Origin of the sequence: Oceanobacillus indicireducens (genome assembly GCF_014647195.1) — a bacterium.
In the GTDB taxonomy this organism is placed as follows: domain Bacteria; phylum Bacillota; class Bacilli; order Bacillales; family Amphibacillaceae; genus Oceanobacillus; species Oceanobacillus indicireducens.
This window is the reverse complement of the sequence record NZ_BMOS01000002.1, coordinates 57,672-104,385: the sequence shown is the minus strand read 5'-3', so window position 1 is coordinate 104,385 and position 46,714 is coordinate 57,672. Positions and strand designations below refer to the sequence as shown.

General features: G+C 43.1%; 39 protein-coding genes and 1 riboswitch (1 of these 40 running past the window's edge). Of the genes, 27 read left to right on the top strand and 12 right to left on the bottom strand.

Annotated elements, in window-relative coordinates:
• Positions 1-144: 144 nt before the first annotated feature.
• Complete coding sequence (gene cls, locus IEX94_RS02020; protein WP_156854151.1) at positions 145-1,581, top strand: cardiolipin synthase; 1,437 nt, start codon at positions 145-147, stop codon at positions 1,579-1,581.
• Between the two features lie 21 nt (positions 1,582-1,602).
• Entirely contained in the window at positions 1,603-2,124 is a 522-nt protein-coding gene (locus IEX94_RS02015) for an acyl-CoA thioesterase (protein WP_188855820.1), read from the top strand.
• A 402-nt stretch (positions 2,125-2,526) separates the two neighbouring features.
• On the opposite strand, the gene IEX94_RS02010 is transcribed toward IEX94_RS02015, so the two are convergent.
• The gene (locus IEX94_RS02010) at positions 2,527-2,871 is read right to left on the bottom strand and encodes a winged helix-turn-helix transcriptional regulator (protein WP_308425566.1); all 345 of its coding nucleotides are present in this window, start codon (positions 2,869-2,871) and stop codon (positions 2,527-2,529) included.
• Between the two features lie 212 nt (positions 2,872-3,083).
• Here IEX94_RS02010 and IEX94_RS02005 point away from each other — a divergent pair, with 212 nt between their 5' ends.
• Positions 3,084-4,328 (top strand): aminopeptidase, encoded by a 1,245-nt coding sequence (locus IEX94_RS02005; RefSeq protein WP_188855819.1) that lies wholly within the window; start codon positions 3,084-3,086, stop codon positions 4,326-4,328.
• 36 nt (positions 4,329-4,364) lie between these two features.
• Here the strand turns inward: IEX94_RS02005 and recQ are convergent, their stop codons facing one another.
• From recQ to IEX94_RS01990, 3 genes are all read right to left on the bottom strand, one after another.
• Entirely contained in the window at positions 4,365-6,509 is a 2,145-nt protein-coding gene (gene recQ, locus IEX94_RS02000; protein WP_188855818.1) for a DNA helicase RecQ, read from the bottom strand.
• Between the two features lie 70 nt (positions 6,510-6,579).
• The gene (locus IEX94_RS01995) at positions 6,580-6,768 is read right to left on the bottom strand and encodes an SE1832 family protein (protein WP_188855817.1); all 189 of its coding nucleotides are present in this window, start codon (positions 6,766-6,768) and stop codon (positions 6,580-6,582) included.
• Positions 6,769-7,086: 318 nt separating this feature from the next.
• Positions 7,087-8,190: an AI-2E family transporter gene (locus tag IEX94_RS01990; protein WP_373290784.1), complete on the bottom strand. Its 1,104-nt coding sequence runs from the start codon at positions 8,188-8,190 to the stop codon at positions 7,087-7,089.
• A 171-nt stretch (positions 8,191-8,361) separates the two neighbouring features.
• On the opposite strand from IEX94_RS01990, the gene IEX94_RS01985 reads away from it, so the two are divergent.
• The 5 genes from IEX94_RS01985 to IEX94_RS01965 all read left to right on the top strand — a co-directional run bounded on the left by IEX94_RS01985 (position 8,362) and on the right by IEX94_RS01965 (position 14,765).
• Entirely contained in the window at positions 8,362-10,101 is a 1,740-nt protein-coding gene (locus IEX94_RS01985) for a phospho-sugar mutase (RefSeq protein ID WP_156854163.1), read from the top strand.
• Positions 10,102-10,439: 338 nt separating this feature from the next.
• Positions 10,440-11,231: a TerC family protein gene (locus IEX94_RS01980; protein ID WP_156854165.1), complete on the top strand. Its 792-nt coding sequence runs from the start codon at positions 10,440-10,442 to the stop codon at positions 11,229-11,231.
• Between the two features lie 335 nt (positions 11,232-11,566).
• On the top strand, positions 11,567-12,007 hold the full coding sequence (locus IEX94_RS01975) for an OsmC family protein (RefSeq protein WP_156854167.1): 441 nt from the start codon (positions 11,567-11,569) through the stop codon (positions 12,005-12,007).
• Between the two features lie 184 nt (positions 12,008-12,191).
• A complete protein-coding gene (locus IEX94_RS01970) occupies positions 12,192-13,586 on the top strand; it encodes an L-cystine transporter (protein ID WP_156854521.1) in 1,395 nt (464 codons plus the stop codon).
• A gap of 192 nt (positions 13,587-13,778) precedes the next feature.
• Entirely contained in the window at positions 13,779-14,765 is a 987-nt protein-coding gene (locus IEX94_RS01965; protein ID WP_156854169.1) for an acyltransferase family protein, read from the top strand.
• 268 nt (positions 14,766-15,033) lie between these two features.
• On the opposite strand, the gene IEX94_RS01960 is transcribed toward IEX94_RS01965, so the two are convergent.
• Positions 15,034-16,380 carry a YjiH family protein gene (locus IEX94_RS01960; RefSeq protein WP_188855816.1) on the bottom strand — a complete coding sequence of 449 codons (1,347 nt, stop codon included), beginning with the start codon at positions 16,378-16,380 and terminating at the stop codon, positions 15,034-15,036.
• Between the two features lie 314 nt (positions 16,381-16,694).
• Between IEX94_RS01960 and IEX94_RS01955 the strand changes: the two genes are divergently transcribed.
• The 4 genes from IEX94_RS01955 to IEX94_RS01940 all read left to right on the top strand — a co-directional run bounded on the left by IEX94_RS01955 (position 16,695) and on the right by IEX94_RS01940 (position 19,810).
• Positions 16,695-18,350: an ABC1 kinase family protein gene (locus IEX94_RS01955; RefSeq protein WP_188855815.1), complete on the top strand. Its 1,656-nt coding sequence runs from the start codon at positions 16,695-16,697 to the stop codon at positions 18,348-18,350.
• Between the two features lie 3 nt (positions 18,351-18,353).
• Positions 18,354-18,656, top strand: a complete 303-nt coding sequence (locus IEX94_RS01950; RefSeq protein ID WP_188855814.1) for a phasin family protein — start codon at positions 18,354-18,356, stop codon at positions 18,654-18,656.
• A 461-nt stretch (positions 18,657-19,117) separates the two neighbouring features.
• Positions 19,118-19,426, top strand: coding sequence for a YwdI family protein (locus IEX94_RS01945; RefSeq protein WP_194461783.1), 309 nt, complete (start codon positions 19,118-19,120; stop codon positions 19,424-19,426).
• Positions 19,427-19,441: 15 nt separating this feature from the next.
• A complete protein-coding gene (locus tag IEX94_RS01940) occupies positions 19,442-19,810 on the top strand; it encodes a DUF423 domain-containing protein (RefSeq protein ID WP_188855812.1) in 369 nt (122 codons plus the stop codon).
• On the opposite strand, the gene IEX94_RS01935 is transcribed toward IEX94_RS01940, so the two are convergent.
• The 3 genes from IEX94_RS01935 to hemQ all read right to left on the bottom strand — a co-directional run bounded on the left by IEX94_RS01935 (position 19,805) and on the right by hemQ (position 21,570).
• On the bottom strand, positions 19,805-20,056 hold the full coding sequence (locus IEX94_RS01935) for a hypothetical protein (RefSeq protein WP_188855811.1): 252 nt from the start codon (positions 20,054-20,056) through the stop codon (positions 19,805-19,807). The genes IEX94_RS01940 and IEX94_RS01935 overlap by 6 nt on opposite strands.
• A gap of 160 nt (positions 20,057-20,216) precedes the next feature.
• Positions 20,217-20,666 (bottom strand): spore coat protein GerQ, encoded by a 450-nt coding sequence (gerQ, locus tag IEX94_RS01930; protein ID WP_188855810.1) that lies wholly within the window; start codon positions 20,664-20,666, stop codon positions 20,217-20,219.
• Positions 20,667-20,820: 154 nt separating this feature from the next.
• A complete protein-coding gene (gene hemQ / locus IEX94_RS01925) occupies positions 20,821-21,570 on the bottom strand; it encodes a hydrogen peroxide-dependent heme synthase (protein WP_156854185.1) in 750 nt (249 codons plus the stop codon).
• A gap of 405 nt (positions 21,571-21,975) precedes the next feature.
• Here hemQ and pta point away from each other — a divergent pair, with 405 nt between their 5' ends.
• Positions 21,976-22,944 carry a phosphate acetyltransferase gene (pta, locus tag IEX94_RS01920; RefSeq protein ID WP_188855809.1) on the top strand — a complete coding sequence of 323 codons (969 nt, stop codon included), beginning with the start codon at positions 21,976-21,978 and terminating at the stop codon, positions 22,942-22,944.
• 417 nt (positions 22,945-23,361) lie between these two features.
• Here the strand turns inward: pta and IEX94_RS01915 are convergent, their stop codons facing one another.
• Positions 23,362-24,204: a lipoate--protein ligase family protein gene (locus tag IEX94_RS01915; protein WP_188855808.1), complete on the bottom strand. Its 843-nt coding sequence runs from the start codon at positions 24,202-24,204 to the stop codon at positions 23,362-23,364.
• Positions 24,205-24,286: 82 nt separating this feature from the next.
• Between IEX94_RS01915 and IEX94_RS01910 the strand changes: the two genes are divergently transcribed.
• The 3 genes from IEX94_RS01910 to IEX94_RS01900 all read left to right on the top strand — a co-directional run bounded on the left by IEX94_RS01910 (position 24,287) and on the right by IEX94_RS01900 (position 26,698).
• On the top strand, positions 24,287-25,606 hold the full coding sequence (locus tag IEX94_RS01910) for an HD domain-containing protein (RefSeq protein WP_188855918.1): 1,320 nt from the start codon (positions 24,287-24,289) through the stop codon (positions 25,604-25,606).
• On the top strand, positions 25,596-26,093 hold the full coding sequence (locus IEX94_RS01905; protein ID WP_156854193.1) for a YwgA family protein: 498 nt from the start codon (positions 25,596-25,598) through the stop codon (positions 26,091-26,093). Before IEX94_RS01910 ends, IEX94_RS01905 begins: the two co-directional genes overlap by 11 nt.
• 92 nt (positions 26,094-26,185) lie before the next feature.
• Complete coding sequence (locus tag IEX94_RS01900; protein ID WP_188855807.1) at positions 26,186-26,698, top strand: YwhD family protein; 513 nt, start codon at positions 26,186-26,188, stop codon at positions 26,696-26,698.
• Between the two features lie 197 nt (positions 26,699-26,895).
• Here the strand turns inward: IEX94_RS01900 and mgtE are convergent, their stop codons facing one another.
• From mgtE to IEX94_RS01885, 3 genes are all read right to left on the bottom strand, one after another.
• Positions 26,896-28,257 (bottom strand): magnesium transporter, encoded by a 1,362-nt coding sequence (gene mgtE / locus IEX94_RS01895; protein WP_156854197.1) that lies wholly within the window; start codon positions 28,255-28,257, stop codon positions 26,896-26,898.
• Between the two features lie 252 nt (positions 28,258-28,509).
• Positions 28,510-28,676, bottom strand: a riboswitch (M-box (ykoK) riboswitch).
• Between the two features lie 114 nt (positions 28,677-28,790).
• Complete coding sequence (locus IEX94_RS01890) at positions 28,791-30,695, bottom strand: transglycosylase domain-containing protein (protein ID WP_229782527.1); 1,905 nt, start codon at positions 30,693-30,695, stop codon at positions 28,791-28,793.
• Complete coding sequence (locus IEX94_RS01885; RefSeq protein ID WP_188855928.1) at positions 30,655-30,993, bottom strand: hypothetical protein; 339 nt, start codon at positions 30,991-30,993, stop codon at positions 30,655-30,657. Before IEX94_RS01885 ends, IEX94_RS01890 begins: the two co-directional genes overlap by 41 nt.
• A gap of 254 nt (positions 30,994-31,247) precedes the next feature.
• Between IEX94_RS01885 and IEX94_RS01880 the strand changes: the two genes are divergently transcribed.
• From IEX94_RS01880 to rpoE, 11 genes are all read left to right on the top strand, one after another.
• Positions 31,248-31,685 (top strand): YwiB family protein, encoded by a 438-nt coding sequence (locus IEX94_RS01880; RefSeq protein WP_188855806.1) that lies wholly within the window; start codon positions 31,248-31,250, stop codon positions 31,683-31,685.
• Positions 31,682-33,352 (top strand): arginine--tRNA ligase, encoded by a 1,671-nt coding sequence (gene argS / locus IEX94_RS01875; protein ID WP_188855805.1) that lies wholly within the window; start codon positions 31,682-31,684, stop codon positions 33,350-33,352. Before IEX94_RS01880 ends, argS begins: the two co-directional genes overlap by 4 nt.
• Positions 33,353-33,884: 532 nt before the next feature.
• Positions 33,885-35,987 carry a heterodisulfide reductase-related iron-sulfur binding cluster gene (locus IEX94_RS01870; protein WP_156854203.1) on the top strand — a complete coding sequence of 701 codons (2,103 nt, stop codon included), beginning with the start codon at positions 33,885-33,887 and terminating at the stop codon, positions 35,985-35,987.
• Between the two features lie 273 nt (positions 35,988-36,260).
• Positions 36,261-37,442, top strand: a complete 1,182-nt coding sequence (locus IEX94_RS01865) for an acetyl-CoA C-acetyltransferase (protein ID WP_188855804.1) — start codon at positions 36,261-36,263, stop codon at positions 37,440-37,442.
• Positions 37,443-37,456: 14 nt separating this feature from the next.
• Positions 37,457-38,308: a 3-hydroxybutyryl-CoA dehydrogenase gene (locus IEX94_RS01860; RefSeq protein ID WP_188855803.1), complete on the top strand. Its 852-nt coding sequence runs from the start codon at positions 37,457-37,459 to the stop codon at positions 38,306-38,308.
• A 33-nt stretch (positions 38,309-38,341) separates the two neighbouring features.
• On the top strand, positions 38,342-39,475 hold the full coding sequence (locus IEX94_RS01855; protein ID WP_188855802.1) for an acyl-CoA dehydrogenase: 1,134 nt from the start codon (positions 38,342-38,344) through the stop codon (positions 39,473-39,475).
• Between the two features lie 12 nt (positions 39,476-39,487).
• On the top strand, positions 39,488-40,627 hold the full coding sequence (locus IEX94_RS01850; RefSeq protein WP_188855801.1) for an acyl-CoA dehydrogenase: 1,140 nt from the start codon (positions 39,488-39,490) through the stop codon (positions 40,625-40,627).
• Positions 40,628-40,900: 273 nt separating this feature from the next.
• Positions 40,901-41,848, top strand: coding sequence for a methylmalonyl Co-A mutase-associated GTPase MeaB (gene meaB / locus IEX94_RS01845; RefSeq protein ID WP_188855800.1), 948 nt, complete (start codon positions 40,901-40,903; stop codon positions 41,846-41,848).
• A complete protein-coding gene (locus IEX94_RS01840) occupies positions 41,841-42,458 on the top strand; it encodes a TetR/AcrR family transcriptional regulator (protein WP_156854525.1) in 618 nt (205 codons plus the stop codon). The genes meaB and IEX94_RS01840 overlap by 8 nt, the downstream gene beginning before the upstream one ends.
• 25 nt (positions 42,459-42,483) lie before the next feature.
• Positions 42,484-45,726 (top strand): fused isobutyryl-CoA mutase/GTPase IcmF, encoded by a 3,243-nt coding sequence (gene icmF, locus IEX94_RS01835; RefSeq protein ID WP_188855799.1) that lies wholly within the window; start codon positions 42,484-42,486, stop codon positions 45,724-45,726.
• Positions 45,727-46,460: 734 nt separating this feature from the next.
• Positions 46,461-46,714, top strand: the 5' portion of a protein-coding gene (gene rpoE, locus IEX94_RS01830; protein ID WP_229782526.1) for a DNA-directed RNA polymerase subunit delta. It continues 244 nt past the right edge of the window; only the first 254 of its 498 coding nucleotides appear in the window; its start codon is at positions 46,461-46,463; its stop codon lies off the right edge, out of view.

Here is a 46,714-nt window from a genome sequence, read left to right as displayed (position 1 = left end):
AAGCTCTGACCCCGATGTCCCACCACACCGGGACAAATACTCTGACCCCAATGTCCCGACCCCAATGTCCCGCTCGAAGTGGTGGGGGAGTTGTGCTATATTATAGTATATTAGTTGATTTGATTGATGAAGAGGGCTGGTTGGATGAGTTTAGTTGCGATTTTATTGAACATTACAATATTAGTTAATATCATTCTCGGGTTGTCGATTATCTTTTTGGAGCGGAAAAACGCTTCATCCACCTGGGCTTGGCTCATGGTCCTTTTATTTATCCCAGTTGCTGGATTTATTCTTTATTTAATCTTTGGAAAGCCAATCAGTAATGGACGGATTTTTGTCTGGGACACGAAGAGTAAACTCGGATTAAAGGCGGCAGTTCAGTCCCAGCTTCGTGATATTGAAAATGATGAACTAGAATATAGCGACGCAGATATGAAAAAATATGCGAGCCTGGTTTATTTAAATTTACGAACAGATTCTTCCCTTTTATCCCAGAACAACGCGGTTGATATACTTCTCGACGGAGAGGAGAAGTTTGAACGCTTGATGCAAGACATGCGGCGGGCGAAAGAACATATCCATTTAATTTATTATATTGTTCGCAATGACGAGCTCGGCATGAAACTAGCCGATGTCATGATCAAGAAAGCCAATGAAGGTGTCACCGTCCGTTTCCTTTATGATGCAATGGGCTCACGCCGTTTGAGTAAAAAATATGTAAAGCGACTTCGGGATGCCGGTGTTCAAGTCGAAGCGTTTTTCCCAGCAAAACTCGTCAATTTTAAAATAAATTACCGTAACCACCGTAAACTCGCAATCATTGACGGGAAAATCGGCTATATCGGTGGATTCAATATCGGTGATGAGTATCTTGGTAAAGATAAAAAATTTGGTTACTGGCGCGATACCCATCTGCGTGTAAAGGGTTCTGCCGTTGAAGGAATGCAGACGCGGTTTATCCTTGACTGGAACCAAGCAGCTAAAAGTAATATTCATTATGAAGACCACTATTATCAATCGGAAAAAGCAGGAGACGCCGGCATGCAAATCGTCTCGAGCGGTCCGGATCAGGATTTGGAACAGATAAAGAATGCATATATAAAGATGATACTCGAGGCAAAGGAATATATTTATATTCAGACGCCTTACTTCATTCCGGATGAGAGCTTGCGGGATGCGCTAAGACTTGCAGCATTATCTGGTGTGGATGTAAAGGTCATGATCCCGAATAAACCGGATCATCCATTTGTCTACTGGGCAACCTTATCCTACAGTGGGGACTTGCTCGAAGCGGGCGGAGAAATTTATATTTACCAGAACGGTTTCATGCATGCGAAGACACTAATCGTCGATGGAAAAATATCAACGGTTGGAACAGCGAATATTGATGTACGCAGTTTCCGCCTGAATTTTGAAGTGAGTGCCTTGATCTATGATAAGGAAATTACCGAAGAACTCGTCGAAGCATTCCATGACGACATTCGCCGCTCCACACAAATGACGAAGAAACTGTATGAGAAACGCTCGCTTGGAATCAAATTGAAAGAATCGATATCACGCTTATTATCACCAGTTCTATAAGAGAACATCAAGGAGGACATCATGAAAGCAAAACCTTGTTCCAACTCATTAGCAATTAAAACAACCCATGTTCACCCACCGGACACAAACGTCCATAATACATTATTCGGTGGAAGGCTTTTAGCGCATATTGACGACTTAGCGGCAATTTCGGCGGTAAAGCATTGCCGGAACCCTGTCGTTACAGCGTCAATTGACTCGGTTGACTTCTTAACCCCTGTACGGGCAGGGGACGCGATTTTAATCGAATCATTCGTTACGTGGACACGGAATACATCGATGGAAGTTTTTGTCCGGGTCATTACAGAGAATCTCGTAACGGAGGAAAAGGAAGTATGTAACACTGCTTTTCTTACCTTTGTAGCGATTGATGAATACGGCAGACCAACCCCAGTTCCGCCGGTTTACCCGGAGACCGATTATGAGAAGACGCTGCACGAATCCGCACCCGAACGTGCCGAACAACGCGGAGAACGCCGGAATAAATCGAAAACTTTCGCTCAAAAAATTGGCTCCGAATATATTTGGGACAGAAACAAGTAGGAGAGAGTACTTGGCAGCTCTTAACCATTTTCTGTTTGGAGCGGCTGCAATTAATATAACAACAACCTCATAGCAGAAATGAGGTGTTCCTATGTTAAAAAAAAACTCATACGCTACAACTTAAAAGGAGGCATGGTTTTACAGCCATCGCCTCCTTTTAAACGTTGAAAACACGGACCAGAAAAATGAATTATTGACACCTTGCGAATTAGAAAAAAGCCCGCAAAAAGCAAGAGATATCGGGATTACAGACCTCCAGATGAAAGCTGTACTTACGCCAAATGAAAATCCACTCTTTCAGACTGCGAAAGATGGTAAATGTAAAATAGGGCTTAGGGAAGTAAATCCGCTAAGCCCTCAGAATGTGCCCAAGGTTATGAAATCAGGCGCACATCTGTCTATTTATTTTACTTTGTCCTCTTTTTCCGCTTCTACCTCTTCTTTTGTAACATGCTCCTCCGCCCAAACCTGAATTTCGCGGATGACCGGCTCAAGTGCGCGGCCTTTTTCAGAGAGCGAATATTCAATCCGGACAGGGAACTCAGAATATATTTTCCGCTCGACAATACCTTCTTTTTCGAGCATCTTCAAGCGATCGGAGAGCAATCTGCCACTAATGGGTAAATTAGCTTCCATCTCTGAGAAACGTTTTGTCCCTTTCAGCAACTCAAATAAGATTAAGCCTACCCAGCGGGTACTTAATAACCCCATCGCTTTTTCAAAACGTGGACATAAGATTTCCTCCATATTGATCACCTCACTAATCCAATGTCAAGCCTTAAGAAAAGGAATCACAGTAATTACAAAAAGTAACTTAATATTAAGTTTACCATAAAATAGCTTCGTTCGCAATAAGGGATAGGGCAGGTCCAATGATTTTGTCTACAAAAAAGTTGGTGAATTCTTCAATTTGTGAAATAATAGAACGTATACAATTTGAACCAATTGGAGGTCATAAAATGGCAAGTATCGAATTGCAAGAAAAATATGCTGAACTCGCTTTAAAAACTGGCGTCAATTTACAGAAGGGGCAGGCACTCATGATCAATGCTCCACTCGAGGGAGCAGATTTTACAAAGATTGTGGCAAGGAGGGCGTACGAAATCGGGGCGAAGGATGTCCATATCAACTGGGTGGATGATGAGTTAACGCTCTTGAAATACCAGTATGCCCCGGACGAGGTTATTGCTTCATTCCCGGAATGGCGCGTTAAATTGCATGATGAATTTGCAGAAGATGGGGCAGCCATACTTCATATCCGTTCGACAAACCCGGATTTATTAAAAGATATTGATCCATCCCGTGTAGCTGCAGCAAATAAAGCAGCAGCTGAAGCAATGGTTAATTTCCGCAAATATACGATGAATGACAAGATTCCTTGGTCAATCATTTCCATTCCATCTAAAGACTGGGCCCAAAAGATTTTCCCTGATAAATCCCCAGAAGATGCAGTAGAAAGTTTATGGGAAGCCATCTTGAAAATCGTCCGTGTTGACCAAGCTGATCCGCTTGCTGCATGGGATAAGCATAATGCAACTTTGAAAAAGGCTCGTGAAGTTCTAAATAACAAAAATTATAAAAAGTTAATCTTAAAAGCACCAGGTACAGAGCTCGATCTCGAATTACCAGAAGGGCATATTTGGAAAGGCGGTTCGGCGGTTGCGGAAACCGGTGTTACGTTCAATCCGAACATCCCGACAGAAGAAGTCTTCTCCTTGCCACATAAATATGGTGTAAACGGTACGGTTTCAAGCACGAAACCATTGAACTACGGCGGAAGCTTAATCGACAACTTCCAGCTGACTTTCAAAGATGGAAAAGTAGTTGACTTTAAAGCGGAAGAGGGGGAAGAGGTACTCAAGCACTTACTCGATTCCGATGAAGGAGCTCGTCGTCTTGGTGAAATTGCGCTCGTCCCAGATGAATCCCCGGTATCCCAATCCGGACTCATTTTCTATAACACGCTTTTTGATGAAAACGCCTCTTGCCACATTGCGTTGGGTAAAGCGTATCCGACCAACCTAAAAGGCGGCTCTGAAATGAGTAATGAGGAATTAGACAAACACGGTGTTAATGATAGCCTCATCCACGTCGACTTCATGATTGGTTCTGACAAGCTTGATATCGACGGCGTCAAACAAGACGGCACAACCGAACCTGTCTTCCGTAAAGGTACATGGGCACTGAATGTAAAAGGTGAATAAAAAAAGTGGGACATTGGGGTCAGAGCCCTTGTCCCACTACATCATGCCATTTTTCACTAACACAGCTTTAATTTTCAAATACGTATAGCTTTCAGGCAAGGCTTCCTTCAGCGGTTTTAACCGTTCTTCCTCCATTCCTTCTTTTGCCTTCAGCACTTCCGCTTCTTCTTCCTCATTGAAAAAGATATTCCAAGCAAGGGTGAATCCATCTTTATATGCTTTAAACAAATGATTCTCGATCGTTTGATCCTTAAAACCACGAATTGCAGCTATTTCTTTAATCGTTTTGCCGGATTGGAAAAGATTGTAGCTAACGAGATGACTTGGCCCTTCGTCATCCGTATCCTTTTTCCGGACAACCGGTGTGTCGGCAGAAATAAGCACTTTTACTTCCACATCTGGATTACGTGCACGCCAGTCTTGTAGGAGGGTAAGGAAGCCTTCCCCGTATTGTTTAAACTTAACCTCACCAATTCCTTTGATTTGCAGCATCTCTTCTTTCGTTTGCGGGAAATATCGGCTTAGTTCTTTTAATGTAGCGTCAGAAAAGAGAATATATGGCGGCAGATTCTTCTCATCCGCTATTTCCTTCCGAAGTGCCCGCAGTTCGGTGAACAATCCAACATGGAAATCGGAATCTCCTGTCGTTGGAATTGGCGCAGTATACATTTCTACCGGTCGTTCACCCTTCAAGACATCGACAGAATTCTGATTCAAGCGAATCGTTGGATAACGTCCTTCTTCAATCGCCAGCAGATTTTCCGCAATTAAAAAGTGAATCATTTCAGTAATTTCCTTTTCGGTATACCGAGAAAGCAGCCCGTATGTTGTGAGGCGTGTTAGATCAAATTGAACAATCTTTTTATCCCTTGACCCTTTCAGTACCTTTGCTGTCATACTAACACCGAACCGCTCATTCATCCGCTTCACACAAGAGAGAATCATCTGCGCTTCTTCTGTAATATCCGTTTTTTCCTGCAGTTCTGTGCAATTGCTGCAACGTTCGCAGCTTGCGTATGGCGTGACTCCATCAAAATATTCCAGAATGAAATTTGCAAGACACCCGTGGGTATGGCAGTAATTAATCATCGCTTGAAGCTTGCGGTATTCGTTTTGTTTCGCATCTTCTTCCATCATCGATTGTTCAATTAAAAACTTCTGAACTTGCACATCCTGTGGCGAAAATAAAAGAATACAGTCACTCGCTTCTCCATCACGGCCAGCTCTTCCGGCTTCCTGGTAATAGGATTCAATATTCATCGGCATCGCATAGTGAATTACAAAACGAACGTTTGATTTATCGATTCCCATGCCAAATGCGTTCGTCGCAATTATAACCGTCACTTCATCATGGAGGAAAGCGGATTGAGCCTCTTGCCGCTCGAGTTCCGTAAGCCCGGCATGATATTTCGCAACAGAAAAACCACGCTGACTTAGCTGCGTATGCAGATTGTCCGCCTGTTTCCGGGTTGCCGTGTAAATAATTCCCGGCTCATTTTTATGTTCGGTAAGGAAGCTGCGAATATACGTCTGCTTATCTTTCCCCTTAACGACATGAAAGGAGAGGTTTTCCCTAGCAAAGCCGGTGTTTACGGTCTGTTCGTTCTGAATGCTTAGTAGGGACTGAATATCTTCAACAACCTCCTCTGTCGCCGTTGCAGTAAGCGCGACAAAGACTGGAATATTGCCAAACTCCTTTAGGCGCGGGACAATCGAGCGGTAACTCGGTCTGAAATCATGCCCCCATTGGGAAATACAATGCGCTTCATCAAAGGCGACGAGCGAAATATGAATCTCTTGCATCAGTTCGGTGAAACGATAGGACTCAAAACGTTCTGGAGCGACATAGACAAACTTATATCTGCCTGCCGCAATTTCCCGCATCCGCATATCCTGTTCAGCGGCAGACAGGGAGCTGTTGATATAGGTTGCAGCAATTCCAAGGGATACAAGTCCATCCACCTGATCTTTCATCAGTGAGATTAAAGGGGAGATAATGATTGCAGTACCTTCCATGGATAATCCGGGGATTTGATAGATTAGGGATTTACCTCCACCTGTAGGCATGACAGCAAGTGTATTTTTTCGTTCGAGTATATGGGAGATTGCTTCTTCTTGCCCAGGGCGGAATGCTTCATAACCGAAGTAGGTTTGCAGTATGTTTTTTTCTTTGACGAGCATGTCCAACACTCCTTTCTATGAAAATAATCGTATCATATTTTTACATAAAAAAAAGAGTAAAATTGCAAGTTTACTCTTCTTCCTCGATTTTCTCTAGTTGTTTGCGTACTTCGGCAATTTCTCCTTCGAGGCGTACGAGTTGGCCTTCTGCTGAGGATACTCTGCCTTTTACATATTCCAATTTATCCATATCACCTTGAATCCGGACGTAATCCGACTTCAGTTCATCCAATTTACCCAAAAGCTGCTCTTTATTCATCTTCTAAAAAGTCCCCTTTCCCAAAGCCTCTGTATCTATTGTAATATGATTTCGGATAGATTCCTAGGGAAAAAGCTAAACCATAATTAGAGGGCTAGCCCCGCTCCGGGAATATACTGCGCGATTGATGAGCCTCCCCGCAGGCAAGCCTGCTGTAGGGTCTCATCAATGCCTCTCACCCTGTTGGAGTCTCCGTATATTCCCAGAGCTAATTAAGTGGGAAGTGGATTGTTCGATTTTCATTCTAATTTAGTCTGGAATGCAGACTTCCAGGAGAAAGTACAAGTGCGGAGTATTTCCTGGAATTAGACACACTGATCAAAACAACGCGTCTTCTCTATTTTTCTTAGAATCCACATATGTTTCGTAAAAATGAATAATGATCGTTCGGATGACGGCATAGAAGGGGACGGCGAATAGGATGCCGAGAAAGCCGGCGATACTTCCTGCTGCAAGGATGACTGTAATAATTGTAAGTGGATGGAGATGCAACACTTGCCCCATTACATTTGGTGAAATCAGTGTACTTTCAATCTGTTGGGCAACAATCATAATGATCGATACCCAAACAATGTTCCATGGATCTTGAAATGCCCCAACAATAATCGCCGGCGTTACAGCTAGAAAGGGTCCAAGATAAGGAATCACATTTGTTAACATTCCAAATAAAGCAAGTGCTAGTGCATAGTCCAAACCGATAATCGAATACCCGATCAAGAGAAGCACTCCGACAAAAAAGCTTACAATCAACTGTCCCTGGATGAATGCCGTTAAGACTTGATTGATTTTTAGCAATAAACTTCGGAGATTATAAGCCTTCTTCGGCTTGAAAAATTTCATAATAAACGGCAATAATTTTTCCCCATCCTTTAACATAAAGAAAAGGAAAAATGGGATCAGCACGATCCCTGCTACAATACTGATAACTTGACCGATCAATCCACCGACGAAGGAAAATAAATGATTGATAATATCGTCAATGCGAGAAGGAATCTTGTCGGCGAAATCATCAACTGCCTGCAGTACCTGATCTGGTATGATCGTATAATTCGTTTCCCAGTAACTGATGAAGTCTTCAGCAACTTTAACCATCGCCGGGATTCCTTTTATCAGATTCGCTGTCTGATCACGGACAATTGGCCAAATATAAATGACAAAGAGAAAGGCGACGAGCAAAATAATGACGAATACCATAAGAATCGCGACAATACGATGGATTCTAAAACGTTCAAAAAAGTGCATCAACGGCTTCGTCAGATAATAAAGAATCCCTGCTCCGATAATCGGAAATGCTACCGCGCCAACCAATTTAAACAATGGCATAAATATAAAGTCATTGATTGAAACTAGCCAAATCAATAAGAAAATCAAAATCAGACCAACCAGCACTTCAAAAAAACGTTTATTCCTCACCAAAACCATACCCCCGAACCCACTAATCTATTATTCTCATTTTCCCTGCTTTTGTGCTTTTAAATTTATACTATATAATAGTATTATTAACAAAAACTCATGATTTTATTCATGATTCATAGAATAAAAGAATCTGCTGTGTTAATATTTTGATATATATACATATTTAGGGGGAGCGAAATGGCGAAAAACTGGGAACAAACCTTTGAAAAATGGCTTGCTTTCGAGAACTTGGATAGTAACCTCCAAGCCGAATTAAAGGATTTGAAAAACGATCCTAAAGAAACGGAAGATGCTTTTTACCAAGAGTTGACGTTCGGAACAGGAGGTATCCGCGGCGTGCTCGGACCCGGCACGAACCGGATGAATATATATACCGTAAGAAAAGCAGTCAATGGACTTGCAAATTACTTATTGGAGCATGTTGTGAATGCAAAACAACGCGGTGTTGCAATCGCTTACGATTCACGTTACATGTCCCAGGAATTTGCTGTTGAAGCGGCAAAAGTATTAGGGGCATATGGGATTCGCGCGTCTGTCTTTACATCAATCCGACCTACCCCTGTCCTTTCCTATGCGGTTCGTTACTTGAACGCAGCAGCTGGGATTATGATTACGGCAAGTCATAACCCGCCACAATACAATGGGCTTAAAGTCTACAACGAACAAGGCGGCCAAATTCTACTGGAAGAAGCGGAGCAAATTACAGCAGCAATTCAAGCGACAGGGGATGAACTGCAAGTACCGGTCCGTGACAAGAAGGAATTAGAAGATGAATTGCTGCTTTACTGGCTAGGTGAAGAAGTAGACCGCTCCTACCTGGAAAATCTTATTGGAATGACGAAGATGGGCCAGGAAGAACTTGAACGAGAAAAGGATCTGAAAATCATTTACACGCCGCTTCACGGAACAGGGACAGACTTGGTTGCGCGCGGATTTAAACAACTGAATTTCCCAAATGTCACTATTGTGGAGGAACAAGCAGTCGCAGATCCAGAATTCTCGACCGTTGAATCACCGAACCCGGAAGAACATCAGGCATTTAAGCTGGCGATACAGTATGGGGAAAAAGAGAATGCCGATGTCCTACTTGCGACAGACCCGGATGCCGACCGGCTTGGAGCAGCTGTTAAAAATAAGGCAGGCGAATATGTCGTCCTTACTGGAAACCAGCTCGGTTCTTTATTGCTCGATTATATTTTATCCCATAGCAATCTGAACGTTTACCGAAATGCCCGGATGATTAAAACAGTTGTCACGACAGAACTCGGCCGAGCGATTGCTGATTCTTATGGAGTAGAGACGATTGAAACACTCACTGGCTTTAAATATATCGCAGAGAAAATTGCAGGTTTTGATTCAACTGGTGAAACATTCATGTTTGGTTACGAGGAAAGTTACGGTTACCTTGCAAGTGGATTTACCCGTGATAAAGATGCTGTTCAAGCGGCGATGCTAACTGCGGAAATGGCCCATTACTGGAAGAGCCAAGGGAAGTCTGTTTTAGAAGCCCTTCATTCACTATATGAGAAACACGGCTATTACCTCGAAGGGCTCAATTCCTTAACACTCGAAGGAAAAGAAGGTTCAGAACAAATAGCTAAAATTATGGAAGAGATCCGTCACCGGCCAATGGAAGAAGTTGCTGGAATCCGTGTGGAAAAAGTCGAGAATTACGTAACGAGTGAACGTACGGACACAGCAACCGGCACGACTGAAACGATTAACTTGCCGCAAGAAAACATGATGAAATTCATTCTTGAAGAAGACGGCTGGGTTTGTTTCCGCCCATCAGGAACTGAACCGAAATTGAAATACTACTACGGTGTCCGGGACAAGAGCGAAGAAGCAAGCACGAAAAAGTTAGAAATGATACAAATTGCACTAGATGAAATTCTTGCAGAAATCATCAAAAAATAGCAAAAAACTTTCCTATTCATGTATAAATATTTTGATTTGGGGAACAGTAGAATAGAAAAAGTTTTTACAAATCGCATATGTTTTCCCTGTATGGGGTAAAGATTGACATTTTAACTAGAATAGTGTTTAATATTCCTAAAGATTCCTAAAGGGGAGTAGCTGTACAATTTAAGTCGTCATTACGAGATACCTATCTCCGGCTTGATTGGCAACAATTGTTGTTAGCGAGACCTTTACCCATCGCAGGTAAAGGTCTTTTTCTGTGGCCTTTATCTATAAAGGCCATTTTTTTGTGCCTAAAACCACGCTGAGGGAAGCAGGAGAAGGAGTGTGTACCAATGGGTGCAGATTTGATTTTAGAATATTTATGGGTATTGATCGTTTTAATCGGTCTGGAAGGACTGCTTGCTGCAGATAATGCGCTCGTATTAGCGATTATGGTAAGGCATTTACCGGAAAAACAACGAAAAAGAGCTCTGTTTTATGGACTGGCAGGTGCCTTTGTCCTTCGTTTCGGTTCTTTATTAGTCATTTCTTACCTCGTAGAATTTTGGTGGATACAAGCGCTAGGCGCGATATACTTACTTGGAATTGCAGCTAAAAACTTATACGACCGTTTCAAATCGAAAAGTCCAGAGGAAGCGAGCATTCCAAGGGATAGAGAACCCCTCAAGGAGGCAACACCGAAAGAATTTTGGTTTACGGTATTTAAAGTTGAATTCGCCGATCTTGCTTTTGCTATCGACTCCATATTGGCAGCTGTTGCACTCGCAGTAGCCCTGCCGCCTACTGGACTCGGTCATATTGGAAGTCTTGATGCTGGACAGTTTGCAGTTATTTTTGCCGGCGGGATGATCGGACTAATCATTATGCGATTTGCAGCGAATGTTTTCGTTGGTTTACTTGCTAAACGACCAGGTCTCGAGGTAGCGGCATTTCTCATTGTCGGATGGGTCGGGGTGAAGCTTGCTGTTCTTGTCCTAGCCCATAAAGATATTGCGCTTATTCCACAAGGATTCCCGCATACAACGGGCTGGAAGCTAACGTTTTACATCGTGCTCGTTCTAATCGCAGTTATCGGTTGGTTCTCATCGAAGAAGACGACAACGGATACAGAAGACATTCAATAAATGCTAGATAGATGACTATGAAGAGAAACGACCGAGGTGGATTTTTCCTTGGTTTTTTCTTTTAAGCAACTATAAAAGGGTAAGTTCGATTAAGTACGCTCACGTATGGGACAACATCGAACTATCTACCGTCCTGTAAGGCACAGTTTGTACGTTGCTGCGACTACTGTACGTGCTAGTACAAACGCTCTTCGGTGGGACGAGTAATCGCAGTCCCAGGCGCCCGCGTAACGAATCGCGTACCTAGCCTGTAAGGGCACTTGCGCCTTTGTTTTTTTGCTTCCTGTTAAGTAAATAGCAAAAATTATGCTACAATCGGGCTAAGAGGTGATTACATGGCGGAACATAATTTTTATTTGAAGGCGGAATGGCCGGGTGGAAGAAATAGTAGCGGTCGGATTGATGCTGGGAATTTAAAAACAGAGATTTCAATCCCTAAAGAAATGGATGGTCCGGGTATTGGTACGAATCCGGATGAAATGCTGCTTGGAGCAGCTGCGACCTGTTATGTCATCACACTAGCGGCGATGATCGAACGGGCGAATTTGCCACTGGAGGAAATGTCCCACGATGCTGAAGCAATTGTCGACGTGACAAATGGTGTGTTTACGTATAAAAAAATAATCCATAAGCCGACCGTAGTCTTAAAAGCTTCCGCAACGGATGAAGAACATGCGAAATTGAAAAAGTTAGTCAAAAAAGCAGAAACGAGCTGTATGATTTCCCGTGCAATTAAAGGAAATGTTGAAATCGAACTTAAGGCTAATCTAAGATGAAGAAATGATTCCACCTCGGATTGTGGAATCATTTCTTTTATTTACAGAAAGCTTTAATCTCTTAAAGAAAAGCTAATAAACATGTAAATTTTCCTGATAAACTCATTTCTTGCACATCGGATTAATTCATAGTATAGTCTATATCAGATTAATTCTATGGGAATAATAATTTAGGAGGGAAATGATGGATATCGTCTTTATAGTTATAAATATTATTGTCTTATTAGCAATTATTGGCTTGCTGTATACAATGCAGAAAAAACATGTATCCTTTGCGAAGCGTGTCTTTACTGCAATGGGTCTGGGGATTGTTCTTGGTGCCGTCCTGCAGATTATTTACGGAGCGGAGTCGGATGTGTTAACCGGGACGCTTGACTGGTACGATATTGTAGGAAGCGGATATGTCCGTCTCCTGATGCTTATTGTCGTACCACTCGTAATGGTTTCCATTATTCGGGCAATCATCAACTTGGAGAAAACGAAACAACTTGGGAAAATGGCTGGCTGGGTTATCGGTATCTTAATTGGTACGACGATGATTGCAGCTGTTGTCGGAATTAGCTCTGCACTTATTTTTGATCTTTCTGCCGACCAGATTGAATCGGGTCAAGCGGAGAGCGACCGAGCGTTAGCACTTGAAGAGCGCTATTCGGATATGGAAGAGCAGACAACGCCTCAACGAATTTTAAACTTTATTCCAAACAATATTTTCCTTGATATGACTGGAGAGCGTCCGACATCTGTTATTGGTGTCGTTGTCTTTTCATTTATTACAGGTGTCGCCGTTTTAGGTGTCAGAAGGAAACAGCCGGAACAGGCAGAGCTCTTTGTTAAAGGTGTAAATGCGATTTATGCGGTTGTCATGCGGATCGTTACATTGATTCTTCGTCTAACACCATACGGAGTACTCGCGCTAATGACAAATATGGTTGCGACAACGAACTATGCGGGAGTGCTTGAACTCGGTAAATTCGTTCTTGCTTCTTATGTAGCGTTAATTGTCATGTTTATCATCCATTTGGTCCTAGTGTCAATCAGTGGTTTGAACCCATTCATTTACGTGAAAAAAGCTTTCCCTGCCCTTGCATTTGCATTTACATCCCGTTCAAGTGCCGGAGCGATTCCAATCAATATTCAAGCACAGAAGAACGGACTTGGAGTAGATGACGGAACAGCGAATATATCTGCCTCATTCGGTGCGACAATGGGACAAAACGGTTGTGCTGGTATTTATCCGGTTATGCTTGCCGTTATGATCGCTCCAACCGCAGGAATCAATCCATTGGCATTTGACTTTCTAATCCCGCTTGTTATCATCACAGCAATTAGTTCATTTGGTGTAGCGGGTGTAGGTGGTGGAGCTACATTTGCAGCAATTATCGTCCTTTCTTCCATGGGTCTTCCAGTCGGTCTGGCAGGTTTATTGATATCTGTTGAAGCATTAATCGACATGGGGCGTACTGCTTTGAACGTGAATGGAAGTATGGTTGCCGGCACACTTACATCCCGTATTCTCGGCACACATGATTCAGACAAATTTAATGATAAAGATTCCGTTGCTGATGAAGCAATCGTATAAGTTTACGCGAAAAAACCGTCTCTCCATAGGGATGGTTTTTTTGATTTCAAAAATATTACATTTTGTCATCTAGTTTACATGAGGCTAACAAAACAATGAAAACGCCGCATCATTCCAGCTATTTGGGGCTGTAGCGGGTACAATGGTTTTAGTGACGAATAAAATAATCATGAACAAAAAGGATGAAGAACAATGGAAAGAAATGCGTATTTTGATAATGCTAGAACGATATTGATCTTCCTCGTTGTATTTGGTCATTTGATTCAACCGTTCGCAACGGATTCACTTGGTATGAACACATTATATACATGGGTCTATATTTTCCATATGCCTGCCTTTATTTTAATCTCCGGTTTCTTTGCAAGGGGGGCAGGGGATAGCAAATATATTTGGAAACTCGTAAATAAATTACTTCTGCCATACCTTATTTTCCAGATGTTGTACACTGGCTATTATTACCTTATTGGTAAAGCGGACTGGCAGGCGAGCTTATTTTACCCGCAATGGTCGCTCTGGTTCCTAATAAGCCTATTTTGCTGGCACATATTACTCGAACAATTTAAGAAGCTAAAACCAATGCTAGGCATTAGCATCGCTTTACTGATTGGGATTGTGGTCGGTTACTTTGGCGAGATTGGCCATACATTAAGTTTGTCGCGGACATTTGTCTTTTTCCCATTTTTCCTAATTGGCTACTGGCTCACGGAAGAGCAATTCATGCTTGTGAAAAAGAGATCTGTCAAAATAGCGGGAATTGTCATTATGGCGGTGTTCGCCTTCTTAATCTATTATTTACCGGAAATTAATACCGGTTGGTTGCTCGCTTCGAAATCGTATGGTGATTTAGGGGTGGAGAACTATGGAGGAATTGTTCGTCTGCTCGTCTATGCGGGGTCGGCATTGATGGTTATAAGCGTCCTTGCCTGGATTCCGCAACAACGGATAAAAGGGGTTACCCATCTTGGAGCCCGGACAATCTACGTCTATTTATTACACGGATTCTTTATCCAATACTTCCGTGAAGCGGGATTATTTTCTGTCGACAGTCCACTCGACCTCATTGGCCTTGCCGCCATCTCAGCAGGAATCGTCTATCTCTTAGCATGGAAACCAGTACTCGGCATCTTCCAACCACTAATTGAAGGCCGCACCACCCTCCTAAGAGAAAAACTAAATTAAGATCTGGGACAGTGGGTCAGAGACACTGTCCCAATTCGAGATCTGGGACAGCGGGGTCAGAGGCACTGTCCCGATACGGGATTCCTATAATCTTTACAAAAAATGAAGAAAGCAGTGAACCGGGTGATGGTCCACTGCTTTCTTCATTTTTTAATCCCGGGGTGAAGGGATGAGAGTCTCCCGTTCACTTAGCTCACTGGGACAACTGCTCTGACCCCATGTCCCGCTCAAAAGGAGGGACAACTGCTCTGACCCTCTGTCCCGATTTCTAAAACAAGAGGTGTGCGATTAGTGTGATGATTGGGAGTGTGATGATCGTCCGTAGTAAGAAGATGACGACTAGGTCGATGAAGGAAACTGGAATTTTGGAACCTAGTAATAATCCTCCGACTTCGGATAGGTAGATCAACTGGGTCACGGATAAAGCGGCAATGATGAATCGTGTCATCTCTGACTCAATACCGGAACCGATAATTGCGGGTAAGAACATATCCGCAAAACCGATTAGAATCGTTTCGGATGCTTCTACAGCATTTGGTACTTGCATAAGTTCTAAGAGTGGGATAAACGGTGTTCCAATCCAACTGAAGAATGGTGTATATTCGGCGATGATAAGTGCAATCAGACCGAATGCCATCACAACAGGAGCAACCCCCATCCACATATCTAAAATGTTTTGGAAGCCCTCTTTAAAGAATTTAGACACATTCGTTTCTTTCTTTGCACGTTCTAGCGCATTTTTTAGACCGTAACTCAACACGTTATATCCTTCAGGAATTGTTTCATCAAGAACATCGTTACTTCCGTCGATATAGCTATCCTTTTTTCGTGAAAGCGGTGGAATTCGCGGCATGATCAGTGCAGCGACAACGCCGGCAATCACAATTGTAATGTAATAAGGAACAAACATATGCTCCAGCCCGACTTCGGATAATACAACTAAAGAAAATGTAATCGACACGATGGAAAACGTCGTCCCAATTACCGTCGCTTCCCGCTTCGTATAAAAGCCGTCTTCATATTGCTTGCTTGTTAGTAGTACTCCGATTGTCCCGTCTCCAACCCATGAAGCGAGTGCATCAATCGAAGACCGTCCCGGCAGTTTAAACACAGGACGCATAATTTTCGTCATCAATGTACCGAAGAACTCAAGTAAGCCAAAGTTCGTCAACAGTGGCAAAAATAATCCGGCAAACAAGAAAACCGCGAATAACGTATGCAATAAGCCATCAAGTAATGTTCCGCCGGTGTCCGGGCTATAAAATGCCTCATGACCCAGTTTGAAATAGACCATGATCGCAAACACGGCAGCAATCGTACGGGTAACCGTCCAGAATAATGAAGTAGTAAATAATTGCTTGAAGAAAGGTGTTTGTGCATAAGCTTTACCTTTCGATACAAAGCCGATTATCGTACAGAATGCAGTAATCAAGATGATCAGCAACATAATTAGCGATAGATAAGGTGCAAGTGCTTCCTCGACAAATCCCGCAAGTAATGCAATTGGAATCGTCGTCCCGTCACTAGTTGAAATCGGGGTAATAAATAAAAGAATCCCGATCAGAGAAGGGATAATAAATAATAAATAGTTCTTCCATGTGTATCCTTTTAACATTATTTCATCCTCCAAATTAACGTACTGCATAATTATACATCCGGCTGATAAAACATGCAATAGCTGAATAAAATTTCAGTGAATTCCCTCTTTTGTCGGTGTAACCGTCTGTAAAACGCCCACTTCAAAACTTCAGGTCATATCGAAAAAGTTTAGGACGGAGATAACGGACGCTAACACCCCGATTCGTTCAACTAACAATCAGTGGGAAATGAAGCAAAACCCCTATTGATTAAAGTTTCAGTTTAGGTTTGTGTAAATCGGATGATTAAGATAAGGTGAAAGTAGGGAAGATAGGAACAGAGGTGGTTCATTTGCGAAAGCTGCTCAAATATAATTTCCTTTATCGCTATTTAGTAATTATCACCCTTACAATTTCATTTATAACGAGAATATATCTATTCCTGCTCCTTCATTCCGTATGGGATGAGCAGACGAATAAGAAATGGAACAAACTGCTTGAAGATCTCGGGAAGAAGTACCGGGAGAAAGCAGAAAACCTCGGCGGCGTACTCATTAAAGTGGGACAATTCTTAAGTACAAGAACCGACTTTCTTCCCGATGTTTTCATCCAAGAGTTAACCGGCCTTGTCGACCATGTGCCGTCAATGCCTTTTGAATATGCGGAAAAGATTCTCCGGGAAGACTGGGGAGAGAACATATATGAACATGTGAAATATATTAAGAAACAATCAGTCGCCTCGGCATCGATTGGTGAAGTCTATTACGGTATTTTAAAAAATGACCAAGAAGTTGCAATCAAAGTAAGGCGCCACCGGATTGAAGAAGTATTCCATAAAGATTTTGTCGCACTGCGGATGGTGTTCTGGATTCTTAAAGTGTTTACAAACTTTGGGAAGAAAGCTGATTTAACAGCACTGTATCATGAACTGGTCACCGTCATGGAACGTGAACTTGACTACGGGAAGGAGCTTGAATTCGGAAAGTATTTTAAAAGACGCTATGGTGATATGGAGAATATTCATATTCCACACTTTTATGAAGAACAATGTACGAAACGTATCCTTGTGATGGAATGGATTCATGGGGAAAAAATTACGGATACTGCATTCTTCGCGGAACACCACCTGAACCGGGAACAGATATCCAAGAATCTTTTTGACTTTTACATCGATCAATTCCTGAATCCTGGTAAATTTCATGCGGATCCCCATGCGGGAAACATCCTGCTGCGTGAGGACGGTACCGTTGCGATCATTGATTTCGGAATGATTGGAGAGATTAAGAAACAGGATACTGAAAATTTTAAACTGCTCATCCAAGGATTTATTATCGATAATTATGAAATCGTCATTGATGCATTGGATAAAATGAATTTCCTCCTCCCGAACGCGAATAAGAAGAAAATTAAAGAAGTGTTGATTGATGCCGTTGAAATGTATTCCGATGTTTCATTAAAAAATTTAGATAGCCAGGCGATAAATCAAGTATTCGACGAGATAAGCGAGATTGTAAAAGAACAGCCAATCCAGCTTCCTGCCGATTATGCTTATCTGCTCCGAGCGATATCGATCGTCGTTGGGATATTATATACCATTAATCCGGAGATTGATATCGTGAAATGGGGGAAAGATGAGATTAAGGACTGGTTCGGCACGAAGAGTATCGTCGAATCTGTTACCAAGCAGTATGTGAGACGTGCGACTGATCCGTTGTTGTCTTACCCGCGGGCCCTACTTAATTTCTTAGAAAGCGGAGAACGGGACCGGGTCTGGGATAAAGAAAAGAATCAGATAAAAATGAAGCATCAATACTATTTACTGTTAGAGGTTTTTTCCTTTATTATGGTAGTAGTAGGAACATTAATCAGCGTGTATAGCTATGCGATCGATGAAGCTGCTATTCGCTATACAGGTTGGACCATTGCCGTAATTTTTTTTGTTTTATTGAATATCCTATTACTATTCCATCGCAGAATGATACGCAAGCAAAATAAAAAGGGGGTGTAATTGATGACAGATTACTTAAAGAAAGGCTTCTTACTAGGACTTGGTGCTGCAATTGCAAGTAAAGAAAAGCTGGAAAGTAAGCTAGACGAACTCGTTTCTAAAAATGAGATCTCCCAAGAGCAAGCGAAACAAATGATGAATGATTTCATTGAAAAAGGAGAACAAAAAACGGAAGAATGGGCACAGAAACAAGATGACCAGAAACTGAGAGCTGCTGAGGACTTAGGTCTTGCTACAAAAGAGGACATTGCCGCCTTGCACGCACGAATCACAGAACTGGAGTCAAAACTGGAGAGTCAAGAATAAACTTAACGAGAACTGGTTGAATCATCAGCCGGTTCTTTTTTTCTGTAAAGTTCTTGAAAAAGGCTATAATGTACTTTATAATTGACCCAAACAATCGACCTTTCAAAGGGGGAAGTAAAGCTTTGGAAGAATACAATCAGTTTTGCTTAAACACGGAAATAGTCCTAGGGAGGGCGCTAGAGCAAAGAGAACTGGAATTTTTGTCATGGCTTTACAATCGGTATCTAGAGGAGCAGCAATTAGGGGCAGCAAGCAGACCTCATAAATCCGAGCAGGAGTCTTAGCGGTAAGCTGAGGCTTTTTTGTGTGTCGGAAATTAAAAATTAAAGATGCTCGGGATGACTGGAATTGCTAGCGATAGCCACGTCCGCTCAGCACCTTTGTTGTATCTCTCAAGTTCATCTAGCGCACAACTCGTGCTATAATGGAAGGAACTGCAGAACACTTAAAGGAGTGACAGGATGAGCATGCAGAATCAAACAGTCTTAACTAAAATGATGAAGGAACTTAACACTGCGATAGCTAAGGAACAGGATGGTCAAGATTTCCTTCAGCATATAAATAATATTAAATTGCTCTCTGAACTATTTCTTGAAGAAGCAGGCGAGCCGGTTCGGGAGGTCCAAGCATCCCAATCACAAAATACGTTTTCCGAACAAGAAATTAAGGCAATGCTTGGGGAGAAGAAGAGTTCTGTAATAGAGAATCAGAACGCACCTGCTATGATTGACCATGAAGGAGCAAATGGTGATTCAATTTTTAACTTTTAAAGGAGATAAGAAAAAATGAAAGCATTGTTACTAGTTGGTGTCATTAACGGATTTCTAGCCGTTGCTTTAGGAGCCTTTGGTGCGCACGGCCTTGAAGGTAGACTTACGGAAAAGCAATTGGAGACATGGGAAAAAGCCGTTAATTATCAAATGTTCCATACGTCAGCGATTCTTGCAACGGGAATCTTAATGTTGAAAGTCCAGGCAACAAGTATTACGTGGGCAGGCTGGATGTTTGTTCTTGGAATCGTACTGTTTTCTGGAAGCTTGTACTTATATTCCACGACAGGCGTTCGGACACTTGCGATGATTACTCCATTTGGCGGGGTTTCCTTCCTTGTTGGTTGGGTCCTGCTTGGAACAGCGATTCTGAAACATTTATAAAAAGAAGAGTGCGCTTGCGAGCAGGAGGATGACAACCGCGCGAATGAGTTGTTTCTTCCCTTGAAGCATGCGGGACGAAGTGTACTGATGGCTGTATGCGTCACAGATTAAGCTAATGCTAAGCAGATAAAAGGAAAAAATGACAAGGAAGATAGAACTTTGGAAAAGGGCGATGAAACCAAGCACAACGGACAGGCCTAACGTTAGGAGCTCAATCTGTATAACTTTTTCATATGTCTGTTTCACGGGTTTCACCCCTTTATTGAAAGATGAGGATGGCAAATTAACTTGCCATCCTATTTTATTGCATAGCGTACGATGAAATAAAAATGCTGTGGCTAACCTAGGAGGTATCCAGGGCTAGACACGTCCGAATCCTGCGCCTTTATTCCCTTAATAAGAGTTTTTATCGTGGTGGGAAGTTGGCTAATTGTTGGCCCGTTGCGGCGAAGGGGTAGTCGTAGTTGATTTCTTCGTTAAAGGTGACATAATCCAAGTAGACCATGAGTAAAAGCACGCGACGGCCGGTTCCTTCTTCGCTTAAGATAATATGATCTCTCCCCGCAGCTTCGATGATACCCGTAAAGGTGCGGCTATTATTCCCTTCAAATGTCATATGAACAGTTGCCATTTTCCCGCGATTCAAACGTAAAATATTTTCAATATACGATTGCTGGAGCGGAAGCATGCCTTGGTTTCCTGTTTGCTGCTGCGGTGGTGTCATTTGCCGAACAGCAGGATACATCGGGTAGAATCCGTAAGTTTGCTGTTGTTGCTGTGGATAATACACCTGGTTAGGGTAATTATAGAAGCTTTGTTCCTCTTGATTCTGATTTATTTCTTTTTCCTCACTCATTTTAAAAAACCTCCTCATATAAAACAAAATTAACGATAAACAGTCGGACTCTCAGGATGAATATTCACTAATTATATGTATGTAAGTTGGGCAAAATGATGACAAAAAAAGCCCGGAACTTATATTTCAAGTTCCGGACCCTTGATACAAACTCCTATAAACTAAAGTATTCTGCGAAATCATCATTCGGCAAGTATGCACCGATGATGAAGTCACCAAATTCGCCGTATTTTGTCGTCACTTCATCAAAACGCATTTCATAAACAATCTTTTTGAACTGTAATGGGTCGTGCGCAAACAATGTCACACACCATTCCCACTCATCAAGCCCAATAGATCCGCTAATAATTTCCTTTACTTTTCCAGCATACTTACGACCTGTCATTCCATGCTCATAAAGCAGGCGAGTACGTTCTGCTTTTGAAATTTCAAACCAGTTTGCATTTTGCTCGCGACGACGATTCATCGGATAGAAACAAGCATACTCCCATTTCGGTAAAATTGGTTTCAATCTTGCTTCAACTTGAGGAGATAGCTCCCGGTCTTTCCCTTCCTCCATTGGATTATGCATCGTCATTTCGACGATGGACACATACGAATGACTCGGGATAAGGAAATCACCTAATTTTGATCTATTAATATCACGCTTAATCTCTTCTAACTCATCCATTGTCGGACGCAGGAAAATAAATAGTAAATCTGCTTTGTTTCCAATAACTTTATAAACGGATTGACTGCCTGCTTTATCTGCTTCAACAGCATCCCATTTCTTCATTAATTCTTGAAATTCTTGAATTGCCGCATTGCGTTCTTCTTCTGATGTTAATTTCCATGTCGACCAATCAAAAGTACGTGTATCATGTAACTTACACCAACCATCCATGGTTACTACTGCTTCAGCCATTATGATCTCTCCCTTATAGAGGTTGTTCAAAAAGTCCGGTAAAAATGACACTTCGAACTTCTTCGTTGGCTTGCTTTTTCGCTCCTCATGTACCTACTGACGTACATTCCGGTGCTCAAAGCTTCGCCGCCTCGAATTTCGACGCATAGGACGTGCTAGTGTCGGCGTTGCAACAGGACGTTGCGCTCTTAGCCGACCTCGGTCCTTTTTATCCTCCTATTTGAACATTACCTTAAATTAATGAATTCTGGTTTTACTATAACATATTTACGAATGTTGATTCACCTCGGAACGTGTCTGTCATTACTTTGTCGAATATCTGCACTCCCTCAATGGTTATTTCTTTAAATCTCAAGTCGAATCGCGTAAAATAAAATTAAAGTCAATTTTAGTGGAGGCAATAATATGAGCGATATATTCGAACAACTAAAACCGAAAGTATCAGCTGCAAATAAAAAAATTGTATTCCCAGAAAGCTTAGATGAGCGTATTCTTGAAGCAGCATCGAAGCTAGCGGGGGAGGGCATTCTTACCCCTGTACTAATTGGAGAAGAAGCTGCAATTAAAGACAAGGCAGCATCCTTATCCTTTGATATTAGCGGATGTAAGATTGTTGACCCAACGAATTATTCGGAATTCGCCGCGATGGTGGATGCCTTTGTCGAGCGCCGTAAAGGAAAAGCCACCCCGGAAAGCGCAAGAGAAATCTTACAGACCGAGAATTATTTCGGGACGATGCTTGTGTATCAGGGAGAAGCAGATGGTCTTGTAAGTGGAGCGGTTCATTCCACATCAGACACCGTGCGTCCTGCATTACAAATCATCAAAACAAAACCTGGAGTGAAGAAAACTTCCGGTGTATTCATTATGGTCCGAAATGAGGAAAAATATGTATTTGCCGACTGTGCTATCAATATTGCACCTGACGCAAACGATCTTGCAGAAATTGCCGCAGAAAGTGCAACCACAGCAGATCTCTTCGGAATTGATCCACGTGTAGCAATGCTAAGCTTCTCTACAAAAGGATCGGCAAAATCAGAAGAAACAGAGCGTGTAGCAGAGGCGCTTCAAATAGCGAAAGAAAATAATCCAGAGCTCGTCATTGATGGTGAATTCCAATTCGACGCAGCCTTCGTACCAAGCGTTGCCGCGAAAAAAGCTCCAGATTCAGAAATCAAAGGGGACGCGAATGTTTTTGTATTCCCAAGCCTTGAAGCTGGAAACATCGGCTACAAAATCGCAGAACGTCTCGGTAACTTTGAAGCGGTAGGACCGATTCTACAAGGATTGAACAAACCAGTAAACGACCTATCCCGAGGCTGTAGCACAGAAGACGTCTACAAACTAGCAATCATCACCGCCGCCCAAGCATAATTGGGACATGGGGTCAGAGGTGTTGTTCCACTTGAAGTGGGGAACACCTCTGACCCAGCTTGCTTATCAGCTCGAGCAGACGGAACAAGGGATTGGTAGAATATTGATTTCGTATTTTATAAAAATAATGCAAGCAGTGGACCATATGTTGGTTCACTGCTTTTTAATTCTGCGCACATGAAGGAGATACGAATTTGGAAGCTTAGGCGTCCTTTAGTCGCTCGAAAGGCTGTGACAATCTTCTTGTTCATTTGATTACAATCTCTCTAATCGGTCGAACAAGTGTGATCCTCTCTTGTTCATTTGATTACAAGCTCTTTAATCGCTCGAACAGCTGTGACCCTCTCTCGTTCGTTTGATTACAAGCTCTCTAATCGCTCGAACAGCTGCACCTTCCTTTTCTCGCTCCCTATCCTTTTATTTAATTCTTTCATTTCGTTTTACCATTTGTTCGTACCTTTTTATGAAGGTTTCCTTTTCCAGTTCTGAAAACTCGGTAGTAATGATTTCACCGCTCAATTCCTTTAAAGCATCAAGGGTTCGCTGCTTCACATCCTCGACCGTCAGCGGATAATTCAATAGTTCAGAAAGGGACCCCATCACTTCTGGCTTCACCTCAGGATAAACGAATGTTGTTTCTTCATCTTTCTTGCTCAACTTGTAAAACTTCTGAATATGACGTGCGCGCTTCTTACTATCACCACTCACATCCAAATAGATTTGAATTGCCGCAGCATCCTTAATCCGACGCTGAGAGATGCCGGCGAATTTTTCCCCGTTAATACTTAAATCATAATCCCCGGGACAATAAGAGCCGACGATTTCGTACGCTGCAATATTTGCCGTCAAATCGCGGAACATATGCTGGACGAACTGGAACATCGCGTCATATGCATCGTGAATGGAGACATGCTTTACATCGGGTATGACAAGGGATAAATTCAGCACATGTTCATCAAGTGCCACCGCAAGCCCACCGGAATTCCGTATCATCACATGATATCCTAAGCTTTGCAAATAAGAAACACCTTCATCAATAAAAGGAAGCCTGCCATCCGGGATTCCGAGTACAATCGTTTTCGGATGCGCCCAAAGCCGAATTGCAGGAGGGGACTTTTTCTCACTTACCGCTGTCGCAATCGAGTCATCGATCGCAAAGGAAGTGATTGCCGAATTCGGTTTCCCCTCGAATTCCTTAAGTTTGGTATGATCTATATAGCGAAATGTTTCATAATTTATTATTTCATCCCAATTTTTCATCGTTATCTCCTTATCCTTTTTTCCTGTACGAATCTATTATATAATATAATGAACAATGACCGAAAAGAAACGGGTGGAAAATTTGGCATATAAAGATGAACAATTATCAGAGGAGAAGGTTTTTAAAGATCCGGTTCACCGGTATGTGCATGTTCGGGACCGTGTCATCTGGGATTTGATCGCTACCCCAGAGTTCCAGCGGTTGCGACGGATCAAACAGCTTGGCACAACGAATCTGACCTTCCATGGTGCAGAACATAGCCGTTTCAACCATTCCCTCGGGGTCTATGAAATCGTCCGGCGGATCCTTAATAATTTTAAAGGCCGCGAGCATTGGAATAACGAAGAACGCTTGCTATGCCTCTCTGCAGCACTGCTTCACGATTTAGGCCACGGTCCGTTCTCCCATTCCTTCGAGAAGGTTTTCAAACTGGATCACGAGTACTTCACACAAGCGATTATCGTCGGGGATACGAAAGTAAATGAGGTCTTACAGAAGGTGGGCCCTGACTTTCCGAACCGTGTTGCCGATGTCATTGGGAAAACATATGAAGACCAACTTGTTGTTAGCTTGATCTCCAGTCAAATTGATGCGGACCGGATGGATTATCTCCAGCGGGATGCCTATTATACGGGAGTGAGCTACGGTCATTTTGATATGGAACGGATTTTGCGTGTCATGCGTCCGATTGAAGATCAGGTCGTTATTAAATCGACCGGGATGCATGCGGTGGAAGACTATATTATGAGCCGTTATCAGATGTACTGGCAAGTATATTTCCATCCGGTTACCCGCAGTGCCGAGGTAATTTTATCGAAAATCTTCGGGCGGGCAAAAGCGCTCTACCAAGATCCGGATTATGAATTCAAACTGGAACCGACTCATTTTATTTCCTTTTTCGAGGAAAATGTAACGCTAGCAGATTATGTGAAACTCGATGAAACCATCGTCCAGTACTATTTTCACCTCTGGCAAGAGGAAGATGATGCTATTCTAAGTGATCTCTGTGAGCGGTTTATGAATCGCCGGTTGCTTAAATATGTGGAATTCAATCCGAATTTGCAAATGAATGACTACATGGAACTCATGAGGCTGTTCAAGCAAGCGGGCATTGATCCGGAATACTATTTAGTCGTTGATTCTTCCTCTGATTTGCCGTATGATTTTTACCGGCCTGGGGAAGAGGAAGAACGGTTGCCAATCCACTTACAGATGCCAAATGGGAATCTGAAGGAATTATCCCGGCATTCCGATATTGTCGAATCCATTTCAGGGAAAAAACGGACCGATCATAAATTATATTTCCCCGTGGATTTGCTGAAGGCCCTGACAGACAAGCGGGTTAGGAATGCGATTTTGGAAATTCTTTATGGGCAGGGAGAGAGTAGCAATGTTGATTAACCATGCAAAATTAATTCACTTTTTCCAGTTGACAGGTGGAGTCACTGGGAGGAAAAAGTTACAGAAGATGATTTATATTTTACAAAAATCTGCGGTCCCGTTCGAAGAGAAATACCAATTTCATTTCTACGGACCTTATTCCGAAGAACTGACTTTACGGGTAGAGGAGCTTTGTAATCTTGGATTTATAGAAGAGACGCGGGAAGATAAAGCAAATTATTTCCAGTATCATTATGATGTCACAAAGGCGGGAGAGGATTTTCTTAAGCAATTCACCCTCGATATGCCAGACATTACGGATAAAACGGAACTGCTCCAGTTGCGAAGTTCCAGATTTCTCGAACTCGTATCCACGATTCTTTTCTTTGAACATCTGGATAAGCGCGAGCAGATTGAAAAACTGCACCAAATGAAACCAAAACAAAACTTCACCGAAGCAGAAATAAACGAAGCCTACCAATTCATCAAACAAATACGCAGCACGTGACTGGGACATGGGGTCAGAGCACTTGTCCCAGATTGGGACAGGTGCTCTGACCCCATGTCCCAACTTAAAATATCAGGAAGGGAGTTATTCAAATGAACGATGAACAGAAGAAAAAGAAAAATCGTTTTACGATCATTAAAGATGACTCAACCGACGGGCACGGTGGATATGGAGCTGGGGTGATCAGCCTCGAAAACATGTCATCCATTATCGTTGACCCGAATGAAAATAAAGCATATGTTGACATGAATGCGATGCATGCGCGGAGTGATGTCGAGCGCCGGGTGAAATGGATACCGAATAAAGAAGAAGTGCCGAATGGGAAGCTGTACTGGATCGTGTGGGTGAACCTTGATCGCAATGATCAAGGAACATATTACGCCGGAGTTGCTGCGAGTGAGATTCGTGTCGACCGGGAAATCAAGCGCGCCTATAAATCAATGGGCGAACATGTGAAACATATGGAACAATCTTTAAAAGGGAAGATTGTCGTCGACCATATGGATGACCATTCGAAAAAGCTGTTGGGTGATTACTTAAGGGAATTCAACGAAGAAATGTGGAACAACTCCTCGGATGAATTGAAAAAAGCCCTCTCTCTATAAAAAGTGAACAAATTGTGACGGATGTTAAAAATGGATATAAAAAGTTGTACTTTAACGTGGGAATTTGTAAAATGAGTATACATGGACGTTAATGTATTACTAGGACAAAAAAGTAACCAACAGCAGCTGAACTGGACATTCACTGCTCGTTGGTTACTTTTTATGAGAGGACTAGCCACGTCCGCTCTGCGCCTTTGTTAAAGATACGCCATTAAAGAAGTCGCAATTGAGAAATAAATAAGCAGACCGACTATGTCATTAACAGTTGTAATGAAAGGACCGGATGCAATTGCTGGATCAAGTTTTAGTTTATTAATGATTAATGGGATAGTTGAACCAATGACAGCCGAAATACCGAATGTACAGAGGATGGACACACCGACAATTAATGCTACCATCCAGTTACCAAATATAATGGTAATCATAACGCTGATCAGTGCCATACATATAATTCCAATTAGAATTCCTGTACTGAATTCCCGCCTAATCATTTTCCAGAATCCTCCGTCTTCAATCGTCTCAAGTGCTAGTCCACGCACTGCAACAGCTAGTGATTGCGTTCCGATATTTCCCGCAGAACCCATAATCATAGGAATAAAAGCAGCAAGCACGACGACAGCTTCAAGTGTTTCCTCAAATTGTCTGATTACACCACCGGTAACTAATCCAAAGAGCATGAGAATGATAATCCAAGGCGCACGTTTTTTTGCGGCTGTAAATGGACTTAATGTCAAATCTGTGGCCCCTTTGGTAGCTGAAATTTCTCCAAAGTCTTCTGTAACTTCTTCTTCAAGGATATCCATGACATCATCAAATGTAACAATACCAAGTAGATGATTATCTTTGGAAACAACAGGAGCGGCAAGAAAGTCATACTTCTTAATCATCCGGCCAACATCTTCCTGATCCATATCCTCTGGAACAGACACTGTTCTTGTAGTCATAATATCTTTTATTACCTCGTCGGGAGCAGCGATGATCAAGTCCCTCAAGGAGACGACCCCTACTAGTATTCCCTCACAATCGACTACATAAAGATAATAAATACTTTCGGCACTTGGAGCCTCTTTTCTAAGCATCTCTAATACATCGGCAGCAGTATCTGTAGACGAGATACTGATCAGTTCTTTTGTCATAATCGCTCCAGCAGTTTTAGGAGCATAGGACAGCAAAGCTTTTATCTTCTCGGCCTTTTCTTTATCCATTTGGAGTAAAATATCTTCAGCTCGTTCACTATTAATTTCTGTCAAAAAGTTCACAACATCGTCTGTAAACATTTGATTAAACATACGAATAGAGTAGTCTTCATCCAATTCTAAAAAGAAAAGCTTTTGGTCGCTTATGTCTAATCCGCCAAAAATCTCTGCAAATTCCCCTGGTGTAAGATAGGAATACCCCCGCGACCTAGCGTCACCATCCAATTTTACGAAAATATCGAGTTGATCGGATGGATGTAAGTCTAAGAAAGTATCTCGAAACTTTTCCTTATCGCCAGCATCTAAAGTATCTAAAATTAATTTTGTATATTGTTCCCGTGTTTTTTTGGTTAGTTTAACCATCGTAATTTCCTCCTTTGACAGGAGTCAATCTACTAAAATAAAAAAATATGTGAGAATAGACTCCTGAATTGTTTTAACTTTTCCATCATGCAACAAAAATATGATTCCGAATTGGGTTCGGGAATAAGATCCAATCTATCCCACATCCTTTCTAAATAAAATAAAAATACACCTTCTACGGCTAGAAGGTGTATTGAAAAAAGCATAATTAAGAAGAGTTCTGATTACGAACACAGTTAAAAAAGCTTATCAAATATCCTCCAATCGTAGAGCTTTAGCACTGTGTGGCATAGGAATCATATCCAGCTACATTAAAAACCACCTTATGTCGATGGTTCCTGTTGACCCATTGGCGTCTTTGGACATTTTTGGGCAGTAGCGTATCTCCAACACAGGAGCCTTACCTAACGAAGGTCTATTTACATACGAATACAATGGTACAGGTATTCTGGGCATTAGTCAACCAACCTTACCGAAAAGTTACTGCACCTCCCGCGTCTTAAAAATATTTTCAAAGACTCGAAAGTAAAAAGCTACTCGAACAACAGCTGAAACCATTTTTTAAAAAATCCATCATCATTATCTTCCTGTTCCGGGGCAATTGTTGGCTCACAATAATCAACTGGTTCCGTCCCTTTTTTAAAATACATCATAAGGCTTTCTCCGCAATAGGGAGTCGCCCGTAAACCTGTCTCAAGATCAATCGGAACCCCAACGACACCATCTGGGATAGGGAAGTTTTCCTGCTGTTCCCCTTCATGTGCCTTTTCCATCACACGGGCCCAAATCTCTTTCGCATACGTCGTTTCTTGCACTGCTGTAATAACGCGGTGGTCATCATATCCGGTCCATACACCGGTCACAACAGAAGGACTATAACCGATCATCCAGTTATCGGCCTCTGTCGTCCCGGATTTACCCGCATAGAGTCTTGTTAGATGATGGGAAATCGGACTTCCAGTGACCGGCATATAGCCATTCAGCTTCGGTTCGAAAATCCCGGTAAGCAGCTGGGTCAAAATAAAACTCGTCTGCTCATTCAATACTTGTCGTCCGTTTGAACTTTTTCGCTCATATAGTACCTGGCCATTTTTGTCCGTGATTTTTCGAATCGTATATGTTTCCAGCTCTTTTCCTCCATTTCCAAGCATCCCGTAAGCTGTGACAAGCTCTTCTAACGTAACAGACGCTGTCCCAAGCGCAAGGGAAGGGACGGCAGGCAACTCTTTTTCAAAACCAAAAATTTGCGCAGTATCAATGAACCGTTCGATACCAAGCTGCAGACCTGTGCGAACGGCATACACATTATCGGAAAGGGCGATTGCTTCGGCGAGTGTAATAGGCCCATAAGCATAATAATGATTGAAATTTCCCGGCTCATACACGTTCCCATTCTCGAGCCGGAATGTAGTCGGTTCGCTCATCAATTTCGTCAGTGGTGTAAAGCCGTTTTCCAGTGCAGCATAATATAAAAAAGGTTTGAAACTTGACCCTGGCATCCGAAAAGCATTCCGTACCCGATTAAATTCACTTGCCTGATAGCTTCTTCCACCAGCAAGGGCGAGGACTTCTCCTGAATGGATATCTACAGAGAAAACCCCCGCCTCTAGTTCTGTCGTTTCCGGAATAATTTCCTTCATGGCCGTTTCTACCTGCTCCTGAACGGTTTCATCAATCGTCGTATAGAGCTCATAACCACCCGCGCGAATTAATTGCTCCGTTACTCCAAGAATCGCAGCTGCCTCTTTCACCGCCATGTCCTGGAAATGCCCGGCAAATTCCTCGCGTCCTTCATCTTTATCCGTTCGGTACTCAAGTTTTTCTCTAATTGCCGTATGATATGTTGCGTCATCGATTATCTTTTCTTGCCATAAACGCTTTAAAATCAATTCTTTTCGTGCTTCGGCATTTGCTTCGTTATTAAAAGGCGAATAATAGGTCGGTCCCTTAGGAATCCCAACAAGCATCGCTGTCTCCGCGTAAGACAGGTCCGTTTGCGGTTTACCGAAGAAATACTCACTCGCCGCCTCAATCCCGTAAGCACCATGACCGTAATAAATCGTGTTCAAATACCCTTCCAGGATCTCATCTTTCGTATAATGCATCTCAAGCCGCACGGTATAAAACGCTTCTTTCAACTTCCGGATCCATGTCTTTTCATGGGTCAAATATAAATTCCGAGCGAGCTGTTGGGTAATCGTACTCGCACCTTCCCGCAGTGAACCAGAACGGATATTTTTAATAATCGCTCCGCCAATCCGTATGAAATCAAAACCATGATGCTCATAAAAATGATGGTCTTCGATTAAAATCGTTGCAGCAATCACTTTTTCCGATAGATCTTCCTTCTCGACCCAATACTGGTTCCGTATCCCGCTCTCAATTCCAATTACCGCATCATCCCTGCTGTAAATCTTCGTATCCTGCTCCGCTCCCATTGGGGGTGGTCCCAAGAGGTAAATGAATGCTAAGAAAAAAACTGCAAAAAGAATAAGCGCTATGACCATATAAATACCGAGCCGCACCAACCGCCACAGCAACCGATGCTTTCTTCGCCTCTTCACTGACACCCAGCTCCCTAAACCTAGCTTTTTTTACAGTATGGGAGAAATTGGCCGATTTTAAACAATAAAAAAGGAAAGAAGGGCTGCCCATTCCTTGTGTATCAAACTTGTTAATTCTCTTACGTTTTTCAAAGCTACTCGTGCTTCCTGTAATAATACCAACTTTAACCAAATAATTCCTCCAAAAGTATATAGACTGCATGATCGTGGTGCATTTTTTTGAAATCCTTATGTATCAAGGATAAACTGGATCACCGCACTGAACACCAATAGATTTTTCCTCCTGATTCGTTAATACACCAACTTGGAATACATCTAAAAAGTAGCCAACAAAGTGTGAGTAAAAGAAAAACACATCTTTTTATTGATTACCATGTCAACTTACCGATATAATAGGGACATTATTCAAAAAGGAAAGGCGATAGGATGAACGAGCCAGAAAAGCGTGTGGCGCTTCAATTGAAAATGAAGATTCAGGATGCTTCAGACAAGGAAATAAATCATATAAAAGCAACCGGTGTATTCTTCCGGAAGGGCAAGTTGGATGTACTAAGGTTTGAAGAAACAATAGATGATATGGAAATTTCATCACTTATCACAATCCAGAAAGAGAAAGTGACGATTAAACGAACCGGTGCCGTCTCGATGCATCAGCAATTTCGCCTTGGTCAAGTAACAGAAAATGTTTACAAACACCCGCATGGAAACCTGCATATGGAAACATTCACGCAACTGATGATGTATCAGCCGTTGGGGCAAGGCATACCAGCGCGATTGAACCTGGATTACACTGTTAAACTAAATGGGCAAGATGAACGAAAGCATACATTGGAACTTATTATTATAGAGGAGGACCCCAGATGAACGTACTGGAACAAACAGAACAGAAATTGAAACAAGAAATTTCGGAAGCCGTACTTAAGTCAGGCCTTGCAAGCGCAGAAGAACTTCCGGAAATTATTTTAGAGAAACCAAAAGATAAATCCCACGGTGACTTTGCAACGAATATTGCCATGCAGCTTGCCCGAATTGCAAAGAAAGCGCCGCGGCAGATTGCTGACGAGATTGTAAAAGTGATCAACGAAACAGAAGCATCAATTGAAAAAATCGAAATCGCAGGACCTGGGTTTATTAACTTTTTTATGAAAAATGATCTTCTCGAGCAAATCATCCCGACAATTCTTAGAGAGCAGGACAATTACGGGAAAAGTGATGCTGGTAAAGGCAAACGTATCCAAGTAGAGTTCGTTTCGGTAAACCCGACTGGTGACCTCCACCTTGGTCATGCCCGTGGAGCAGCTTATGGGGACGTGCTTAGTAGTTTGCTCGCAGCGGCAGGCTATAATGTCGAACGGGAGTATTATATTAACGATGCCGGCAGCCAGATCGATAAGCTAGGGTTCTCGGTTGAAGCACGCTACTTGCAGGAGCTCGGTGAAGACGTTGAGATGCCGGAAGACGGTTATCACGGACAAGTCATTATCGATATGGCAAAAGCAATTGTCGCAGAAGACGGCAATAAATGGCTGGAAAAATCTCATGAAGAACGCTTTGAATACATGAAAGAGTATGGACTTAAGGCTTCACTGCGAAATATTGAACGTGACCTGAAAGACTTCCATGTCGAATTCGATAACTGGTTCTCGGAGCGCACATTATATGAAGATGATCAAATACCGAATGCAGTCCAGCAGCTGAAAGAGAGTGGCTATATTTATGAAAAAGATGGTGCAACGTGGTTCAAGACGACGGAATTTGGTGATGATAAAGACCGTGTCATCATTAAACAGGATGGTAACTACACGTATCTGACACCGGATATCGCGTACCATAAAAATAAATTGGACCGTGGCTTCGATAAACTCATCAACGTCTGGGGTTCCGATCACCACGGCTATGTCGCTCGTATGAACGCAGCGATTCAAGCGCTCGGTTACCCGGCAGATAAGCTGGAAGTAAAAATCATTCAAATGGTGAATCTCTTTGAAGGCGGGGAAAAGGTACGAATGAGTAAACGTACCGGAAAAGCTGTGAGCTTGCGTGAACTGATGGAAGAGGTCGGAATTGATGCAACCCGTTATTTCTTCGTCGCCCGTTCCAACGATTCCCAGCTTGATTTCGATATAGACCTTGCTCGTTCTCAGTCCAACGAAAACCCGGTTTACTACGTGCAATATGCACATGCACGGATCTGTACGATGCTCTCTCAAGCGGAAACAAGAGGTTTCGATGTTAATGGGAAGTTTGATTTTGCAGAGCTTACATCAGAAAAAGAGCAAGAGCTCCTTATGAAGATCGGCTCCTTCCCGCAAACGGTCGCTGACGCAGCGGAAAAGCATGCACCTCAACGCGTAACGAATTATGTATTCGAACTCGCAAGCTTACTTCATAGCTTCTACAACGCAGAGAAAGTACTTGATGCAGATGCACCGGAACGGACAACTGCAAGAATCGCCTTAATGAAAGCAGTCCGTATCACTATCGCCAACGCACTTAACCTAATCGGCGTAACCGCACCGGAGAAAATGTAAAGAACATAAGAGCCAAATTAATTTCTTTTGTGAAAGGAATTGATTTGGCTCTTTTTTGTTGTTTGAAAGATTTTATGATTAGGGTTCTTCTTACATTAATGGGGGAACAAGTGGTAGATGTTTTCCCATTACCGTGTTGAACTAGCGTGAATGGGAAAACAATCGTAGTTTATTTTCCCGTTATCGTATTGATCCAGTGTATATGGGAAAACAAGCGGTGTTTATCTTCCCATTCTCGTGTTGAACTAGCATGAATAGGAAAACAAACGGTAATTATTTTCCGATTATCGAGTTTATCCAGTATGAATGGGCAAACAAATAGCAATTATTTTCCTAATTAGCATCCCCATCTCGCATGAATGACAAAACAAACTAAAAGATTTCGACAAAACTATTGACTGAATGGTCATTCACCTATAAAGTAGTATGTACTATAATGATATGTATCTATATCATTTCAGACGAGAAATTTTTTTAGAACACCATGTAATCGCTATCATTCTGAATAAATGAAAAAAGAGGGGGCATTTAAATGGATACATTTCAAATTATTAACTGGATCGCATTCTTAGTTGTAACCATCTATGCAATCTATTTATTTGCTAGAGTCATTGCAACGAGAATGTCCTATATCAAACTTGGGAGAAAGTCAGAGTTTGATGGCGAAATCAAATTACGTCTAAAACGCGTAGGGAAAATTGTTTTCGGTCAATCGAAGCTGCTGAAGGATAAGAAGTCTGGAACGATTCATGTGATGATGTTCTATGGATTCATCCTTGTCCAGTTCGGCGCAATTGACATGTTCATCAAAGGATTATCACCGGGCAACCATTTGCCATTCGGATCGCTTTATCCAGGGTTCGTCTTTTTCCAAGAACTCGTTACGTTGATGATCCTTGTAGCGGTATTTTGGGCATTTTACCGCCGTTATATGGAAAAGCTTGTCCGACTGAAGCGCGGATTTAAAGCAGGTCTTGTACTTATTTTCATCGGGACACTCATGCTTTCTGTCCTTGCTGGAAATGGGATGCTCATGCTCTGGGAGGAACGGGCAGTAACCTGGACAGAGCCTGTTGCGAGTTTAATTGCAACAGCTTTTAGTTTTCTATCACCAGAGACAGCGATGGTACTGTTTTTCGTTGCTTGGTGGGTGCATACGCTCACGTTGCTTACCTTTTTAGTATACGTTCCGCAATCCAAGCACTTCCACTTGATTGCAGCACCAATCAACGTATTTTTAAGTAAAAAGGTTCCTGGAAAGTTAGAAAAAATTGATTTTGAAATGGACGCGGAAGACGAGGAAGAAGAAATTTCCTTCGGTGTAGGGAAAATTGAGGACTTCAGCCAATACCAGATGATTGATTTTTACGCCTGCGTGGAATGTGGCCGTTGTACCGACGTCTGCCCAGCTGCAGGTACCGGGAAGATGCTTTCCCCAATGGATATTATGATTAAACTGCGTGATCATCTTACAGAAAAGGGAGCAGCAGTAACTGGTAATTCACCTTGGGTGCCGAGCTATGCATTCTCGAATTCTACTGGAAATATGGCCAGTAGCGAGGGAGAGGCTGCAGCAACAATTCAAAATATGAGTCTTGCAGGTGACGTCATTACTGCTGAAGAGCTTTCTGCATGTACGACTTGCCGGAACTGTGAAGATGCTTGCCCAGTAAATAACGAACACGTTGGAACGATCATTGACCTGCGTCGTTACTTAGTGATGACGGAAGGGAAGATGGATTCTGAAATCCAACGTGCCGTGCAAAATATCGAACGTCAAGGTAACCCTTGGGGTCTATCGAAAAAAGATCGCGTGAAATGGCGCGAAGAAGATGAAACAGTATACATTCCGACGGTAAAAGAATTGAAGAAAGAAGACAAAGAGTTTGAATACCTGTTCTGGGTAAGTTCGATGGGGGCCTACGATAGCCGTAGCCAAAAAATCGCTCTTGCTTTTGCGAAACTGATGAACCGGGCAGGTGTCAGCTTTGCGATTTTAGGAAACACTGAAGCAAACTCAGGAGATACAGCCCGCCGTATCGGAAATGAATTTCTTTTCCAAGAGATTGCAGAAAAGAACATAAAGCAATTCAATAAATATAATGTGAAGAAGATTGTTACAATTGACCCGCACGCCTATAATATCTTTAAAAACGAGTATCCAGACTTTGGCTTTGAAGCGGAAGTCTACCATCATACGCAATTACTCTATGATTTAATCATGGAAGGAAAATTGCAGCCAACCGGCCAGATCAATGAACGCCTAACGTACCATGACTCCTGTTATTTGGGCAGATATAATGGCGTATATGACCCACCGCGGGAAATCTTGAAATCGATTCCGGGGCTGGAATTAGTAGAAATGGTCCGTACCCGTGAAAACGGCATGTGCTGCGGGGCCGGCGGAGGCTTAATGTGGACGGAAGAAACAACCGGAAATCGCATCAACGTCGCCCGTACAGAACAAGCATTACAAGTGAACCCATCGATGATTTCGACAGGTTGTCCATACTGCTTGACGATGATCAGCGACGGAACAAAAGCGAAAGAAGTCGACGAAGATATCGGCACGCTTGACGTAGCTGAAATTCTAGCAATCTCCGTATTTGCTGAAGAAGAAGAGAAAACAGCGTAATAATAAAGTGAACCTTCATTCAGTGAGGATTCCTTCCCTCCCCACTGAATGTTAGTTGAACAGAATCAGGGATTTACGGACTGTATATCCCCACCTTCACACCTCGGGCTTTACTCATGTTTAGAGATGGGGGTATTACAGACCGTTAATACGTGATAAATTGAGGTTGGGAAATGAACTATTTTAATCTATTTCCCAACCTCTAAATTTACTAACCTATAATGAGCGAGCGATCAATCAGACGCGCTAATATATTTTTTTAGGAGGATCATAATGAGAAAATCAGTAATTGTGTCAGGTGCAAGAACTCCGTTTGGAAGATTCGGAGGCGGATTACAACCTCTCCAAGCAACAGACCTTGGTGGAAAAGTTATTTCTGAAGCGGTCAAACAAGCAAACTTGGAAGGTGACCAAATTGATGAAGTGATTATGGGAACTGTACTACAAGGTGGCCAAGGCCAAATCCCTTCCCGCCAAGCAGCAAGAAAAGCCGGACTCCCTTGGAACGTGAAAACAGAAACAATCAACAAAGTCTGTGCATCCGGACTTCGCGCCGTTACTCTCGCCGATCAACTCATTCGTCTAGGAGATGAGGACACGATCGTAGCAGGTGGAATGGAAAGCATGAGTAATGCCCCTTATATTTTAAAAGATGCCCGCTGGGGACACCGGATGGGTGACAGACCTGTTGTAGATTTAATGATTCACGACGGACTCACCTGCTCCTTTGAAGGTGTCCATATGGGGAATTATGGAAACAGCACAGCGAATAAATACGATGTCAGCCGCGAAGCTCAAGATGAGTGGGCCTACCGGAGTCATATGCGGGCAGTTGAAGCAATTGAAGAAGGTAAATTCAAAGATGAGATTGTCCCTGTTGAAATTCCGCAGCGAAAAGGGGACTCGGTCCTTATTGATACAGATGAAGCACCACGGAAAGATACGAGTATCGAAAAACTTGCGAAATTGCGCCCGGCATTTGATAAAGACGGAACAATCACAGCTGGTAACGCACCAGGCGTAAACGACGGAGCCTGTGCATTTGTTGTGATGGGTGATGATACAGCAGAGAAACTTGGGAAAACACCGCTCGCAACGATTCTCGGTCACGCAGAAGTTGCCGTTGAAGCAGAGAATTTCCCGCAAACGCCAGGTCTTGTTATTAACGAACTTTTAAAGAAAACTGGCTATACGAAAGAGGATATTGAACTCTATGAAATCAATGAAGCATTCGCTGTTGTGTCGCTCGCAAGTGGGGAAATCGCTGGAATTGATATGGAGAAAGTAAATGTCAATGGCGGGGCAGTAGCACTTGGTCACCCAATCGGAGCAAGTGGCGGAAGAATTATTTTAACACTTATCCATGAACTGAAAAGAAGAGGCGGCGGTCTCGGAATTGCTGCGATCTGTAGTGGCGGTGGTCAAGGAGATGCCATCTTAATTGAAGTGAAATAAGAGGGGGAACGATGATGACAATTAAACGCGTAATGGTAATCGGTGCAGGTCAAATGGGGGCAGGGATCGCCCAAGTGGCGGCCCAAGCTGGTTTTGAAGTGCTTTTACACGATGCAAATGGAACAGCGCTTGATGAAGGGATACAACGAATTGAAAAACTCCTCACCCGAGCCGTCCAAAAGACGAGAATCACAGATGAAGAGAAGGCATCAACGCTGAACAATCTAAAGCGAGCAAAGAAACTAGAAGATGCGCGTACTTGTGATTTAGTCATCGAAGCAATTGTTGAAAATATGGACGTGAAATCAAAACTTTTCCGTGAACTGGATGAAATTACTCCAGCTCATACAATTTTAGCGACGAATACATCATCTTTACCGATTACGGAAATTGCCGCTGTAACAAATCGTCCGGAACAAGTTATCGGCATGCATTTTATGAACCCGGTCCCGGTTATGAAGCTCGTCGAAGTCATCCGCGGGATTCAAACAAATGATGAGACATATGAAAAAATTTCTCAGATGGCAGAAGAACTAGGAAAGACTTCTGTTGAAGTTGCTGATTTCCCAGGTTTTGCAGCGAACCGGATTTTAATGCCGATGATTAACGAAGCAATTTATGCGGTTTACGAAGGTGTCGCTTCACCAGAAGATATTGATACGGTGATGAAGCTCGGTATGAATCACCCGATGGGACCACTTCAGCTGGCAGATTTCATCGGGCTTGATACATGTCTCTACATTATGGAAGTGCTCTATGATGGTTTTGCAGATAGTAAATATCGTCCGTGCCCATTACTTAGAAAATATGTGAAAGCAGGCTGGCACGGTAAGAAATCCGGTCGTGGCTTTTACGTATATAGCTAATACAGCAAGAGAACAGCAAAGGGGGTAACCGGAATGGATTTGACATTTACCGAAGAACAGGAAATGATCCGTAAAATGGTCCGTGATTTTGCCGAAACAGAGATTGCGAATGAAGTGGAGCGGATGGAGCGTGAAGACCGCTTTCCAGAAGAAGTGATCCGGAAAATGGGTAAGCTCGGTTTAATGGGGATTCCAATTCCAGAGAAATACGGTGGAAGTGGAATGGATTTTACATCGTACATTATCGCTATTAACGAAATTTCAAAGGTGAGTGCTGGTATCGGCGCTATCTTATCTGTTCATACATCCGTTGGTACGAACCCGATTTTAAAATTTGGTACGGAACAACAGAAAGAAAAATATATCCCGAAGCTTGCAAGTGGAGAATACGTGGGAGCATTCGCGCTCACGGAACCTGGTGCGGGCTCGGACGCCGCAAATATTAAAACAACGGCAAAAAGAGACGGGGATCACTATATTTTAAACGGCTCGAAACTGTTCATCACGAATGGTACCCATGCAGATACGTTCATTACATTTGCAAGAACCGGTGAAGGGGCGAGTGGAGTTAGTGCCTTTATCGTGGAAAGGGAACCCCCCGGTTTTTCCATTGGGAAAGCTGAGAAGAAGATGGGCATGCATGGTACTGGGACGGTTACACTGAATTTTGACCACTGTAAAGTACCGAAAGAGCAACTCCTCGGAGGAGAAACGGAAGGCTTTAAAATTGCGATGGCGAACCTGAATGTCGGGCGTATTGGTATCGCTGCCCAAGGCCTTGGTATTGCAGAGGCCGCTCTTGAGCATGCAATCCATTATGCGAAAGAGCGTGAACAATTCGGCAAGCCAATCGCCCACCATCAAGGGATTTCATTTAAACTTGCCGATATGGCAACAGAGGTTGAAGCTGCCAGGTTATTAGTTTATCGGGCAGTAGATCACGTTGAAAAAAATCTTTTGCTCAGCAAAGAAGCATCCATGGCGAAAATGTACGCATCAAACACGGCGATGAAGACCGCGATTGAAGCGGTACAAATACATGGCGGCTACGGATATACCGAAGATTACGCTGTCGAACGGTTTTTCCGGGAAGCGAAAGTTACCCAGATTTATGAAGGTACCAATGAAATCCAACATGTTGTCATATCGAAAAACTTACTGGATTAGGAGTGAACAAAAATGAATTTTCAACTGACGGAAGAACAGGAAATGCTGCGGAAAATGGTCCGCGAATTTGCAATGAATGAAGTGGAACCGACTGCAGCCGAAAGAGATGAGGAAGAACGCTTTGACCGGGAGATTTTTGATAAAATGGCTGAACTTGGTCTGACTGGAATCCCGTGGCCGGAAAAATACGGTGGAATTGGTGCAGACTTCGTAAGTTATTGTATTGCGGTTGAAGAATTATCCCGTGTTTGTGCGTCTACCGGTGTGACATTGTCTGCCCATCTATCCCTTGCTAGCTGGCCGATTTATACGTACGGTACGGAGGAGCAGAAGAAGACGTTTCTTTACCTGCTCGCGACTGGGGAAGCGCTTGGTGCCTATGCCTTATCTGAAACAGGTGCGGGAAGTGACGTTGCAGCAATGAAGACCATTGCGAAAAAAGATGGCGACGATTATATATTAAATGGCAATAAGGTTTGGATTACAAATGGTGGAGTTGCTGATATCTATATCGTTTTTGCGAAAACGGATCCTGCTGCAAACCACAAGGGCATCAGTGCATTCATCGTGGAGAAAGGAACAGAAGGCTTCACCTTTGGTAAAAAGGAGAAAAAACTCGGTATTCGTTCGTCACCTACGACCGAATTAATTTTTGAAAACTGTCGGATACCGAAAGAGAACTTACTTGGCGAAGAAGGGGAAGGCTTTAAAATTGCGATGACAACTCTAGATGGCGGGAGAAACGGAATCGCTGCCCAAGCTGTCGGGATTGCCCAAGGAGCACTCGACGCATCGATAAATTACGCGAAAGAAAGAGAACAGTTTGGAAAACCAATTGCCCATAACCAAGGAATTTCATTTAAACTTGCTGACATGGCAACAGAAGTCGAAGCCGCTCGTTTATTAACGTACCAGGCAGCATGGCTTGAGAGTAACGGAAAACCATACGGAAAAGAATCCGCCATGTCCAAACTATTCGCAGGAGACGCAGCCATGCGGATTACTGTAGAAGCAGTCCAAATCTTCGGCGGTTACGGCTATACGAAAGATTATCCGGTCGAACGCTATATGCGTGACGCGAAAATCACCCAAATCTACGAAGGCACCCAAGAAGTCCAACGCCTCGTCATCGGTCGCACCATCACAAAATAACCTGGGACACTGGGGTCAGAGCACCTGTCCCAGTCGGGTTGGGACACGGGGTCAGAGCACTTGTCCCAGTAAGAAGTGGGACACGGGGTCAGAGCGCCTGTCACAGTATGAAGCGGGACAGTGGGGTCAGAGCGCCTGTCCCAGTGTGAAGCGGGACAGTGGAGTCAGAGCACCTGTCCCAGTAAGAAGTGGGACACTAGGGTCAGAGCTGTTGTCCCAGCAAACTGGGACAACAGCTCTGACCCTAGTGTCCCGGTGGAAAGGAAGGGCATCATGCAGACGTTAGTTGAACGGTTGAAACAAAAGGATATACGTGCGCTTGCTCGGGCGATTACGATGGTGGAGAATGATCATCCGGAAAAGCTGGAGTTGTTAAGTGCGGTGTTCAGCGAGCGGAAACACGCTGTATATGTAGGGCTGACTGGCTCACCTGGCGCAGGTAAGAGCTCACTTGTAAACCGGCTTGTCACCCAGATCCGGAGTGAGGGGAAAACGTGCGCTGTTATCGCGGTTGATCCAACAAGTCCATTTAGTGGCGGCGCACTCCTCGGCGACCGGGTCCGGATGAATGAACATTTCCTTGATGACGGCGTATTCATCCGCAGTATGGCGACGCGCGGCAGTCTCGGCGGTCTTGCCCGTGCGACGAAGGATGCGGTGCGCATATGTGATGCCTACGGGTTTGATGTGATTTTAGTCGAAACAGTCGGTGTCGGCCAGTCCGAGCTCGACATCATGAAAATCGTCGACACAACAGCCGTCGTCCTTACCCCGAACAGTGGGGATGTGCTCCAGATTTTTAAAGCAGGCATTATGGAAATCGCTGATCTTTTCGTCGTGAACAAAGCAGACCTCCCAGGCTTCGGTAAATTGAAAGCATTACTGAAAGAACTTGTCATGATCACCGCAACCGAAGAACGGGAAACCCCGATTATCAAGACGATCACGACGGAAAATAAAGGAATCGATAAACTGTGGGGAAAAATCAAAGACCATCATGAATATCTCTACAAGACCCACGAAGGAAAAAGAAAACGTAAGATGCAGCAAGAACTTGAAGTCTATGAACTCATCCGCGAAGAAATTTGGCGAGAGGTGAAACAATTTATCGAATCAAAGAGACACCTTGAGCCAATCAAGGCAGATGCGGATCCTTACAAACTCGCGATAGACTGGTACGCAAGATGGAAGAAGGAAGGAGGCTTTACAGATGATGGATAAGAGTCGAATTATCTCCTCCGTAAAAGACGAAGACCTGATCAAAAAACGCCGCGATCAGATGATTCAAGGCGCGATTCGGCTTTTTAAAGAGAAGGGCTTCCACCGGACGACAACGAGGGAAATCGCTAAAGAATCTGGCTTCAGTATCGGTACACTTTATGAATATATTAGAAAGAAGGAAGATGTCCTTTTTCTTGTTTGCGATTACATTTATGATGGCGTGCGCGATCATTTTGAAACAGAGCTGCAGCTGGAAAACCCTTCAGAGGAAAATTTGAAGGCAGTTTTCAAGTTTTATTATGAGCTTATGGATGACATGCAGGAAGAAATTCTCGTTCTCTATCAAGAAATAAAAGGCTTAAATAAGGAGACGAGGAAATATGTGCTGCAAAAGGAGAAAGATATGGTCGCTATGCTTGAGAAGCTTATCCTTTCTTGCTACCCGGATGCATTAAATGAAGAGGAAGTAAGCATAGCAGCGAATAATATCTTTGTTCAAGGCCATATGTGGGGCTTTCGTCGGTGGATTCTGCAACAGAAGTTCACGATAGAAGAATACATCGATATCCAAATTAAGCTGAACCTCCATGGCCTCTTGCATAAAAAATGATGATCCAAAGGGGAGGAGAAACATCATGCAACAAGTAGAAGTTTACAAACCGAAAAATCCGATTCGTTTTGTCACGGCATCAAGCCTATTTGATGGCCACGATGCCTCGGTCAATATAATGCGCCGAATCCTGCAAGCAACTGGGGCAGAAGTTATCCACCTCGGTCATAACCGTTCCGTGGAAGAAGTCGTCTACGCTGCGATTCAGGAAGATGCTCAAGCGATTGCCGTCTCTTCTTATCAAGGCGGACACGTCGAATATTTTAAATATATTATCGATCTATTAAAAGAAAACGATGCCGACCATATTAAAGTTTTCGGTGGTGGAGGTGGAACGATTATCCCGAGGGAAATTAAAGAACTTCATAATTATGGGGTTGACTGGATATTTTCCCCTGAGGATGGTCGTAAATACGGTCTTCAAGGTATGATTAACCGAATGATGGAAGCGAGCGACTTTCCAACGCCGCTTCAGATTGAAAAGGAGAAAGAGCGTTTATACAAGAGTGAGCGGGACGCCATGGCGAAGTTCATTACGTATATGGAAAACACGCCGAGCGATTCCAAGGAGAAACAACAGCTTCTCGAAGAATTTCGCAGTAAAGCAGATCAAGCGATTCCCGTGCTTGGGATTACGGGTACAGGTGGAGCGGGGAAAAGTTCGCTTACGGATGAACTCATACGCCGCTTCCTTAATGAAGTTCCCGATAAAAAGATTGCCGTCATCTCCATCGACCCGACGAAACGGAAAACTGGCGGAGCATTACTCGGTGATAGGATTCGTATGAATGCTATTTTTCATGATCGCGTCTATATGCGCTCACTTGCAACGAGGGAATCGCGGGACGAACTTTCTACGGCAATTAATGATGTCCTTGATGTGGTCAGGGCAACTGGTTTTGACTTTGTTATTGTGGAAACGAGCGGGATTGGTCAGGGAAATGCTGCGATTACCGATGTCACGGATCTTTCCATGTACGTCATGACCGCTGAATTCGGTGCTCCCACTCAGCTTGAGAAGATTGATATGATTGATTACGCAGATTTTATCGTCATTAACAAGTTCGAACAACGGGGTTCAGAAGATGCGTTGAATCAAGTGCGTAAACAATATGAGCGGAGCCGCATGCTTTTCGGTCAAGATAAAACTAAATATCCAGTATTCGGAACAATTGCGAGCCAATTCAATGATACAGGGACGAATTCTCTATTCGCTTCCATTATCGATACGCTGAACGAGCGCTACGGATGGGAGGAGGAGGTTGATTTTGAAAGGCATGTCCTTTCCGAGAAGCAAAATCAAATCATCTCCGGAGATCGCCGCCATTATTTACGGGAAATTGCTAGTATCGTCCGCGATTATAATAAACAAACGGAAAACCAAAGCGAGATAGCGCGAAAACTGTATCAGCTGCAAGGAACCTTGGAAATCATCGAGGACCCTGAAGCGAAAGAATTACTAGAACAAACGATAACCCAATATAAAAAACAGCTGAGCAATCATTCGCTTGAGTTGCTTGAATCATGGGATGATACGCAGGAAAAATATAGTCAAGACACGATGACCTTTAAAGTCCGCGATAAGGATATCGTTACGGAAATCACAACAGAATCCTTGTCTGGCCTGAAGATCCCGAAAGTCGCCTTCCCGAAATTCCAAGACTGGGGTGAACGCCTCCGCTGGCTTATGAAAGAAAACGTTCCGGGCAGATTCCCATTCACAGCAGGAGTATTCCCGTTCAAGCGGGAAGGGGAAGATCCAACCCGTCAATTCGCTGGAGAAGGGACGCCAGAGCGGACGAACCGGAGATTCCATTATTTATCAAAAGATTCCGAGGCAAAACGGCTTTCGACCGCCTTTGACTCTGTTACTCTATACGGTGAAGACCCGGCAGAGCGCCCGGATATTTACGGAAAAGTCGGGGAAAGTGGCGTCAATATATGTACCCTCGAAGATATGAAAAAATTGTATGCAGGCTTTGATTTGACGAACCCGCTCACCTCCGTCTCAATGACAATTAACGGACCGGCCCCGATTATTTTAGCGATGTATTTCAATACAGCAATCGATCAACAAATCGATAAATTTACAGAAGAACATGGCCGGAAACCGACAGATGAGGAATATGAAGCTATTAAAAATAAAACGGTTTCCACCATTCGCGGAACCGTTCAAGCCGATATTTTAAAAGAAGATCAAGGGCAAAACACATGTATCTTCTCAACAGAATTCGCCCTGCGCATGATGGGGGATATCCAGGAATATTTTATTGAAAAAAATGTGCGCAACTATTATTCTGTCTCCATCTCGGGCTACCATATTGCGGAGGCTGGTGCAAATCCAATTACCCAGCTCGCCTTCACACTCGCAAATGGGTTCACCTATGTGGAATATTATTTAAGCCGGGGCATGGACGTGAATAAATTCGCACAAAACCTGTCCTTCTTCTTTTCGAATGGCCTGGATCCGGAATATACGGTAATCGGCCGGGTTGCCCGCAGGATTTGGTCGATCGTTTTAAGGGAAAAATACGGAGCAAATGAGCGGAGTCAAAAACTTAAATACCATGTCCAGACTTCTGGACGTTCCCTACACGCCCAAGAGATTGACTTTAACGATATCCGTACAACACTGCAAGCACTTCTAGCAATCCAAGATAATACAAATTCCTTACACACGAATGCATATGACGAGGCAATCACGACACCGACAGAAGAATCCGTGCGCCGAGCGATGGCGATTCAAATGATCATCAATAAAGAATTCGGACTGACGAAAAATGAAAACTCTACCCAAGGTTCTTTTATCGTTGAGGAATTGACAGATCTTGTCGAAGAAGCGGTGCTCCAAGAATTTGAGCGGATGAATGACCGTGGAGGTGTGCTCGGAGCAATGGAGCGGCAATACCAGCGAGGGAAAATCCAGGAAGAATCACTTTACTATGAAAGCAAGAAACATTCCGGTGAACTTCCGATTATCGGGGTGAACACGTATGTAAACCCGAACCCGCCAAGTGATGAGGAGATTGATTCCATGGAACTTGCCCGTGCCTCCCAGGAAGAGAAACAGCATCAAATTACAGAGCTGCGCAAATTCCAAAAGCAGCATGCAGACGAAACAGAAGCAGCTCTAAGTCGTCTCAAACAAGTCGCAGTCCAAGGAGGCAACATCTTCGCCGAACTCCTCGAAACCGTCAAAGTTGCGAGCCTCGGCCAAATCACAACTGCTTTATATGAAGTCGGCGGGCAGTATCGAAGGAATATGTGATTTTTTTGGGGTAGAGCATAACGTTTATAATTAAGATTGTAAATCCGAACAAATCGAGGGAGAGCGGTTTGTTCGGATTTTTCGTGTATAGGGTAGTTATGTATTTTACTGCTCGGGATGGTGTTTCTTTTCTCAATCGTGCGCTCACTTTGTCCGAATAGGCAAATAACCGGTGTTTCTTTTCCCAATCCTGCGGTCACTTTGTTCGAATGGGCAAATAACCGGTGTTTCTTTTCCAAATCATAGGGTCACTTTGTCCGAATGGGCGAATAACCGTCGTTTCTTTTCCCAATACTATGCACCCGCCGTTCAAATGGGAAAATAACCAGCAATTCTTTTCCCAATACTATGCACCCGCCGTTCAAATGGGAAAATAAACAGCAATTCTTTTCCCAATACTATGCACCCGCCGTTCAAATGGGAAAATAAACGGTATTTCTCTTCCCATTATTACGCAGTTCCCTTCCAAAAGGGAAAAGAACCGTTATTTGTTTTCTCAATGCCGCGCTACATCTGTCTAAAAGAGAAAATAAAAGATGTTTTTTTCCTTATGCAACGTCTTATCCTTGGAAAAAGGAAGTCAATATGAAATATCCCACTGAAAACTTAACTTTTTAGCCAAAAACCCTAGCATAAACACTACATACTTGTATATAATGAAAGGTATGTTTATCTTAGTAATATAGAAATGTAATCAATCATTTATTAATATACAGTAAAAGGAGTGCGTATTTGTGTTAGATCAATACAGCCGCGAAGAATTAAAAGGAAAATCCATGCTCGGCCTAGCCAGTCTCATTTTAAAAGACACAAAAAAAGCATTAGATTTCCAGGAACTCTATAACCAAATTACAGAACTAAAAGGACTAACCAAACAAGCAAAAGAAAATCAAATTGCTCAATTCTACACAGAGCTCAACGTTGACGGTCGCTTTATAACACTAGGCTCAAACATATGGGGCCTAAAAGAATGGTACCCAATCGACCA

What these genes read in the sequence shown, in the direction of transcription:
- argS (WP_188855805.1), top strand. Translation starts at nt 31,682, where the DNA reads ATGAACGTACTGGAACAAACAGAACAGAAATTGAAACAAGAAATTTCG.
- IEX94_RS01970 (WP_156854521.1), top strand. Translation starts at nt 12,192, where the DNA reads ATGGATATCGTCTTTATAGTTATAAATATTATTGTCTTATTAGCAATT.
- IEX94_RS01940 (WP_188855812.1), top strand. Translation starts at nt 19,442, where the DNA reads ATGAAAGCATTGTTACTAGTTGGTGTCATTAACGGATTTCTAGCCGTT.
- icmF (WP_188855799.1), top strand. Translation starts at nt 42,484, where the DNA reads ATGCAACAAGTAGAAGTTTACAAACCGAAAAATCCGATTCGTTTTGTC.
- IEX94_RS01890 (WP_229782527.1), bottom strand. Translation starts at nt 30,695, where the DNA reads ATGGGAGCGGAGCAGGATACGAAGATTTACAGCAGGGATGATGCGGTA.
- IEX94_RS01900 (WP_188855807.1), top strand. Translation starts at nt 26,186, where the DNA reads ATGAACGATGAACAGAAGAAAAAGAAAAATCGTTTTACGATCATTAAA.
- IEX94_RS01985 (WP_156854163.1), top strand. Translation starts at nt 8,362, where the DNA reads ATGGCGAAAAACTGGGAACAAACCTTTGAAAAATGGCTTGCTTTCGAG.
- IEX94_RS01905 (WP_156854193.1), top strand. Translation starts at nt 25,596, where the DNA reads ATGTTGATTAACCATGCAAAATTAATTCACTTTTTCCAGTTGACAGGT.
- IEX94_RS01840 (WP_156854525.1), top strand. Translation starts at nt 41,841, where the DNA reads ATGGATAAGAGTCGAATTATCTCCTCCGTAAAAGACGAAGACCTGATC.
- IEX94_RS01960 (WP_188855816.1), bottom strand. Translation starts at nt 16,380, where the DNA reads ATGTTAAAAGGATACACATGGAAGAACTATTTATTATTTATTATCCCT.
- IEX94_RS02015 (WP_188855820.1), top strand. Translation starts at nt 1,603, where the DNA reads ATGAAAGCAAAACCTTGTTCCAACTCATTAGCAATTAAAACAACCCAT.
- IEX94_RS01995 (WP_188855817.1), bottom strand. Translation starts at nt 6,768, where the DNA reads ATGAATAAAGAGCAGCTTTTGGGTAAATTGGATGAACTGAAGTCGGAT.
- IEX94_RS01975 (WP_156854167.1), top strand. Translation starts at nt 11,567, where the DNA reads ATGGCGGAACATAATTTTTATTTGAAGGCGGAATGGCCGGGTGGAAGA.
- IEX94_RS02010 (WP_308425566.1), bottom strand. Translation starts at nt 2,871, where the DNA reads ATGGAGGAAATCTTATGTCCACGTTTTGAAAAAGCGATGGGGTTATTA.
- IEX94_RS01850 (WP_188855801.1), top strand. Translation starts at nt 39,488, where the DNA reads ATGAATTTTCAACTGACGGAAGAACAGGAAATGCTGCGGAAAATGGTC.
- IEX94_RS01950 (WP_188855814.1), top strand. Translation starts at nt 18,354, where the DNA reads ATGACAGATTACTTAAAGAAAGGCTTCTTACTAGGACTTGGTGCTGCA.
- meaB (WP_188855800.1), top strand. Translation starts at nt 40,901, where the DNA reads ATGCAGACGTTAGTTGAACGGTTGAAACAAAAGGATATACGTGCGCTT.
- IEX94_RS01990 (WP_373290784.1), bottom strand. Translation starts at nt 8,190, where the DNA reads ATGGTTTTGGTGAGGAATAAACGTTTTTTTGAAGTGCTGGTTGGTCTG.
- IEX94_RS01870 (WP_156854203.1), top strand. Translation starts at nt 33,885, where the DNA reads ATGGATACATTTCAAATTATTAACTGGATCGCATTCTTAGTTGTAACC.
- IEX94_RS01860 (WP_188855803.1), top strand. Translation starts at nt 37,457, where the DNA reads ATGACAATTAAACGCGTAATGGTAATCGGTGCAGGTCAAATGGGGGCA.
- IEX94_RS01915 (WP_188855808.1), bottom strand. Translation starts at nt 24,204, where the DNA reads ATGAAAAATTGGGATGAAATAATAAATTATGAAACATTTCGCTATATA.
- pta (WP_188855809.1), top strand. Translation starts at nt 21,976, where the DNA reads ATGAGCGATATATTCGAACAACTAAAACCGAAAGTATCAGCTGCAAAT.
- IEX94_RS01880 (WP_188855806.1), top strand. Translation starts at nt 31,248, where the DNA reads ATGAACGAGCCAGAAAAGCGTGTGGCGCTTCAATTGAAAATGAAGATT.
- IEX94_RS01980 (WP_156854165.1), top strand. Translation starts at nt 10,440, where the DNA reads ATGGGTGCAGATTTGATTTTAGAATATTTATGGGTATTGATCGTTTTA.
- IEX94_RS01865 (WP_188855804.1), top strand. Translation starts at nt 36,261, where the DNA reads ATGAGAAAATCAGTAATTGTGTCAGGTGCAAGAACTCCGTTTGGAAGA.
- IEX94_RS01855 (WP_188855802.1), top strand. Translation starts at nt 38,342, where the DNA reads ATGGATTTGACATTTACCGAAGAACAGGAAATGATCCGTAAAATGGTC.
- IEX94_RS01965 (WP_156854169.1), top strand. Translation starts at nt 13,779, where the DNA reads ATGGAAAGAAATGCGTATTTTGATAATGCTAGAACGATATTGATCTTC.
- IEX94_RS01945 (WP_194461783.1), top strand. Translation starts at nt 19,118, where the DNA reads ATGAGCATGCAGAATCAAACAGTCTTAACTAAAATGATGAAGGAACTT.
- IEX94_RS02005 (WP_188855819.1), top strand. Translation starts at nt 3,084, where the DNA reads ATGGCAAGTATCGAATTGCAAGAAAAATATGCTGAACTCGCTTTAAAA.
- mgtE (WP_156854197.1), bottom strand. Translation starts at nt 28,257, where the DNA reads ATGGTTAAACTAACCAAAAAAACACGGGAACAATATACAAAATTAATT.
- cls (WP_156854151.1), top strand. Translation starts at nt 145, where the DNA reads ATGAGTTTAGTTGCGATTTTATTGAACATTACAATATTAGTTAATATC.
- recQ (WP_188855818.1), bottom strand. Translation starts at nt 6,509, where the DNA reads ATGCTCGTCAAAGAAAAAAACATACTGCAAACCTACTTCGGTTATGAA.
- hemQ (WP_156854185.1), bottom strand. Translation starts at nt 21,570, where the DNA reads ATGGCTGAAGCAGTAGTAACCATGGATGGTTGGTGTAAGTTACATGAT.
- gerQ (WP_188855810.1), bottom strand. Translation starts at nt 20,666, where the DNA reads ATGAGTGAGGAAAAAGAAATAAATCAGAATCAAGAGGAACAAAGCTTC.